This is a genomic window from Alteromonas sp. C1M14, from assembly GCF_018860965.1.
GTDB lineage: Bacteria > Pseudomonadota > Gammaproteobacteria > Enterobacterales > Alteromonadaceae > Alteromonas.
Genome location: NZ_JAHKQF010000011.1, coordinates 115,343 through 173,013 on the forward strand (window position 1 = coordinate 115,343; position 57,671 = coordinate 173,013).

Consider the following 57,671-nt stretch of genomic DNA (forward strand, 5'->3'; position numbering starts at 1 on the left):
AAGTAAAGTGTAACTCACTATTGGAGTGACAAAGTCAATTTGGCCGCCTAACAAGAAATGCTAGATGTTTTGCATAGCAATGTCTTTGCCCTTACGACAAAGCAAACAAATAGGTTGGTTTAATCCAAATAATGCAGAGAACCTTTCTCTGCATTATGTGCGCTTAACCTACTGCCACATGGCTTTCTCACGTAAACGCTCAGATCCAAAATTCAATGGCGGCTGATCCCATACATGTTTACCGTCGTGTTCGGGGGTCGAGTAAGTGGCAAAATGGGTTTCTAAGGCCGAAATCAGCAACGTTTGTACAGCTTCTCGGGGTGGTGTTGAGATATAACGCTCACCCATGGGGTGGCTTAAGTCGTACCAGTTATCAATGGGGGTTTGATCTTTTTTGTAGTAACGCACCAATTTCCAGTGGCCATTAGTTACCATACGCCCGTTGCCCCGTTCTGAAAATTGTAAGTTGCGCCAGTTTACTTCCCGTTTACCCAATAATAAGGGACGAAGGGTTGCGCCAGGGCCGCCGGTTTCCTGCGGCGTTTCGTCCTTTTTAGCCGCAAAATCTAAAATGGTTTTATTTAAGTCCAGCAAGTCTACAAACTCGCCCCGTACCTGCCGGGGTTGAACAAGGTCCGCAGGCCCTTTCACAATAAAGGGCACACGTATGGTTTCTTCGTAAAAATTATACGGGAAGGTGGCATTAACCTTTCCGTACACGCCATATTGCCCCATTAAAAGCCCATGGTCAGACAAAAAGATGAGCACCGTGTTGTCGGCAAGGCCTCGGCTATCGATGGCATCCAACAGGCGGCCTATATTGTCATCAATTAACGATACGCCCGCTAAATACTGGGCTAACCGTTCTTCATGATCTTCTGGCACCAAGTTGTAATCGGTATTTTTTAGTAAATCTGAACTGCCGCCTTTGGCTATCATTTTTTGTGCAATGGGGCGGTATCGGTCAACCAAGCGTTCGGGAAAGTCGTCAAAAGGAAAATGGGGTTCGGTATAGTTTAAATTAATGAAAAAGGGCTGGTCGCCACTGCTATCCATAAATTTAACTGCTTCTTCCGTTAGGTAACGGGACTGGGTACCAGGTAAAACCACTTTTTCGCCATCAATATTCCAGTGTACCTCGCCCATGTGAATGTAAGAGTTAACCCAAGATTGTTCGGTGTAAGAGTTATGGGAAAACCAGCGGTCATAACCTCTTACCGGCGGATTTTCAAATTCTTCTGTGGCATGCCATTTCCCTAACATGGCGGTTTTATAGCCTTCCTGTTGTAAACGTTGCCCAAGGGTGGTTTCACCTTTTAACCATTCAGGATTATCTTGGCCAGAGCTAAGAAAGTCATACACACCGTGCTGAGAGGGCGTTTTACCGGTTTGAAAGCTGGCTCGAGCGGCAGAGCACACCGGTGCTGGGGTCATGGCATTTTCAAACATTACGCCGGTTTTGGCCATGTAATCTAAATTAGGCGTTTGCACTGCCTCATTACCGTATGCGCCTACCGTCCACTGACCTTGATCGTCGGTCATAACAACGATGATATTTGGTTGCACTTGGGATGCCATATTTTGTTCGATTTTCGCGGTATCCGACCCATCCATTTTCGCCGGGTCAATCGCCCCGTAACTGTTTGCAGACAGCGTTAATCCCAATGCGCTAGACAATACTGCATAGCCTATTTTTACCCGTGTTAGTGTATTCATAATCACCGTGTTGTTTTTATTTTAGATACAATCTGAGCCACTAAATAAGGGCGTCAAAAAAGTGCGGAAGGGTAGAACTGTTTTAGGCAAGTTACCGATAAACGAGGCTTTTTAAGCTCTTTTTTCTTTCTTGTAACAGATTCGGCGGCCAACTTATACAGAAATTTTACCCCCGTGGGTTTAATCGCAGGTTTTTCGCTAGCACTGGCAACCTAAGCTTCAGTCATTATCAAGCACCTATAAGGTTAATGTAGGTGGGCTTGTTCATTGTTTTCATTCTGAGGGCGTTGGCATTATCCATGGTAACAAACGCAATATACCACTGCCGCCTGATAATCCTCATTCAAAAAGCTTAAGCTAAAAACAGGCGTGTTTGTGTATACAGGCGCGTCAATTTGTCGCATTGAACCGCCGCGACATTTTCTAAATACTACCCCCCCTTTTTTGTCTGACCCCACTTTATTAATGAAAAAATTTAACGTTGCTGCATCATGGATGGCTTTGTTGCCGTTTAGTTTTCAGGTATTTGCTTCTACAGATGAAATGCCCGCCGACGATGACATAGAAAATGTTGTTATTTGGAGTTCCGGAAGTCTTTCCCAAGAGCAAGGTGTTTCCCCTAGTTCTCATCTTACCCCTTCTGATTTAGAAGCCGCGAATCTGGTAACCACCGAAGATCTCGTGAAATATCAGCCAAGCCTTACTATTCGTCGCCGGTATATTGGTGACGCTAACGGTACCTTAGGTATTCGTAGTGCTAACATGTTTCAAACCAGTCGTTCCATGGTGTTTGCCGATGGGGTGCCCTTACACTATCTTTTGCAGTCTCGTTGGAGCGGTGCGCCGCGCTGGACAATGGTGTCAGCCAGCGAAATTGCCGATGTAGAAGTGATTTATGGGCCTTTTGATGCCCAATATAGTGGTAATGCCATGGGTGGTGTGGTGCGCATAGAAACGGCTATTCCCCAAGAAGCAGAATTGCATGTGGATGCCACGGTATTTCAGCAACAGTTTGATGCGTATGGTTACGACGATTCGCTAACAGGTAACAAAAGCTTTATTTCCGCCGGCAATAAATACGGTAACACCAGCGTTTATGTGTCTTATAACCACCTAAATAACGTTTCTCAGCCACAAAGTTATTACTATGGTGCCGTATCCGAGGTGACTGCCGACAGCCAAGAGGTAAGCGGTGCGTTAGAGGGGGATAACCAGTATGGCGAATCCCAATTATTCTTTGGTGATACCGGCCCGGTAGAAGAAACCACCGATAACGTTAAGTTGAAGTTAGGTCACGAATGGAACCAATGGTTTGCGTTATTAAATGTGGCTTATGAAGACCGTAATAGTGACAAAAAAAGCCCCAATAGTTATGTCAAAAATGCCGATGGCCAGTTGGTATACAGTGGCGATGTGGTGCAAGATGGTACCGCTTTTACCATTGCCGGTTCGCGATTTTCTGTCAGCGAGTTAGAGCGTAAAAGCTTGTCTGTGGGGTTGCGTGTGCGAGGTGACATTAATGACAGAACCGCGCTAGAAGCCAATGTAAATCACTTTGCTATTCTCAAAGATCAGCAAGGGACTTCACAATATAATCCCAATTCCTCCTTGTACGATGGTTCAGGTCAAATTGCCGATTATGATGATTCAGGCTGGTTTACTGGCGGAATAAAGTTAACCATGATGCCAGATGTTGGCGCCGATATTAGCGTAATTTCAGGGGTGGATTTTGCATCCTACGAGTTAAATTATAATTTGTACGACAGCGATCATTACGCTTATAAAGATAACGCAGAACTAACCAGTACCAGTGGGGGAAAAACCGAAACCAAAGCCTTGTACAGTCAGCTAGATTGGTATGCCACCCCTCAGTGGACGGTGAATGCCGGTCTTCGTTATGAGATGTTCGACAGCTTTGGCGGTTATTACTCCACTATTGAAAGTGGCGTAGTGGAAGAAACGGATGTGCCCACCACCACTCAGCGCAAGTTTTCGCCTAAACTTAGCGTCAGTTATTTACCCGACGAAAATTGGCAAATACGCTACTCGTGGGCCAAGGCCTATCGCTTTCCCATTGTGGAAGAGCTATTTAGCCAATACAAAGCTTACAACAGTGTGAGTGTGTCTAATGCATCACTCCTTCCTGAAGATGGCTTACATCATAATTTAATGGTGCAGCGAAACCTCTCCGATGGCTTACTACGGGTTAATTTATTTGTAGATAACATCCGTAATGTTATTGAATCTCAGTCTACGACATTAGCTGGTGGTCAAAGCTTATCCACATTCATTCCCATCGATAAAGTGTTAACCAAAGGGGCGGAGTTTATTGCCAATCAGGACAATTGGTTGCTAGACGGCATGAATGTGAAGCTTAACGTTACCTACACCCACTCAGAAATAGAAGAAAATGCAGCCAATGAGTTACTCGTGGGCAATGACTACCCGCGTATTCCCCATTGGCGAGGTAATTTGTTACTCGATTACAACGCTACTGAAAACCTCACCCTAGGGGTAAGTGTACAGTATGCCAGTAACAGTTATGGCACCTTAACCAACACCGATCACGCCAGTAACGTGTATGGCGCAATTGATAGTTATACCTGGCTTGGGGTTAGCTCTCGCTATAAGTGGAATGAACATCTACAGTTTCGCTTTGGCATTGACAACCTAGCTAACGACATTGCTTACGTGGCCCACCCGTATCCCGGTAGAACCGCGTACCTTTCCTTCGAGTACGACATGTAATTATGACTACAAGCAGGCATTTTCATCAGGCGGTATGGCGCTGGCACTTTTACGCGGGGATATTTTGTATTCCCTTTATTCTAGTGCTGGCGGTATCTGGCGCGGTGTACCTATTTAAACCGCAACTGGATAATTGGCAAGAACGGCACTATATCGTAGAGCCACAGGGGCAACCCCGGGCCGATGCGTCGCAACAACTACAGGCGGCGCTAACGGCGTTACCCGGTAGTCGTTTTGTGACCTATCGCCTGCCTCAGTCTCCTCGTGAAGCGGTTCAGATTGCCGTGCAGTATCAAGGGGCCAAATGGCTGGTCTATGTGGATCCTTACTCGCTACATGTATTGGATACCCGTTCAGATAACTCGTTTATTAGTCAGTGGTTTAAAACCTTACATGGCGAGCTGCTGGTGGGAGACAACGGCGCGATATTAGTCGAATTAGCAGGTAACTGGGCCATTGTACTTGTGCTTACCGGCTTATTACTTTGGTGGCCAAAGAAGTGGCGTAAAGGCGTGGGCGCCCTGCGCTTTAAAATGGCGTCCACAGGACGCCGATTTTGGCTGGATTTCCATAAAGTGGTGGGGGCTTGGCTGCTTGTTTTTATCCTGTTTTTTCTTATATCTGGGTTGCCGTGGACAACGGTATGGGGCAGTGCATTTAAACAGGTAAGAACCTGGTATGCCCAGCAACAGGTAGAACAAGACTGGACTACCGGGCCGGCCAGTAAACGGAAGGTGTGGGGAGCCATGATTAGTGATACCCAGACCCTGCCAGCCCATGTGCTGAATAACGCCACCGCACTTCAATTGCCATACCCCACTTATTTATCGGTTGCTGATCACAGCAAACAAGAATGGAAAGTGGATTCTATGGTACAAAATCGACCTAAACGGGAAACCGTTTGGTTAGATAACGAGGGAAGGGTACTTGAACGGCGCACCTTTGAAGACAAAGCCCGTTTAGATCGTATTATTGGCTATGCCATTGCCGCTCACGAAGGCCATTTGTTTGGTTGGTTTAACCAATTGTTAGGAGTAACAACGGCATTAGGGCTTATTGTACTTAGTATCAGTGGGCTATATATGTGGTTAGTGCGCCGTCCTGAAGGTCAACTTGGCGCGCCGCCGCGCACGCAAGTCCATGGCGGGGTGATCACCGGGCTAATTATTCTAGCTATGCTGCTGCCGTTATTTGCCTTGTCGTTAATTGCAATTTGGTTTTTGGAACGGTGGGTATTTAAAGCTAAGGCGAGTGCTTAAGTATTTAGGGAAATAAGGTAAACCCTATGGGTAGGTCAACGAACCGCTGATTTTAACTTTCTGCCTGATCTTTTGGTCTTGTGGTGGAGTCATGGTGTAAAAAGGGTTTTATATTTTATTTAAAATACTTTTTGGGAGATTCCATGAAACGTATTATGTGTTTTCTTAGCGTGTTTTTAATGCAGTGCATTGGCGTTGCCCACGCCGCTGAGGTGCCCGCTTATGATAAACGTCTGACGTCCTTGTCTTACCCTTTTGAGGTCAACACCTTTCGTCTGTCCTCACAAGGGGAGGATTTATCTATGGCCTATATGTATTTAAAACCCGACGAAGGTAAGCCCGTAGTAACGCTGTTACATGGCAAAAATTTCAATGGCGCATATTGGCAACAAACCGCTGAATTACTTCATAGCCAGGGATACGGTGTACTTATCCCCGATCAAATCGGTTTTGGTAAATCCTCTAAACCCACCCACTATCAATACAGTTTTGCCGTGTTAGCGAACAACACTCGCCAATTAATGGCATCTTTGAACATTCAGCACAGTATTATTGTTGGGCATTCGATGGGCGGTATGGTCGCCACCCGTTTTACGTTGTTGTTTCCCCAAATAAGTGAAAAACTGGTCCTTGTTAACCCCATTGGATTAGAAAACTACCTGCTTTATGAAACCTACACCGATATCGAAACTGTGTATCAAAGCGAGTTGAAAAAACAACCTGAGATGATTGTGAATTATCAGAAAAAGAACTATTACGATGGCAAGTGGAATGACGACTTTGCTCGCCATGCGGCGTTTTTGCAAGGTTGGATTAAAGGGCCTGATTGGCAGCAACTTGCCCGGGTTAATGCGTTGACTTACGACATGATTTTCACCCAACCGGTGATCGAAGAATTTGGCAATATCCAGGTGCCTACCACGTTGATTTTAGGTACCCGAGATCGTACGGCGCCAGGGCGGGCAAACAAACGGGCCGATGTTCAGCGTGAACTTGGTCGCTATGACAAGCTAGGCGATGAAGTGAAGCAAAGAAATAGCCGTATTTCGGTCGTAGAGTTGAGTGGGTTAGGGCATCTTCCTCAAATCGAAGATTTCAACCGGTTTAAAGGGCCTTTTTTAGACGCTATCCAGTAAACCGGTTGAGTGTAAGGGGCCGTTTAGGCCTCTTGGATCACGGTGCTGCCTATTCCCCTTAGCATGGCTTTTAAGGCTGCCGTCATAATGTTGCTGTCTTTAGCCACGCCAAAGCGGGTACCTTGCGAGGCGGTTTTCATTTCTAAATAACAGACCGCCGATACCCCAGAGCCTTCCCCCAAGCTATGTTCGTGATAGTCAATGACCTCTACGGTTTCACCAACAAGTTTACTTATGGCATTGGCCGCGGCGTCAATAGGGCCGTTGCCAGTACCTTTTAGCGCAATTGGCTCATCATCAACCACAACGTCAATAGTAATGTGTTGTTGATTGTCTTGTGTAGTGCGTAGTTCACTCACTCGGTATTCTATACCTTGGGGCGCGGTAAGGTAGGTTTGTTCAAACAACGCGACAATATCAGACGCATTCATTTCTTTGCCTGTGGTGTCGTTGCGCTGTTGCACAACACGGCTAAATTCAATTTGTAATTTGCGGGGTAATTGCAAGCCAGTTTCGCGGTTTAACAAGAAGCTAACGCCGCCTTTCCCCGATTGACTGTTTACCCGTACTACCGCATCGTAGTTGCGCCCAACATCGGCAGGATCCACCGGTAAATAGGGCACTTGCCAAATCCCATCAGGTTGCTGCACCGCCAGCCCTTTTTTAATAGCATCTTGGTGCGAGCCAGAAAAGGCGGTATAAACCAGCTCGCCAGCATAAGGATGACGGGGATGAACAGGCAACTGATTGCACTCTTCTACTAACTTTCTTACCTGATCGATTTGCGAAAAATCCAGATTCGGCTGTACCCCTTGGGTATACAGGTTCATGGCCAAGGTAACAAGATCCACATTACCGGTGCGTTCACCATTGCCAAATAAGCAGCCTTCTACCCGATCCGCGCCCGCCATAACGGCAAGCTCTGCTGCGGCCACGGCGGTGCCTCTGTCATTGTGGGGGTGAACACTTAGCACGATATGTTCCCGCTGGGCTAAATGTCGATGCATCCATTCAATTTGGTCGGCATAGGTATTGGGAGTATTCATTTCTACCGTCGCCGGTAAATTGATGATGATTTTGTTTTCGACGGTAGGTTGCCAAACCGCGACTACGGCATCACACACTTCCTTGGCAAACTCGATTTCGGTGCTGGAAAACACTTCCGGCGAATACTGATAGGTCCAATTTACCTCTGGTGCTTGCGCTGTCAGTGTTTTCACCCAGGTTGTGCCCTGAGTGGCGATTTCCTTCACACCGGCCTTGTCCTTCTTATACACAATTTCCCGGAAAGCCGGGGCAATGGGATTATACATATGCAAGATGGCTTGCTTGGCACCCCGTAAACTTTCCACCGTGCGTTCAATTAAGTCATAGCGGGCCTGGACTAATACTTCTATGGTCACATCATCAGGGATGTGGTTTTCTTCAATCAGTAAGCGCACAAAGGAAAAATCGATATCCGAAGCAGACGGAAACCCCACTTCAATTTGCTTAAAGCCTATTTCAACGAGCTTTTTAAAAAAGCGCAATTTGGTTTCAATGGACATGGGATCGATCAGCGCTTGATTGCCGTCTCGTAGATCCGTACTCATCCAAATGGGTGCGCAGTCAATGTGCTTATTCGGCCACTGTCTGTCTGGTAATTTTACGCCTTCAAAGCGCTGATATTTGGTATGAGGTTGAGCAATCATGTTAGGTTCCGCTGCTGTATTAACGATATGTACAAAGCATACCCTGTTTGTATGCATAGATGATTGCGAAGGTATGATAATTTTCTTGGTGCTTAAGCATATTATTGCGCTATAGTTTGTTTTGTTGAAATATACTATTTGTGCAAGGGTGTTTTATGGATTTGGATGGTTACGATAAGAAAATTCTTGAAATAATTCAAAAGCAGGGGCGGATCTCTAACCAAGAGTTAGCCGATGCCATTAATTTGTCTCCTTCACCCTGTTTACGGCGGGTGCGTCAATTAGAAGAAAGCGGTTTGATTGACGGATACGTGGGGATGGTGAATGCTCGAAAACTGGGCCTAACCCTGCTGTCTATTATTCAGATAGTGATGGATAAACATACCCCCGAGCGTTTCGCCACATTTGAAAAAAGCATTGCCCAATGCAAAGAAGTGCTTGAGTGTCATCTTATTACCGGTCAAAGCGCCGATTACGTGCTTAAAGTGATTGTGAAAGATATGGACGACTTCCAGCAGTTTTTATTGCATAAACTCACCCGAATTGATGGGGTAAGCGGAGTGCATTCTTCATTTGTACTGAAATCTCCCGTTAATACCACGGCCTTACCATTGTAAAATCACGCTCCTTTTCAAACGCTTCGGTTTGTTCAAGTTATCTAAGTTGACCTTGTAAGCCACATCAAACGTACAGGTAAGTAAGCAAAGTAAAGTATGTGTCATGCCAATTGCGGGTGACACTTGTGCGTAAATTCGACACTGACTAAGGGGCTAAATATGAAGCAAAATAGTGGCAGCATCGAAAACTACATGGGTTTGAAAACGGCCATCGTCAACGGCGAAACCCAAACAGTGAAAGAAATGTTAGCAGACCAAAGCATGACAGAGATGGAAAAAGGCTATCTTATCGACCTGGCTAAGCTTAGTAATAACCAGGAAATTATTGCCATTCTCAAAGACATCCCACAAACATCAAACTAGCCTAATTCGGCGGCTGGCTAAAATTGGTGAGTAACCTTGGTCTACCGATTTTAGCCATTTTCCGAAAATTATTGTTACCTGCGTCTTGTTAAACTTACTCTGTTTGGTCATAATCGCGATTGTTAATTTAGCGTGATTTGTCTGTTAATTTATTTTTATTGGTCATATCAATTTTTCTATTTCACGCTAAATTTTTGTGCGTTTTTTCCAAATAACCATGAATTTAATGAGGCGGGAAATGGACAGATTATCGCGACAAACGCTAGTAGCCTTGCCTTCCGAAGTAGAAACGCCTAACTACGGGAAAGCCGATATTTCTGCAGGCATTGTGCATTTCGGCGTGGGCAATTTTCACCGTGCTCATCAAGCGGCTTACTTCGATACGCTGCTTAACGCAGGGGAAAAAACCTGGGGAATTGTGGGCGTTTCTATGCGTTCAGCTAGGATGCGTGACAACCTTGCCCCACAAGATTACCTCTATACCCTGGCCGAAGTTGGCGAACAAACCCAACTGCGAGTAGTGGGAGCAATTCAAACAATATTGGTGGCCCCACAAACACCACAAGACGTAATAAATGCTGTCGCCCAAGCGACCACTGAATTGGTTACCACCACCATCACAGAAAAAGGTTATTGTCTTGGCAATGGCAAAGTAGATGACTCCCATCCGGATATTTCTCACGATCTCACCTCTTTAGAGGCACCAAAAACCACTTACGGATTTTTGGCCGCAGCGCTGATAAAACGCCATCAAAGTTCTGGTCAACCTCTGACGATCTTGTGTTGCGATAACCTCAACAGTGGGGGAGAACGGTTACGAGAAGGGGTGGCATTAATGTTAGCAAAGCATGGCCCCGACACCCAACGCTGGGTAAATGAACAAGTCGCTTTTGCCTCCTCAATGGTCGATCGGGTTACCCCCGCCACCGATGACGCTTTAGTTAATCAGTTATCTCCCATGCTGACCGTACACGATGCCGCGCCTGTGTCTGCCGAGCCCTTCACCCAATGGATTATTGAAGATAACTTTGCGGGCAAAAAGCCCCCACTGGAACAAGCTGGCGCGTTGTTTGTTTCCGATATCAGTGCGTTTGAAAAGGTGAAATTGCGCTTTTTAAACGCCAGTCATTCCATGTTAGCCATGATGGGATACCTCATGGGTGATGATTATATTCATGAAGCCGTTGCCCGTCCTTTGTTGGCGCGTTTTGCCGATGAAGCCTTGCGTTTGAATGTATTGCCAGTCACCCATGTCCCGTCAAGTATCAGTGGTGATGCCTATATTGAAGATGTATTTACCCGTTTTCGTAATCACCATTTGCCCTATCGGGTATTGCAAGTAGGCAGTGACAGTTCTCAGAAAATTCAGCAGCGATGGTTCCCCGCTATTGACGATGGGCTTAATCAGCAAGCCGATGTGTCTTACCTTGCCTTTGCGCTAGCAGCATGGGCGTGTTTTGTTGATAAAGCGGTGAAAAATAATGTGCTCAATGATCCGCAAAAAGAGCCCTTAAGCGCCTGGGTTCAACAAGAGTCTGGCGACATAGCCAACCTACTAACCATTGCTGAAGCTAACAAGTTTGGCTTTTATGAACACAAAGGGTTTATGGAGCAAGCCCGAGAATATCAACGCAGCATTGCTGCCTCGGGCATAGAAGCTGCGTTGAAAACCTTTTTTAACTCTTTGAAATAGCGAGTGTATTATGCGTGAGTCATGGAGATGGTTTGGGCCAAACGACCCTGTCACCATTGATGAAATAAGACAAACCGGTGCCACCGACATTGTGAGTGCTTTGCACCATGTGCCGGCGGGAGAGGTATGGACAAAAGAAGAGATTCAGTCTTATAAAAAGGTTATCGAAGCCTGTGAACCCGGCATGGCCCCACTACGCTGGACAGTGGTTGAAAGTATTCCTGTACATGAAGACATTAAATTGGCTCGTCCAGGTCACGAAAAATATGTAGAAAACTGGATCACCAGTATGGAGAACCTAGCAGCTTGTGGGGTGAAAACCATCTGCTATAACTTCATGCCCGTTATCGACTGGACCCGAACCGACTTACAGTATCGATTGCCGAACGGGGCCTATGCCTTGCGCTTCGACCAGCCCAAGTTTGCTGCCTTCGATTTGTTCATTTTACAGCGTGAAAATGCTGAGTGTGAATATAGCGAAGATGAAATCGCACAAGCTAAAAGCGTGTTCGAGAACATGGATGAGGCTCAGCGAGAGCAACTCACCAACAATATTATTGCTGGGCTGCCAGGGCGCATGACCGACAGCTACGGTATCGCAGATTTTCGCGCCATGTTGGCCAACTATAAAGATGTGAGTGCCCAAACCTTAAGAAGTAACCTGTTTTCGTTTTTGGCCAAAGTTCTGCCTCGGGCAGAAGCACTTGGGGTGAAGCTTGCCATACACCCAGATGATCCACCCAGAGACATGCTTGGGTTACCACGAATAGTGTGTACTGCTGCAGATTTAAAGATTCTATTTGAAACCTTACCAAGCCCATCTAACGGTATGACCCTATGTGTTGGTACCTATAGTAGTCGCCCAGACAACGACTTGCCGGCCATGGCGGCTCAGTTTGGTCCTCAGATCCATTTCTCTCATTTACGGGGCGTGTCTCGTGATCCCGAAGAACAGCGTTCGTTCTATGAAGCCAGCCATTTGGACAGCGACGTCGATATGGTGTCTGTGATTGATGCCTTGCTAGCAGAAGAGCGCAGACGTCAGGACGAGCCTGACAGTGAAGAGATTTTTATTCGTCCTGACCATGGCCATCAAATGATGGATGACATTGGTAAAACCGTTAACCCGGGTTATTCCGGCATCGGACGTTTGAAAGGTTTGGCTGAAATTCGTGGTGTGATAAGAGCACTGTCCAAGCGCCTTTGACGGCGCCGAATAAACTATGCGGTACCTGCTTTATGGATAAAATAAATACGATAATAAAACGTCTATTGCCTGGCATTTTTCTATTTGGTTTTACTGTAGGAACGGGCAGTGTTACCGCAATGGCGAAAGCCGGCGCAGATTATGGCATGTCTTTGCTTTGGACCATTCTAATTTCCTGTGCCATTACTTATTTTCTTATTCAACTGTTTGGTAAGTTTACCCTTGTGACGGGGGTGACAGCCTTACAAGCGTTTAAACAACACATTCATCCATCAGTAAGCCTCTTTTTTATTGTTGCACTCACCACCCAAATTTGTGGCAGCGTGATGGGAGTAATGGGTATTTTGGCCGATGTTTGTTATGAGTGGTCAAAAACCTTTGTTGATGGGGGTATCGCTCCGCTTTATTTTGCCATTTTCTTTATTGTATTTGTGTATGTTATTTTTCTTATCGGAAAAGTCGACGTATTCCAAAAAGTGTTGGCAGTCTTTGTGGCCATTATGGCGGTGTGCTTTTTAATTAACTTTATTATGTTAATGCCGCCAGCGCTCACTATTCTTAAAGGCTTGGTGCCAACAGTGCCAGAAACCGGTCCTGATAAAAATGCATTTTTAGTGATTGCCTCTATGGTAGGGACCACGGTGTTTTCAGGTTTGTTTATCTTACGTTCTATTTTGGTTCAAGAGGCAAATTGGACCATGGCTGATTTGCGCACGCAAAAAACCGATGCATTATTCTCAGCCTTTTTGATGTTTGTGGTGAGTGCCTCCATTATGGCGGCTGGTGCCGGCGCTTTGTATGCTAAGGGCATTCAACTTACCCACGTTACACAGATGATCAACTTGTTGGAGCCGTTAGCTGGAGCTGCCGCAGTAACAATTTTTACCCTTGGGCTGATTGCCGCTGGGGTGTCGTCGCAATTTCCTAATGTGGCACTGTTACCTTGGTTGCTAGACGATTACCATCAACGGAAAACCGATTTAACCCGGCCTATTTACCGTCTTATTGCGTTGGCAATCTCTTTGTTAGGGTTGGTCGTACCTATATTTGATGCCAAACCTATCATGGTCATGGTGGCCTCTCAGGCGTTCGGTGCGTTAGTGCTGCCAGCCACAGTGGCCAGTATTTTATACATTGGCAACAAGCGTAGCTTAATGAAAGAACATGCTTTTTCTGCCACCACGAATGGGCTGCTTGTACTGATATTTGGTTTTGCGCTAATTATGAGTTACATGAGTGTTAACGGTATTTTAGATACCCTTTCGTAAGGTAGAACCCAAGGTATTTTTCAACGCCTGATTGCTCAGGCTGTGCATATTGGCCCCTCCTTTGTATGAGAGGGGCCGTATTTTCAATTCAGGCAATGGAAAAGTTAGCATGAATCAAATTATTAAATTCACCGCAAATCGCGTGTGGCGAACTTACCAAGGCGGAAAACTCCTCGATGCCATTGAAGGCAAGGAGACCCCTCGCGATTCTAGTTTCCCAGAAGACTGGATTGGTTCTACGGTGGAAGCGCGAAATGTGGGTCGAGAACATATAAGCGAAGGACTGGCAATGGTGCCCGACGAGTCTGGCACCAAGATTCCGTTTAAAGAGTTGTTGCAAGCAAAGCAGGCTTACTTCTTAGGTGAAGATGAAAACGGTGATCGTGCGCTAGATGATATTCCTCTTGTTAAATATCTCGATAGTTCTACCCGTTTGCATTTTCAAGCCCACCCTACTCGTGAGTTTTCTCAAACTCGTTTAGGCATGCCCCGAGGGAAAACCGAAGCTTACGTTATTTTGCAAACTCGAGAAGACGTAGAAACACCGTATATCTATGCTGGGTTTCAACGTTCCCCAAGCAGAGAGCAGCTAAAAGAATGGATAGAAACGCAAAACATTGCTGCCATCGAAAGCTGTTTTGACAAAATACCCGTTAAACCCGGTGATGTGTTTCTTATTCCAGGTGGACGTCCTCATGCCTTAGGCGAAGGCATTTTAATGCTGGAAATCATGGAGCCTTCAGATCTGGCTGTCCGTTTTGAATTCGAGCGTTGTGGTTACGAAATTCCAGAACAAGCACGGTTTATGGGGCGGGATATTGAAACCGCCCTCGATGTGTTCAATTTTGACCCAGTGGATAAAGAGGAGGTGGATAGCGAATTCCGTTGTCATCCATCGGTGTTGCACCAAGACAGTAACGGCAATGAACTAGAGCTGTTAATCGGCGCTAAAGATACCCCATGCTTTACCGTTCGCAGAGCCACTGTAAATAGTCAATTTCAACGGCAAGAAGCCGCCTTCTTCTATGGCATTGTAACCCAAGGACACGGTGAAATAAGGGTAGGGGATGAAATAACCCAGTTAAAACAATGGGATCGTTTTTTCTGTCCGGCCGGTATCACTGACTTTGAATATCGCTGTCATTCTGAGCAACCCATGTCTGTTCTTGAGTGTTACCCTGGTAATACCTAAGGGGTTAGCCTTACTCTCTTTTCGCCTCCCGCATCCAGTGGGAGGCAATATCACCGTTTTGTCCTACACTTTACTTGCTAGGCTTTTGACACCGCCGTTTAACAGCAGCAAATGCATATATAGGCCTTGGTTTTTTAACCGCTCTTGATGGGTATTTAACCGGTTAATACCGTATGAATATATATACTAACCATTTCGCCTGTCTGTTTTTAGTGAAAGCGTAAATTTTTATATTGTTGATTTTTAATGATTATTTTGGATCTTGTCGCCATTGTCGTTTCTGCTCTAAAAGCCTTTCTGTATTCAAAAGTATAATTTCGCGAAATGGAATTCTCGTCATACTGTTTAATCATTAACCACATGATTGAAAAGCAAGTGTGTGGCTTAGTCACGAATAAAAATCGGTGACAAACAGGCTATACCGTAAAAGGTCGCGCTTTTTTAAATCGTCGACTAAATAGATCGACCACAAAATAGTATCGAATGATTGGATATCAACAAAAAAGAACGGATTTGTCTCGCTTACGTAGCGGCAAGTCAGTTTCTTGAGCCACTGAACACCCAGCTAAAAGGTTAACGCTGTACTCGCCTGCTAGATGGAAATAAAGGAGACAGACAATGGGTAACGCTGCCGCACAGAATTCGCTGATGGGAGGCCACAACAGGGAGTTTTTAAGCTTCGTGTTAGGTGAGGAAAACTATGCCCTTGATATCACCACGGTAAAAGAGATACGTGGCTATGAGCAGGTAACGAAAATCGCCAACGCCCCAGACTTCATCAAAGGCGTTATGAACCTTCGTGGCGATATCGTACCCGTGGTTGATTTACGAATTAAATTCAACGTCGGTGACGTAACGTACAACGAGTTTACCATTGTGATCATGCTCAATGTCCATGATCGCATCGTCGGTATCGTTGTCGATGGCGTGTCAGACGTGATCCAGTTAACAGATGAAGAAGTCTTGCCGCCCCCAGAGTTTGGTGTGGCCTTCGACAGTCGTTATTTACATGGCCTTGCTGACGTGGATGAAACCATGATCATTCTGGTCAATATTGAAAGTTTAATAACCAGTAATGAGCTCGGTTTAATCGAGAGCAATCCGGTTAGTGCAGGAGAATAGGCATGGGAATGTTTAAGTGGTTGAGTGGAAATGATGACGCCGTGGTGGGTTCGCTGGAAAGTATCCAGGCCCTTGATGCTTCGTCAGCAAATTTATTAATTGTCGATGCCCAATTTAATGTGGTTGTTGCAAACCGGGCTGCCAAGTCACTGTTAGCTGGGCTAGAAAAAGAACTGTCTAGCCTACATGGCGGGTTTTCCGCCCTCAATGTCGTGGGAAGTAACCTGACTGCTTTGGGAATTAACGGTGCGCAACTGCAGCAAGCCGTGCTGCAAAACCCGGTCAATGCAGAATTAGCCATCGCCCTTCCTTGTAAACAAATCAAAGTGGTGGTCAGCCGCCTTAGCAACGTTAAAGGTGAAACCACCGCATACAGTGTTGAGCTTCAAGACAACGATGCGGCCATGATGCAAAGCGCGATTACCGATGCGCTTCATCGAGTGCAAGCAGTTATCGAATTTAAGCCTGACGGAACCATTCTTACCGCTAATGACAATTTTTGTAATGCATTAGGTTACGAGCTTGATGAAATCAAAGGTCAACATCATCGGTTATTTGTTTCAACGGAATTTGCGTCATCGGCGGAATATCGAGATTTCTGGCGGAACCTAGAGCGAGGCCAGGTGTGTTCTGGTGAATACTGCCGAATTCGCAAAGACGGCGGGGAAATTTGGATCCAAGCTTCTTATAACCCTGTTTATGATGAACAAGGCAACGTGGTTAGAGTGGTTAAATTTGCCACCGATATTACCGCCGAGAAAATTAAGAATGCATACTACGGTGGTCAAATCGCAGCACTTAACCGAACTCAAGCGGTTATTGAGTTCGATTTAAACGGAAATATTTTAGATGCCAACGAAAACTTCCTCTCTACCATGGGGTATTCGTTGGACGAGATTAAGGGCAAGCATCACAGCATATTCATCGATTCTGAATACCAAAAAACAGCGGAATATCGTTCGTTCTGGGAACAACTCAGCAAGGGAGTCTATTTTGCCGATGAGTTTAAGCGCATTGGTAAAGCAGGCAATGAAGTGTGGATCCAAGCCTCTTATAATCCCATTTTAGATCAAAACGGCAAGCCATATCGAGTGGTAAAATACGCCACAGATATTACCGCTCGTACCACAGCGGTGAACGATATCAAGCAAACCATGAGTGAATTGGTTAAAGGGAATCTAGACACTCAAGCCCTTAATTTTGAGGGGGATTATGCGGAGCTGGGTGAATCAATCAACCAGTTTGTCAGCGATCTAAAAAGTATCATCGGCATTATTAAAGCGGTTATGACGTCGATGTCCTCCGGTGACTTAACACAGCGCATAGATGAAGAATTCCAAGGGGAGTTTCAGGTGCTCGGGGATGCCATTAATTCCTTTGCCACTGAAATTAGCAGTACCATAGGTAGTATTAATGAAGCCGTCGATACCATTAATACCGCTTCTTCCGAAATCGCCACGGGTAATGCCGATCTTTCTAGTAGAACAGAGCAGCAAGCATCTAGCTTGGAACAAACCGCGTCTTCGATGGAAGAGCTAACCGGTACCGTGCGGCTAAACGCAGAAAATGCCGAGCAGGCCAACATGCTAGCCTCGCAAGCCTCTACCGTGGCTAATGAGGGGGGCGATCTTATTCGCCAGGTGGTCACGACGATGGGGGCGATCAATACCTCGGCGCAGGAAATTTCTGACATTATCGGCGTGATTGACGGTATTGCCTTCCAAACTAACATTCTTGCTTTGAACGCGGCGGTGGAAGCCGCCCGAGCTGGCGAGCAAGGCCGCGGCTTTGCGGTGGTGGCGTCGGAAGTCCGAACCCTAGCCCAGCGCTCTGCTGAAGCGGCTAAAGAAATTAAAGAACTGATTTCTGATTCAGTGTCGAAAATAAACGACGGGAATTCGTTGGTGAATAAATCTGGCGACACCATGTCAGAGGTGGTCACCGCCATCAAACGGGTTAATGACATCATGTCAGAAATCTCTGCAGCTTCCTCAGAGCAGGCAACCAGTATTGAAGAAGTGGGTAAAGCGGTGAATAACATGGATGAAATGACCCAGCAAAATGCCGCTTTAGTTGAAGAAGCCGCCGCTGCCGCAGATAGCTTACAGCAACAAGCGGCAAACTTATCTGAGCGTGTAGCAATGTTTAAGCTAGAGCAGGGGGCTGATCATGTATTGACGCCACCTAGTGCGCCATCTCGGCCAAGAATTAATGGCATGAATGGAATACCCAAACCCGCCATGCGCGTAAAAGCCGTTAATGCGCCAGGCTCGCTCAAACCAAGTGTGCCTGTAGAAAGTGAGTGGGAGTCTTTCTAACATGACGGTGGCATCCGCTGAAAAAGTCGATAGAGAATATACCTATAGTCAGGACGACTTTGAACGGGTGCGAGCCACGGTATTTAAGATTGCCGGTATACGCCTACAAGATTCGAAAGTTACCATGGTGTATAGCCGGCTATCAAGACGGCTGCGGGCCCTTGGGTTGAGCTCTTTTCGGGATTACTTGGGCTTGGTCGAACGGGACAAGCCCGAGCAACAAGAATTTGTGAATGCATTAACCACAAACTTAACGTCATTTTTTCGAGAGCCTCATCATTTTGAGGCCTTGGCATCTTATTTACGTTCCCATCCAGATACCAAAGCCATTTGGTGTGCGGCGAGTAGTACAGGCGAAGAGCCTTATTCCATCGCCATGACGGTGGCAGAAATAACAGGCACCTTTTCTTCTGGAATCAAAATTTATGCTTCGGATATCGACAGTAAAGTATTAGCCACTGCCAAAGCCGGTGTGTATAAAGCCGAGCAAATTGCCAAATTACCTAAAGAGCGTCAAAAGCAGTTCTTTTACAAGGGAAAAGGTTCCAAGTTAGGCAAGGTGCGCGTGGTGGACGAATTGCGCAAAATGGTGCAATTTAGACAAATTAATTTAACCGATTCAGACTATGGCTTTAAAAATACAATGGATGTTATTTTTTGCCGTAACGTGATGATCTATTTTGATAAACCAACACAAAATAAAGTGTTAGCGCGGTTAGTCAGCCATTTAAACGATGACGGAATGTATATTGCCGGTCATTCCGAGCATTTTTCTTCTGCGTCGAATATTATCCGTCCAGTGGGGAAAACCATTTATAAGCCAGTTAGGTAAACGAGGCACTCGTGGTCGATCGCGATTTTAATCAACCCGCTTTTTACTACGACAGTCGTTTTGGTCGCGAAGCCACCAAAATTTTGCCGGGGCAGTACTATGTTACCCAAGAAGATAAACTTATCGTTACGGTGTTAGGTTCTTGTGTCGCCGCCTGCATTTTCGATCCCATCACGGAAATTGGAGGCATGAATCATTTCATGTTGCCCAGTAATAAATCGGTTTGTAAAAATGCGTCTCATGCACACCGTTACGGTATTCATGCCATGGAAGTGTTAATTAACGATTGTTTACGCCTTGGCGCAGAAAGAAAGCGATTAGTAGCCAAAGTATTTGGCGGCGCGAAAGTCTTACCCGGCTTTGTACAAAATGACATTGGTGCCACCAACACAACCTTTGTGCTCGACTTCCTAAAAACAGAAAATATTCCTATTCTTAGCAGTGACTTAATGAAAACCTACGCCCGTAAAGTGTATTTCACGCCATCAGATGGCTCGGTGCTGATGAAGCGAATACGCACTGTAAACAACAGCACCATCACCGAGCGTGAAGCCGAGTTGGCAATGCGCATCAATGTTGACGCGCAAGCCTCAGGCAGTATCGATTTGTTTGATGACTAGTTGGCAGAAAATTTTGCCCTACAGGCTTTGTAAAAACTGACCAATACGGGCTATGCCTTCGTCCAATTCATGTTCGGCGGCGGCAAAAGATAAACGCACGTAGTGATCCCCTGTGGCTTCGCCAAAGTCGTTGCCGGGGGTCAACGCCACAAATTGTTGCTGTAATAATTGTTCACAAAAGGCCATTGCTGTTAACCCTGTTTGGGTCACATTAATATAAACATAAAATGCGCCATCTGGTTTTACATCCACACTGAGGCCAATTTTTTCCAAACCCGCCAGTACTCGGTGGCGGCGATGAATGAGTATGTCTCTTCGGCGCTCGCACACTGTGAGGGTTTCAGGTGTAAAACAGGCTAATGCTGCATGCTGGGCAGGCGTAGATGGGCAGATATACAGATTCTGCGCCAAACGCTCCATGATGGGGATCATTTCATCCGGCACAACGCACCAACCTAACCGCCATCCGGTCATACCAAAATATTTTGAAAAGCTGTTAATCACAATGGCGTCTTTGTCATACGCTAGTGCGGTATGCGGTACTTGGCCATGACTCAAGTTTAAGTAGATTTCATCTACAATACGCCAAGCCCCTTTGGTTTTTGCAAAGTTAAGAATGGCGTCCATATCTTGGGGCAGTACTGAGGTGCCGGTAGGATTAGATGGGGACGCAAGCATTACCCCTTTAATGGTGTCATCCCAGTTGGCTTGCACGCTTTGTGCACTTAATTGGAAACGGGTTTTCGCATTGGTCGTTACGCTTGCAAGCTCGCCGCCAAAGCAGCGTATAAACTGACGATTACAGGGGTACGCAGGATCGGCCAGCATTACTTTGTCGCCGTCATTTATTAAGGCTGCGCAAACCAGTAATAGTGCTGCAGACGCACCGGCGGTTACGACTACATTAATGGGGTTAACGGTGACTTGGTGGCGTAACTGATAAAAATTGGCAATAGCCTCTCTTAATGCAGGCAAGCCCAGCGCTGAGGTATAGGGTAAGTCGCCATGCTTAACGATTTCTTGCATGGCCTCGGCTACCGGAGGAGGAGCGCCAAAGTCAGGTTCTCCAATATTAAGCCTGATAACAGGGTGGCCCTGTTTTTCCAATGCGCTCGCTTTTTCGGAAAAAGCCATGGCGTAAAAAGGCGTAATCGCCTGTGCTCTATGGGAAAATGTAATCACTACAACGGTCTCACAATAAATGAGGCGTAATGATACCAGCGTCATCATAGATAATCAGCCACAGACGTGACTTAAACCCCATTAAACCAATAAAGCAGAGGGGAGTTAGGTTAACGAATCAATATGTCTGCTAAATGTTGGATGTCCGTTACCGTAATATCTGCGGGAATGCCTAAGGGATATTCCATTTTTCCTGGCCGGGTAACAAAAGCGCTTTGTAAGCCAGCGGCTTTGGCACCACTGGTATCCCAGCCGTGGGCAGCCACCATCATGGTTTCGTCAGGTTTAGCTTCAGTTTGGTTACAAGCCCAATGATATACCGAAGGGCTAGGTTTGTATTTTCGTATGGATTCAACACTCAGAATGTAATTAAAAAAAGTACTGATTTTGGCGTTATCCAGTTGCTTTGTTAGGCCTGACTTGGAAGAGTTTGATAAGGCAACGAGGGTAAAACCGGCCTCTTTAAGTTGGCTTAAGCCTTTAATTACATCGTCATGGGGAGGGATGCTGGTCATCGCAGGTACAATATGTGAACGTGCGGTATTCAAATCGAGGGCAATCCCCTGGGAATGACCTACCATCACCATGGCCGCGGCCCCGATGTCACTGAAATCATGAAATCGCTCACACGTTGTTTCTACCAACGAATAATGCAGCAAGGTTGAAAACCATAACGGTACCAGCGCATCGCTTCCCAATGCATCGGCAACGGCGGATTTTACCTCGTCCATATCTAACAGAGTTTCATTTATATCGAAAATAAGCGTCTTCGGGGTCATGCCATATACCTACTGAATTATCGCGTTGTTACCTGCTGTTATTACGGCGTGTCATACCCATTAGATCCATCAATATACATCATTTAAATAAATTTGGTCATATCGGGGTGGGCCACTTCTATCCATTGCTTTAACGAGGGCTCATCAATAAAACTAAAATCGGCAAAATCAAAACCCGGCGCCACACTACAGCCAACAAAGCTGTATTCTCCGGTGGACTCAGCGGCCTGAAAATCCCCTGCAGGCACCACGGCGGCAAAATCGTGGGATTCTCCACCGAGCCGTTGTTCACGTAGTTGTTGCTGGTGAATATGGTACAACCTCAACGGCGCTCCGGCGTAATGGCTCCAAACTTCATCGTGCAGAACTCGGTGAAAGCGACTGACTTGGCCGGCCAATAACAAAAAGTATATATGCGTAATTGCTGGACGACTCAAGCTATGAACCGGTGAGTTAACTTCTTGTTCAGAACGATGGATCTGCCGATAGTACCCACCCTCAGGATGAGGTTGCAGTTCCAACTTATCGATAAGGGGGTGAGGGGCTTTGCTCATGGGTGTTTTAACTTTGTGAAACATAGTATACCAGCATAACGGTTACGTTAAAAAAATGCAGCTTTTTTGTTAAGTAAATAGCCAAAATAACCTTACATTATTAAGGTGAACTATTTCACCATGGTCACCCGTATGTATGCGTAATCATTTATTCTTAAACTGACTGGTCAGTCTAGGAACAGGAAGGAAAAGTGTGCATATGAAATACCGTCAACTTACTGAAATAGAAGCTGCTGGCAATGCTTATCAAGCGGTCAGTTTTGACAAAATTGCTGAGCAATTCGACTTAGAACGTTTGCCCTTCTGTATTAAAATTCTCCTTGAAAATCTTATCCGTCATGAGGATAAGGAGTTTGTCACCAGTGAAGATATTGAAGCCGTGGCGAAGTGGGATACCAACGATAAGACTCAACATGAAATTGCCTTCGTGCCGGCCCGCGTAATTTTACAAGATTTCACCGGTGTGCCCGCTATAGTAGATCTAGCCGCCATGCGCGATGCCGTGAATCGGTTAGGTGGGAAAGCCGAGGCGATCAACCCGCTAAACCCAGTGGAGTTGGTTATCGACCACTCGGTAATGGTCGATTATTTTGCCTCCGACGAAGCCTTTAAGAAAAACACAGACATCGAGATAGAACGAAACCAAGAACGTTACCAGTTTCTTAAGTGGGGCCAGTCTTCTTTTGATAACTTCAAAGTGGTTCCCCCAGGTCGAGGAATTGTCCATCAGGTTAACTTAGAATACTTGGCCCGCTGTGCATTTACCCTTGAAAAAGACGGTGAAAAATGGGTTTACCCCGATACCCTAGTTGGCACCGATTCCCATACCACCATGATTAATGGGCTTGGCGTACTAGGCTGGGGTGTGGGTGGTATCGAGGCGGAAGCGGCCATGCTAGGACAGCCGGTTACCATGGTGCGCCCCTCGGTAGTAGGGTTCAAACTAGACGGTAAATTGGCAGCCGGCGTGACCGCCACCGATATGGTGTTAACCATAACCGAGCAGCTTCGCGCTCATGGTGTTGTCGGTAAATTTGTCGAGTTTTACGGGCCGGGAATTAAGCACCTTACTACCGCCGATAGAGCCACTATTGCCAATATGGCTCCGGAATACGGTGCTACTTGCGGTATTTTCCCCGTGGACGATGTGGCTTTAGATTATCTGCGCCTCACAGGTCGAGATGAATCCCATATCGCTTTAGTTGAAACGTACGCTAAAGCAGCAGGGTTATGGCACGACGATCACTCAAAAGACGCGGTATATCATGAAACCCTAGAGCTGGATTTAGGCAATGTAGTACCATCATTGGCCGGCCCTAAACGTCCGCAAGATCGCATTGCTTTAGATGAAGCCGCACAGGCTTTTACCTCATGGTATCAATCGCAAATTGATGTGAAAGTGGTGGAAGAGGAAGCCAAATTCGTCGCTGAAGGCGGCGACATGGCCGAGGTAGATGAAGAACAGGATTCATACGTTGAGTTTAATGGCGACAAATTTAATTTAGATGACGGCGCTATTGTTATTGCCGCTATTACCAGTTGTACCAATACGTCTAATCCGTCAGTACTGATGAGTGCAGGGTTAGTGGCTAAAAAAGCGGTAGAGCTTGGTTTAACGAGAAAACCCTGGGTTAAAACCTCACTAGCACCTGGTTCACAGGTGGTTACCCAATATTTAGAAAATGCAGGGCTAATGGCGCCGTTGGAAAAGCTGGGCTTTAACCTAGTAGGCTATGGCTGTACCACCTGTATTGGTAATTCAGGCCCTTTACCCGAAGCAATTAGCCAAGCGGTGCGAAAAGCCAAGCTTACCGTGACCTCTGTGTTATCGGGGAACCGTAATTTTGAAGGGCGTATTCACCCAGATGTAGCGGCCAACTATTTAGCCTCGCCTCCGCTGGTGGTCGCCTATGCCCTCGCGGGGAATATGCGCACCGACATTACCCGTGAGCCCATTGGCAAAAGTAAAGACGGTAAGCCCGTTTATTTAAAAGATATCTGGCCTACCGAAGAGGAAATCCAAGCGCTGATTAACAGCCATGTGTCGGCTGATTTGTTTAAGAAAAAATACGCTGATGTATTTAAAGGGAATGACATTTGGAACAACTTAAATATGTCGAAATCGTCGGTCTATGACTGGCCCGATTCTACATACATTAAGCATCCCCCGTTTTTTGCCAGCATGGAAGATAAGCCCGCGGCGCTGACCAGTATAGAAGGCGCCCGTTGTTTGGTGAAGGTGGGAGACTCTATTACCACCGACCATATTTCGCCGGCAGGCTCTATTGCCGCGGACAGCCCCGCTGGAGAGTATCTGCAAGCGCAGGGAGTGACACCTAAAGACTTTAATTCTTATGGTTCTCGTCGAGGCAATCATGAAGTAATGATGCGGGGTACCTTTGCTAATGTGAGGTTGAAAAATCAATTAGCGCCTGGCACCACAGGCAGCGCGACCACCCATTTTCCTAGTGGCGAGGAAATGTCGATTTTCCACGCAGCCATGCGCTACAAAGATGATGCGGTGCCGGCCATTGTGATTGGTGGTAAAGAATACGGAACAGGTTCAAGTAGAGACTGGGCGGCGAAAGGGCCATCACTGTTGGGGGTAAAAGCCGTACTTGCTGAAAGTTACGAGCGTATTCACCGTTCTAACCTTATTGGTATGGGTATTTTGCCTTTACAGTTTAAACCTGACGAGAGCGCCGACTCTCTTGGGTTACGGGGTGATGAAAGCTTTGCCATCGAAGGGGTAACAAAAGGTCAAAAAGAGGTGAACGTGACGGTGACTTCTGATAGCGGCGAAAGCCAGACGTTCGCCATGGATGTGCGCATCGATACGGCCAATGAATTTACCTATTTCGAGCATGGCGGTATTTTACATTACGTCATTCGAGACTACCTTAAAAAGTCTGCGTAAACGCAACCATAACACTAACCAAAACGCCCGTTTTTAACGGGCGTTTTTTATTGCTTATTTAAGCAGTGCTGATACCGCTTTAAAGCCTTGTTGCAGGGTTTGGATGGCGTCATCCGTTGTATCCCTTTCTACAAAATAGTGCTCAGCCCCCGCGAGTTTGGCATTTTTGAAAATAGAGGCGAAGTTGATGGTGCCAGTGCCGACATCGGCAAATTGTCCATCCACGTCCATGTCTTTTACGTGCCAAAGCTTAAAACGATAGGGGTATTTTTTAAAATAACTGATGGGGTCTTTTTGGGCTTTTATCATCCAATAAAGATCTATCTCCATGGTCATGTTTTGTTCTTGTACTTCGTTAAGCAAAATATCGTATGGCTCTACGCCATCCACTTTTTGAAATTCAAAATAGTGGTTATGATATGCCAGCGTCAGCCCTTCACTGTTGCATATCTCTCCCCATTGATTACATTCCTCAGCCAGCTGTTTGTAGACATCTATGGACGAGCCTCGCTGGGCTTCAGTTAAGTACGGGATCACCAAGTATTTGTGGCCCACTTCCTGTGCGGTGTCGATAAGCCTGTGAATACCGCCGCGTCGTAAGGCATCTAAAGAAATATGGCTTGATGGCGCAGAAAGGCCCTCACCATCGATAATCTTACGCAGTTCGCGGGGAGAATGGCCATAATACCCCGCAAACTCCAGCTCTTTATACCCTTGTGCGGCCACTAATTTAAGCACCGCAGGCACATTCTCGGCCATCATATCGCGAAGGGTATAAAGCTGTATGCCCACCCGTATTTCTCGCTTGGCCTGTGCTAGGCCAACACTGGGAAAAGCCGCAAGAGCAAGCCCAGCCGCACCCAACTTCATAAATTGGCGGCGCTTGGCAATGGGATGACGCTGCGTCGCCGAAAGCGAATTAAGCCGAATACTTTTATTTCCCATTCGTCTCTCCTAATTGATGTGCCTAGCCGGTCAGTGAGCTTCCCGGGAGTAAACCTAGTGTAGTTAATTCGGTGCGTTAGAGTTTTTTTCTTTCTACGCGAGGCATTGGGCAAAGCACTGTGTGATGGCATTATCTTACCACTGAATACGCCCATAAGCAGGTGTGGTGTTTGTAACGTATGGGTAAATAACAGAACGTAACGAGAATATCTAAAGGCTTAGCATAGAATACGTGCTACCGGCCCTCGCTTTCTGGTAGCATTCCGGTTTTCCAAATTAACATCAAGACAATTATGATCGGCGAACTAGCTGCTCTTTCTACTGCGCTGTGTTGGGCCATTGCGGCGCGCTTATTCCGTCAGGCCGGTGGCGGTTTCTCTGCCCTTTGTATGAACTTGTGGAAAGGGGTCGTCACACTTATTCTACTTGGCCTCATATGTGTGTTTTTTGTGCCTACATCATCATTGCCCGTGAGTGCCTATGGTTGGTTATTGTTAAGTGGCGTGATTGGTATTGGCGTGGGTGATACCTGTTTCTTTTTAGCCTTAAAGCGTATTGGCGACAGCCAGTCGGTGTTGGTCACAGAAACACTGGCTCCCATTTTTGCTGCCTTGTTAGCCATGGCGTGGATTGCCGAATGGTTAAATGCATGGCAATGGGTAGGGGTGGCGGTGGTTATTTTGTCCGTTGATATGGTGATCAAATCTACCCGCAAGACATCACCTCATATTGTACCTTCTACCGGTTATTTGTTCGCATCTGGGGCCGCAGTGTGTCAGGCGGTAGGAGCGGTTATTAGTCGCGATATTCTTACCCGCTATGAGATGGCTGCTACCGAGGCGGCGTGTTGGCGACTCGCCGGCGGCATTGTTATCGTCGTTTTGTTGATGGGTTTACGACGTGAATCTTGGTTGCCTAAGCACAACCCGGGAAAAAAGGTCTGGTGCATGCTTGGCGTTGCCACCTTGCTGGGTACCGTATTTGCCATGTATCTGCAGATGCTGGGCTTTGCCAATGCCAAAGCGGGCATAGTGCAAACCCTGATTGCCACTAGTGCCATATTTTCCCTTGGAGTGGCTGCACTAATGGGCGATAAAATTCACCGTAGCACGGTCGTGTGGTCTCTGGTTGCGTTAGCGGGCGTGACGATTTTAGTGGTGAGCTAGTCAGCCCGTTATCGGCTTTTCTGTTACGGTAAAAATACTGGCTGTAATTGCTTGTGTAGTGAACAATTGATCTATATAATGCGCGCCCTTACAGCTATCTCACTTAAGTTCCTTGTCTCCATACAGTCTGGCTGTACTGTCGAGGCTACAACCGTAAGGAGCGTGTAATGCGTCATTACGAAATCGTATTTATGGTTCACCCTGATCAGAGTGAACAAGTACCTGGTATGATCGAACGTTATACCACTATTTTGAAGCAAGACGGTGGTGAAATTCATCGTTTAGAAGACTGGGGTCGTCGTCAATTGGCATACCCAATCGAGAAGCTTCATAAAGCACACTATGTTCTGATTAACGCTGAAGCCACTGCTGAAGCCGTTGACGAACTGGAAAATGCTTTCCGTTTCAACGATGTGATCCTACGTAATCTGGTTATGCGCACTAAAAACGCTGTGACTGAACCTTCTCCTATGATGAAGGAAGAACGTCGTGAGCGTCGTGACGATTCTGCACCTCGCACTGAGCGCGCAGAAAAGAAACCTGAAACCACTGAAGATAACGCGTAAGGAGATCAATCATGGCTCGCTTTTTCAGACGTCGTAAGTTCTGCCGTTTCTCTGCAGAAGGTGTTGAGCAAATCGATTATAAAGATATTGCTACACTGAAAAACTATATCACTGAGAGCGGTAAAATCGTTCCTAGCCGTATTACTGGTACAAGCGCTAAATATCAGCGTCAGCTGTCTACAGCTATTAAGCGTGCGCGCTTCCTTGCGCTGCTGCCGTACACAGATTCTCACAACAAGTAATTGGCGAAAGAGGAAATTTAGATGGATATCATCTTACTAGACAAAATCGCCAACCTTGGCGGTCTGGGTGACCAGGTAAACGTTAAAGCTGGTTATGCACGTAACTTCTTATTCCCTCAAGGAAAAGCAGTTCCTGCAACCAAATCAAACATCGAAAAGTTTGAAGCTCGTCGTGCAGATCTGGAAGCGAAAATCGCTGAAGAGTTAAATGCTGCACAAGCGCGTGCTGATAAAGTTGCTGAGCTTGGCGAAGTAACCATTGCAGCACCTGCTGGCGATGAAGGCAAATTGTTCGGTTCTGTTGGTACTCGTGACATCGCAGATGCAGTAACTGCTGCCGGTGTAGAAGTAACTAAAGCTGAAGTTAAATTGCCTACTGGTACTTTACGTGAAACAGGTGAATACGATATTGACCTGCAATTACACTCTGATGTAATGACTTCCGTAAAACTGGTAATCGTTGCAGAAGCGTAAGCACTCAACGTATTAAAAAAAACCGCTACACTGTAGCGGTTTTTTTATGCCTGTTTTTTGCCTCGGGAATCATCTACTTCGACATGGGATTATTGTTTGTAGCTTGATGTTCCCCTAAAAACGCCTCAAACGCGTTTTTGCCAAGGGGTTTGGCAAATAGATAGCCTTGGCCATAGTGGCATCCCATACTGGTAAGAATTGCCAGTTGCTCTTTGGTTTCGATACCTTCGGCTACCACTTCGATACCCAGTTTTTTCGCCATTAAAATAATGGCTTCGCAGAGCACTTTATCGTTACTCACTTCTGTCATCGAATGAACGAAACTTCTGTCAATTTTTATGTAATCGGTAGGGTATTTCTTCAAATAAGAAATCGATGAATAGCCAGTACCAAAATCGTCTAGGGCAATACTCACGCCAGCTTGACGAAAATGAAATAGCTTTTGCGAGACTTTGTCATCTGCATCCATAAGCAGGCTTTCAGTAATTTCTAACGTAATGGCATCAGATGGCGTACCCGAGGCTAATAAAGTATTAAGCCAGTCCATAATATTTGGCTCTTCACTAAAGTAATGGCTCGGCGAGGTATTAATACTGAGCTGTAAATCATGGCAGTAACGCTCACGCCATGCTTTTACATCATCACAGACTTGTTGAAACACCCAATTGCTGATTTCTATAATTAAGCCCGACTCTTCTGCAATAGGAATAAATTCATCGGGTCGGATTAAGCCATTAGTGGGGTGCTGCCAACGAATGAGGGCTTCTGCTTTGGTTACCCTTTTATTTTGCAAATTGATAATAGGTTGATATTCGATATACAGCTGTTCATTTTCGATGGCATAGCGTAAATCGTTCAGCAAGGTAAGTCGCTTTAACGCTTCATCGTGAAGACTTTTGGTATAGAAGTAATAGCTATTCTTACCCAAAGCTTTAGCGCCATACATCGCTTGATCCGCATTTTTAAGAATACTGGTGACATCGTTGGCGTCATCAGGGTAAATGGTTACTCCAATACTGACACTGGTATGAATACGCTCTTGGTCGATGATCTGAGGGCTAGAAATGCTAGTTAGTAAACACTGTATAATGCGGTCTAAATCGGTGTCGGCCAGAACATCACTAAAAATAAGAACAAATTCGTCTCCACCTAACCGAGCTACGGTGTCGTTTTGACGAATACAACTTTGTATTTTGCGTCCACATTCAATTAGAAGCTTGTCACCAAAGTCGTGTCCAAGGGTATCGTTGATGTCTTTGAAGTTATCTAAATCAAGCAGCATCACTGCCACTTTAGTTTGTGAGCGGTTGGCATTTTTTATTGCATGCTTGAGGTGCTCTTCCATTAAATTGCGATTAGGTAGCCCAGTCAATACATCGTAATTCGCTTGTCGCCAAATGACTTCGTTGGCCTGTTCTCGTTCAATAGCAATACTGGCGATATGGGCAAACTGTTGTATACGAATTAATTCATCTTCAGACGGGGCTGCCGGCGAGTCATGATAAACCGCGAAAGTGCCAAATACTTCGCCATTTACACCGCAGATGGGTTGTGACCAACATGATCCTAAATGGGCTTGTTTTGCTACATCACGCCAGGCTTCCCAATAGGGATGCTGGCTGATATCTGCTGCGATCGTCAGTTTATTGGTAAATGCAGCGGTGCCACAAGAACCTTGACCTATACCAATTTCAATACCGTCCACGAGTTTATTGTAAAAGTCGGGAAGTGAAGGTGCGGCCCCCATTCTTAATTTATTCCCTTTTAAAAGCAGGATGCTGCAGCGCTGATTGATATATTCGCTTTCAATGGCTTCTACTATGTAATGTAAGGCCAAAGACAGGGTTTCGGCGTTCACGACTTGTTCTAAAATAACACTGCGAACACGGGTTAATTTTTGCTTTTCTTCTAACTGTAATTGTTGCTCGGCAAGCTTGTTAGAGAGTATGGACAGCGACTCTCGCTCAAATTCTGCTTCTACAAGTTTGCCAAGATCTCTTAGTACCGACTCATGGTGTGCACTAAATTGTCGAGGTGAGTCATCAAACACACATAATGCGCCCATGGGGTAGCCATCAAACTCTACTTTAACGCCGGCATAAAAACGCACGTGTGGCGGGCCGGTAACAAGGGGGTTTTTGGCAAAGTCAGGGGCTAAAAGTGTATCGGGAACCACTAACATTTCGCAGGTGGTAATCGTATGCGCGCAAAAGGCGATATCTCTGTGAGTTTCGCTGATGCCTAAATTGACGCCAGATTTAAACCACTGTCGATGCGCATCAATAAGAGAAATAGATGAATAAGTGCACCCAAATATTTGCGTGGCAATTCGGGTAATGCGGTCATACCTTTCTTCTGGTTGTGAATCCAGAATTTCTAAGCGTTGTAACGCTTTAAGCCTGTCCAATTCATTTTCTGGCTTTGCTGCTTTGGTCAATAGAACTTCCTTACACGTACAAGTCAAAGACAGTTAAAAACCGCCTCGCCCCCTTATTTTAGCAGCATAAATTCAGTCCGCTAAAAAACGCCGCATTTAATATAAGAAGGGGTACGATTATAACGTTGATGTCTAGCTTAACGATCAACGTTATTGAGTGTGAATGTAAGGCTTTTAGGTTAGATAAGTCGTAAGCTTCCTTTAAGCATGCTCATATGCCCAGGAAAGGAACAAAAATATAAGTAGCTTTCCTCTTTGGTTAATTTACTGACATCAAACGTCACCGATGCGCTTTCTTTGCCACCGGTTATCCGCGTATTGGCGATAACCCGAGGATCATTGGGTGACAAATAATTATTTGCTAGCCCCTGTGACGCCCCATCTTTGACGACGCTTTTTGCATCAGAGGCTTTGGTTAATACCCAGTTGTGGCCCATAATGTTTTTGGCCAAGGTGCCGGTATTATTCAGGGTAAGGGTGAAGCTAGTGCAATGGGCCGGTACGTCGATAGAGGCTTTATTGAATCGCATGGTGTCGGCGCTTTCTATGGTTGTGGCGCAGTCATCTGCAAATACGACGCTACAGAAAAAAGTGGTAATAAGGGCAAGAACAGTTTTCATCGTTAAGAAGCTCTTAATTTCTAGGTTAACTTAGTGATGCCAACACAGTACTACAGTGGTTACTGAATTTTTAATAATGAAATTTCATCTTTGTAATAGTTAAATACGATTGGTTTTAGCGCCCCTAGAATTGGTGCCAAGGTAACTTACTTGTAAGTCTTAAAAATACTCGTCGCTGTTGGCTTTTACGGCATATATAGCGGTTTTGCCTTGGACGGTTATCCATAGGTCATTACAATAGGAGCGATATGGTAATGAGATACTCCCCATTTTTATTATAGGACGTAGTCAACGATGACAAAACAGCAGGCCGCCGCGCGGTTGACGTTCAGGCAAGAGGCCGTACGCTATCTGTATTCTTTACTGCTACTGGTATTAATTCCCTTTGCACTTCTTAATTTTCTGTTTCGTAAGCAAAAGAAAGAACATACTGGCGAGCACGGTCGCTTCGAACGTTTCGGTATTGTTAGTAGGCCTCAAAATAAGGGGGGATACTTGTTTCATTGTGTGTCCGTAGGAGAAGTTGTTGCGGCCTCGGTATTGATCAAACGCATAATGGCAGACGAACCGAACACCTCAGTCACCATCACCACAACAACGGCCACTGGCTCTGCAAGGGTAAGAGCTATTTTTGGTGATGGAGTAAACCACTTTTATTTGCCCTACGATGTGTCCATCGCCATGAATAGCATGTTAAAGCGGGTTGCCCCTAAAATGGTGCTTATTACTGAGGTTGAATTGTGGCCAAACCTTATTCATTGCTGTTGGCGACAAAGCATTCCTGTGGTTGTTATTAATGGGCGCATGACCACACGTTCAGCTCGTCGCTATAAAAAGATCGGGTTACTTTTTACACCTATGTTGGATAAAGTCGGTCATGTGTGTGCTCAAGGTCAGCGCGATTATGATAATTACCTTTTTTTAGGAATAGCGCCGAGTAAGTTAACCTTAACCAACAACATAAAGTTCGATCAAAAAGCGCCAGATACCATCCATAAGTCGTCGTTTCATGGGATACACAAAGATCATCGTCCAATTATTATTGGTGGGAGTACCCATGAAGGTGAAGAACAGGCACTGCTCGATACGGTCATCAGTCTTAAACCCGACTTTCCCACCCTACTGTTGATCCTAGTGCCTCGTCACCCCGAGCGCTTTAGCAGTGTTAAAAAGCTTATTGAAAATCAATCGCTACAGCTTGTGTGCACTTCCCATGCGCCCACTATCACATCGGAGGCTGACGTGGTACTGGTTGATGAAATGGGGCAATTAAATAAAGCCTATGAGATTGCCAACATGGCGTTTGTTGGCGGCAGTTTAGCCGACAAAGGAGGGCACAACGCTTTAGAGCCGGCCGCCCATAAATTGCCTATTATCATGGGGCCTTACACATACAATAACCCAGTAATTTGCGACAGCCTTAAGCAAAGTGGTGCGTTGATCATTGTTAATGATCAAGCTGGATTAACATCTCAGTGCAGAACGTATTTGCAACGCCCCGAGGAAGCCATTAAAGCGGGGGAAGCAGGTTATGAAGTGTTAATTGCCAATAAAGGTGCGGTGGAAGCGACAATATCAGTGATGAAATCCTTTTGACCGAAGTTGGTGCCATTGAACAAACTACTGCACGGTAGTGGTGCGCTCCATAATGTGTGAGACCATCTATTGGGTATCAATTGTTACTCAACTAATTGATATTAATGATTATTTAAATTATGGTCTTGTTATTGCTTTATATACGCCGACGTTGTGCTTCAAGAATAAAAAAAACAAAATCGCATCCAATAATAATAATAGAGGGGAGCGCTTGATTACACGTTAATTCCAGGGAACGGCACTCTGCCCGTGGGCAGGGTGCCAGTTTTATCTTCACACAGGTTCGCTGGTAGGGATCACCAAACTAATCACTTTCCATCCTGCTTCAGGTACAAGAGACTGACCATCTAAAAACGCATGAGTGCGATTGTTTTGATCTAACGCGATCAAGGGTATTGCCCGGTCTTTATACGTTTTCTCATAATCTTCAAACGTAAATTCATCACTTAACCCCGTTGTTTTAACCGCAGCACCTTTGGCGATGGCCGAGGCGAGGTATCCGTAGGTTACGCCCTCATCAAAAAGTGTGAGCTTTTGCGCGTACTGGGTACTCACCTGGTGACTAGGCCGAGTGGTTTGCTCGTTGCTTGATAGGCCCCATACACGGTCTTTGCCCATGGTGTATTCGAAGTGATACGCGATCATCGGATTAAGTTGCTTATAGGGCGACATGATCAGTACGGTGCCAAACGTATCCATTGCTAGCTTGCGTGAAGCATGATCCGACATGGGATTACCAAAGTAAGCGGGAATTTCCATCATACGTGTGGCTTTAATGGCGTCCCAATTGGTATCGGCTATACATACAGGTAGATCATGTTTGATAAGCTCTTTTGCCAGTAATCGGCTAAATTTACTTCCCCCAAAAATCAGAAAGCCAATGGGAGCGGGTGCGCGCATTTTAAGTAGTTGGGCAACATGTTTTGCCGACAAACTTTGAACGACTACGGTGGTGATAATCACAATGAACACAATGGGCACAATAACACTTGCACCCTCGTAGCCAATCTCTTCTAATTTTAGGGAAAACAGAGCAGAAACTGCGGCCGCTACTATTCCCCGAGGGGCTATCCAACTTAACAGGGCCATTTCTCGCCAATTGAGCCCCGTTCCCATGGATGAGGCCAGCACAGACAGGGGTCGTGCAACAAACAAGATAGCTGCAAGCACAATGAGTACGCCTGAGCCCACATCAAATACCGCATCTAAATTAAGTCTCGATGCCAGAATGATGAATAATCCAGAAATCAGCAGCACACTTAGGGTTTCTTTAAATTCGAGAATATCTTCGACATCTACTCCTTTCATGTTCGCTAGCACCATACCCGCAATGGTTACCGCTAATAAACCGGATTCATGAGCTACATAATTGGAGGCAGCAAACACTGCCAGAATAACGGTGAGTACCGCTGTGTTTTGCAAGTAATGGGGGATAACGTTTTTACGTAAAGCGACACCCATAAGGTAGCCAACGGCTAAGCCAAGTAAGGAGCCCATTCCTACGGTTTTACCAAAGGCGATGAAGGTGTGCAGTAGCGCGGTTTCTTGAGAGGCCACAATATACTCGTATACCAAAACTGCTAATAAGGCACCGATAGGATCGATGATGATCCCCTCCCACCTAAGTATGTTAGCAAGGTTGGTTTTAGGGCGCACGGTACGTACCATGGGGACGATAACGGTTGGCCCGGTTACGGTTACGAGGGCGCCGAATAAGGCCGATAACTGCCATGATAAATCCAGACAATAATGAGCCGCGACGGCGGCCACTAACCAAGTAACAAGCACTCCGATACTGCATAAATTGCGTACCATGTTGCCATGACCGGCAATATCACTAAACTTAAGCGTAAGCGACCCTTCAAACAAAATAATGGCCACCGACAAAGAAACCACAGGAAACAATAAGTCACCGAAAAGGGCATCAGGATCAAGTACATTGAACACCGGCCCCACAATAATGCCTGTTATCAGTAACGGTAAAATAGCGGGGAGTCGTATTTTATAGGCTAAAAATTGACAAAAAATCGATAAGACACCGACACTGACTAAACTAAGTAAGGGATCTGACACGGTGAGTTCCTTCTGGTTGCCGTGGCTGGCACAATTGTTTTGACCAATGGCATTTTATTGTAATGGTACTGGTATATACTAAGTCCTGTTACAAGCGGATTATTTATGATGGATCAATTCTGCAACGCGATTGCTACGCATGAGCAGTTTACGCTGACTTTATATACAAATTCTGCTTTTTCGTATTATCAATAAGTTGGTTTTCACCTTGTAGAACTTCAGTGAAAGCTGTGTACTCGTTTATTTAAATGGAAAATGTAACCGGTGAGTCGTTATTTTTTAAGTATTATTCCTTTTTTCTTTGTTGCAAGTTGCAGCGTATCTTCGGTACCAAGCCCCCAGGTAACCGTTACTCAAGTTCATACCTTAAACCCTGATTTAGGTGAAACCTCAGGCCTTTTTTGTCGTGACGGTAGCGCGTTTAGTATTAACGACTCTGGTAATGCCCCTGAATTGTTCGTTATTGATAAGCAAGGTGAGATCACCGGTAGAGTAACGTTAGATGCCAAAAATAAAGACTGGGAAACCATAACCGGTGACGACGAGTTTTTATATATCGGCGATATCGGCAATAACGCCGGCAAGCGAAAAGATCTCAAAATATATCAGGTTTCGGCATCCACAGGTGATGTCTCTTCCACTATTCGGGTTGCCTATGAAGGCAATAAAACCGACGAGAACATTCCTTATAGCCATGATTACGATGGTGAAGCCATGACCATGCGCGATGGAAAAATACTTATATTCTCAAAAAGTTGGGGTACAGAAACCTCTCATATCTACCAAGTGGATGTAGACAAAAGTGAGCAGTTACTTACCCCTATCGCCAATGTAGAAGGGCTGCCAGGTGTGGTAACAGGCGTCGATTGGAGTGACAAACTACAACAGTTCGTGCTAGTGGGCTACCGTAGTAATGCACTGGGTATGTTTAAGCCTTTTGTGGCCGTAGTATCAGCAAATTACGACGTTGAGTCGGTGTTCCCATTGGCTGAATTTACTCAGGTTGAAGGAGTATGTCACGGACCGGATAACGAGGTGTGGATCAGTCAAGAAAGTACGCCTTATAGTTCTGCAAAACTGGCAGTACTGAGTTTGTAATGGTTGTCGGTTAGGTTCGTCATTGCGAACCTAACCTTTTATTTTTTCAGCGCAAAGTCCCAACCTTTGTTTAAGCAAACACCACCGTTTTGTTGCGGTGAATAATCACTCTGTCTTCTAAATGATATCGTACACCATTGGCGAGTGCGGTAACTTCACAGTCTTTTCCTTTTCTTACCATATCGGCAGCGGAATCACTGTGGCTGATACGTTTGACGCTTTGCTCAATAATCGGCCCTTCATCGAGATCTTTGGTGACATAATGGCAGGTGGCTCCGATTAGTTTCACACCGCGATCGTAGGCTTGTTGATAAGGGCGAGCTCCAGCAAAGGAAGGTAGGAAGCTATGATGGATATTAATCGCCTTACCTTGCAGCTTCTGACACACATGGTCGGGTAGGATCTGCATAAAGCGGGCAAGTACGGTCAAATCTATTTTATATTCATCTAACAGGGTTTCGATTTGTGAGAAGGCTTGTTCTTTACCTAGTGCTTTAAAGTCTACCCAATGGAAAGGTACCTTGTACCAATCGGCAAATTGCTTCATCTGCGGATGATTACCAATGATCACCGGAATATCGCAAGCTAACTCTCCGGTGTGCCAGCGGTGCAGCAGATTGACCAAACAGTGCGATTCGAGGCTAGCAAGCAGTGCGACCCTTTGCTTAACTTGAGAGTCAGTTAAGCGCCAATTCATTTGAAATTCGTTCGCCACAGGAGTAAATGCCTGTATGAATTCGTCGTAACCTAATTGCAAAGTATCTGCACCAATTTCATGACGCATGAAAAAACGGCCGGTTTGTAAATCGGTGTGGTGATTAGCTTCGACAATGGTTGCACCGTGCTCAGCTAAAAATTGTGAAACCCGGGCCACAAGACCAATTTGATCTGGGCAATCAATGACTAGGCGATAAGTTTGTTTCATTAGTTTCGTTGACGTAATTTTTGATGCCTTTGTTTTACCCATGCAAAGGCGCGCTGTAAAGCCCCAATGTTAAGAAATTAATAGATGCCTTGCCGTAAACGCTCTCGAATGGATAAATCAGGCTGTAGTTCCCAAGATTGCCGTATGGGATAACACACCCCCGAGGAAGTGGAAACCGATTCAAATAGGTGAAAGGCATCAAATGGCACGGTAATTTCTGGCAAGGTTAATGGCGGTAAAAGCTCGCTGGTGGCTTTTCTAGCCACAGTCACGTGGGGTTTGAATTCTTGCTTTTCCATGGCGATGCCAGCGCCTCTAGCGGCCTTTCGGATTTTCTTCGCTAGCTCGGGCAACAAGGAGGGGGTCTCTGTGGGGGCGGCAAACAATATTTTTGGCCGTTGCCAAAATCCCGCGTGGTTAAGGGTGACGGAAAAGGGCGGGTGAGAAATGGCATCCAAGTTGGCTATCAGGCTTTCGTGCTGCCGAGGGGAAAGCTGGCCTAAGAAGCACAGTGTCAGATGATAATTGGCCGCAGGGATCGCGTAAGGAAAGGATGATCCTAACGAGTCGTTGCTGACTTTTCGGTTTTTTACTTGCGGAAAGGCCCGTTGTTGCCATTCACAAAGCGCCAGTTTAGTGGAGGGCCCTAAGTCTAGGCCAATAAAACAACGCATAGGTGTCTCCTTAATTATCAACGTCGGGTTATCTGCGTTTGTGCAATGGGTCTACAGGCAGGTAAAATAAGCAGATTAACACTTCCCTATTAGGTCGATACGACGTTTATGTCAGTTAGGAACAGCCATTTACCTGCAAGTACGCTAATTCCAGCATTAGTAAAGGCCCTTGGAGGGCAAAACGTGATTGTGGGCGCCCCTCCTGGAGCGGGTAAATCTACCGTTCTGCCCCTTGCGCTGCTAGAACATACCTCAGATAAAATTATCTTACTGCAACCCCGTCGGGTAGTGGTACGAAATCTTGCTACTTATTTGGCCGCCCAATTAGGTGAAAGTGTGGGTGAAACCGTAGGCTATCGTATTCGTGGTGAAAGTAAAGTAAGTGCTCACACTCGATTAGAGATAGTTACTGAAGGGGTGTTGTCTCGGCGAATCACCCAAGATCCTGAGCTAAGTGGTGTTGCTGCCATTGTTTTCGATGAGTTTCATGAGCGAAGCATCCACAGTGATTTTGGACTGGCTTTGGCTTTAGAGGTCCAAGAGGGGCTTCGAGAGGATTTATCTTTGGTGGTGATGTCGGCTACCTTGGATGTGGAAGAAATAACAGCGCTGATACCCCAAGCGCGATTACTTACCACAGAAGGGCGGCAGTTTCCGGTCACCGAGGTATATATCGGCAATACAGAAGCCCGAGAAACGGTAAGCAAAGTGGTATCGGTGGTGGCCAATAGTCTGGCCACTGACGAAGGCGATATTCTGGTTTTTTTGCCCGGTGCTGCCATGATTCGAAAGGTGGCGCAGCACCTGGCCGCTAATCGCGCCTCATTAGATGTGATGATCCATACCTTGTACGGGCGGATGACTAAAAGCGAACAGGATGCGGCGATCAAGCCTGATCCCCGGGGGCGGCGAAAAGTGATCCTAGCCACGAATATCGCTGAAACCAGTTTAACCATAGAGGGAGTGACGGTGGTGGTGGACTCGGGTTTAGAAAACGCTGCAAAATATCATCCCGCTACCGGTCTGGTTCAGCTTACTACGCAAATGATATCTCAAGCTTCCGCCACTCAACGAAAAGGCAGGGCGGGGCGTTTGCAAGCGGGAAAAGTGTACCGTTTATGGAGCGAAGAGCAGCAATCACGTCTTGCTAGACAGCCCGTTCCGCAAATTCAGCGGGAAGATATTTCTACGTTATTGCTAGACGCTCTGGGATGGGGCACTTCCTTGCCGGAAATGGCGCTAATGACCCAACCCTCACAAACACAAATTGAATTGGGTTTGGCATCGCTAAAAGCCATGAATGCAGTAAATGCGCACCATCAAATTACCCCTTACGGCAAAAAATTACTGGCTTTTCCAACCTCGCCTGCACTGGCGCATATGTTGTATCAATCCCAAGTGTTGGCAGCTTCTCCAGATTTAGAAAACCTGCCTCAGGTTGCCTGTTTTTGCGCGGCCTTGGCAGAAGAAAGCTTGGCCTTAATGAGCTCCAAGTGTTTGTCTGAAGGGATCAAAACCCTGGATGGAGGGAGCCAAAGTCGTGTACTTCGTCAGGCCAAGCGTTATAGCGCGAAGCTGTCCATAACCCTCTCCATGTCATTAACGGCGTTACCCTCGCGTTTGCTTGCTCTGTGTTTGGCACTGGCGTTTCCCCAGCGAGTGGCATTTAAACGGCAGCAGCAGGAATACAAATTGGCCTGTGGTCGAGGGGCTGTGATGCCCCAGGGTGAGAGATTCAATGACGATTGGTTGGTGGTATTGTCTGGGCAGTTAACGGGCAGTGATGTCAAAATTGACGTGGCAGAGCCTATAACCGAAACCGATCTGAGATTACTCTACCCAGATGCCTTTTTAAGTCGTACCCAGGTTACATTTAATGCTGCAAAAAAACAGATGGAAGCGCGTAAGGTGGTGTGTTTCAGCGCCATTGTGCTATCTAGCGAGCCTGTAGGAAAGGTGTCGTCGAAGGTATGGGGGGAAGCTTGGTACCAACAGATCCGCTCATTGCAAATGAACGACTTACCATTGTCGTCCAGTGATTTGCAATGGTGGTATCGCTACAAACTGGCCTGTGATCTTAATCTTCCGCAATCACAGGCCTATGATGAAGCACCGCCATGGCGACAAGCGGACACCATGGTTAGGTTAATAGACGCAGAAGTCTTAACTCCCCGTCTTACCCATTGCAAACAGTATGATGATTTAGCCAAGCTGCCGTGGTCGGCACTATGTCATGAGTCACTGCCGTGGAGTCAACAATATGCCTTAGATAGCTTACTGCCACCTAAGTTAACGGTGCCCGGAGGCGAAAAGCGAAAACTAACCTATCGTGCCGATGGCGAAGTTTTGTTATCGGTACGGTTACAAGAAATGTTTGGTTGTAACGCCCCCATTACTCTGGCAAATGGACAAAAAACGGTGACAGTGGAACTGCTGTCTCCGGCAGGAAGGCCTATTCAGAAAACCGCGGATCTTGGATCTTTTTGGCAGGGAAGTTATTTCGCCGTACAAAAAGAAATGAAAGGCCGTTATCCCAAACACCGCTGGCCCGATCGTCCCATGGAGGCCACCCCAGGTAAATCGATAAAACCAAAAAACTAAGGGCCTGACACAAAAACTTAATGCTCTGACCAGTTCCGTAGGTAGTAGGGTCGAATCTTCCTTAACACCATGTTAATTATGTACTTTTAAAAGACTATTTGTTCTTGATAATTTGCCATCGTAAAGACTATTGATCTAGATCCGGTTAAAAATTGTCAAAATCTTCATATGCATGCTTATATTAAATTTGTTGTACAAATAAACGTCAACAAAAAAGGAAGATAAAATGAGCAAAGTTGCACTGGTAACAGGTGGCACCAGAGGAATTGGTGAAGCGGTATGTGTCGCTTTAAAAGACGCAGGTTATATAGTCGTAGCGAATTATGGTGGTAACGATGAAGCGGCAAAGGCGTTTACGGAACGAACTGCTATCCCCGCATTTAAATTCGATGTTTCAGATTTCAATAAAACAAAATCAGCAATTGACCAGATAACCGAGGATTTTGGTCCGGTGGAAGTACTGGTTAACAATGCGGGTATCACTCGAGATGGCACCATGCATCGCATGTCCTTTGAGCAATGGGATGCCGTTATTCAAACCAATTTAGCCTCGTGTTTTAACACATGTCGAGCAGTGATTGATACCATGCGTGCCAATCAATTCGGACGTATCGTGAACATAGGCTCTGTAAACGGACAAGCTGGGCAATATGGCCAGGTCAATTACGCCGCGGCGAAATCCGGCATCCATGGCTTCACTAAAGCTTTGGCATTAGAAGGCGCGGGTAAAGGGATCACCGTAAATGCTATTGCGCCTGGGTATGTGGATACCGATATGGTAAGGGCGGTGCCAGAAGAAGTATTGAAAAAAATCATCGCCACCATTCCGGTGGGCCGACTAGGTAAACCGGAAGATATTGCCCGCAGCGTACTCTTTTTAGTGGGAGACGAAGCGGGCTTTATTACGGGCTCTACCTTATCCATAAATGGCGGGCAACATATGTACTAGCCAGCGGGTGGCCGAAGGTCATCCTTGGCTTTCGGTCTCCGGTAATACGCCGATTTTTGTCATGATAGCTAAGCCGGGAAACCCATCCGCTATCATGTTATTGTCGATTTGATATTCGCGTATTCCCGCGCGGGTGGCAGGGCCGATAATACCGTCTGGTTTTCCCACATCATGACCTAAATTATTTAAAGCAGCCTGCAGCGCAATAATATCGCTTCTGTTGTAGGCCGGTAAATCAGGCAGTGGTTTAACAAGGCCCGCTTCGCCAGCAATTTGATCTGCCAGTTTTCCTACCGCAATGGCGTAGAATTCAGAATTATTCCACCGCATAATGGTTCGGAAATTGGGATAGGCAATAAACGCTGGGCCAGTATGACCGGCGGGAACCACGATATAGCCTAGTTCGTCGGTGTTACCTAACGCTGTACCGTCTGCTTTAGTGATACCGAGCTTATTCCATTCCTTCAATGCGCGTTTATTGGCATATCCAGCCTGCCGATAATCGAAGTCCTCAGGCAGATTAACTTCTCGTCCCCACCGATAACCGGGTTGCCAGCCTAATTGTGCTAAAAAGTTTGCGGCAGAGGCCAAAGCATCCTGTTCGCTATCCCATAAGTTGACTTGCCCGTCACCATCGCCGTCAATGGCATAGTGCATATATGCCGATGGCATAAATTGGGTATGTCCCATGGCACCCGCCCATGAACCCACCATTTTATCTTGGGCTAAAGACTCTCTTTGCAGTAACTTTATTGCGGTGATCAGTTCGCCAGTAAAAAAGCGACTGCGTCTTTCATCGCAGGCGAGGGTCGTTAAGGAATCCAGTACGTTCATGGTACCTTTATAGCCACCAAAGTTGGTTTCCAGCCCCCAAAAGGCGACCAGATAATGAGCGGGAACACCGTACTTTGTCGTCAACTGATGCAGGAAATCACGATGCTTATCGTACATCTCCCGGCCTTTGTTAATTCGCCAGGTGGTAACACGCTTGCCGTAGTAACCTGGGAAGGTTTGTACAAATTCAGGCTGGCTGCGATCCAGTTTAATGACTTTGGGTTGGTAGTGAATATCTGCAAATACTTTTTCTGCAACGTCTTGGGCGACACCTTTTTGCACTGCCTTCGCGGCAAGTTGTACCTTACAGGTTTCAAAATCTGCGGCATGGGCCGACCCAAGCAGGGTGAAGAAAGACAGCAACGATAATTTAAATTTACCTGATATCCATTGAGACATAGCGCTTACCTTTAATGATTATGGGGCAATGCTACATCATCAATAGGACTCGGTGCGAATGAAATTGATGATTTGTACAGGGAGCACGATGACTCCCTATGAAAAAGCGGCATTTTATGAGGGTAAAAAAGCGCTGATTTACTCGTATTTATGTATGAAGTGAGTGATGAGAGGGCGGACACTTTGTCTAAACTTTGAGCCGCTAAAAATACCGTAGTGTCCCGCGCCTTGTTGCACATGATGTTTGCGCATAGCGTTGGGTATATTTTTACAGATATCGTGGGCCGCTTGGGTTTGACCAAGGCCGCAAATGTCGTCATCAGCGCCTTCCACTGTAAGTAAAGGGGTATTGTCGATGGCTTCAAAATTGACGGGGTTGCCCTGGTAGGTAATGGCCCCGCGTGGAATTTCATTATTCTTAAATACCCGCTCGATGGTTTCAAGATAAAACTCAGCAGGAATATCAAGCACCGCCATGTATTCGTCATAGAAGGCGCGAAAGCGATCGGCATCTTCTTCTTCGCCAAACACCAAGTTTTGAAAGAAATTCTGATATTTTTTCAGGTGCGATTGTTGGTTCATGCTAATAAAGCCCCCTAGCTGCATAAAGCCAGGATATACATCTCGACCTTCGCCAGGGTAACCATGGGGTACCTTCATGATCGCCACGTTTCTAAACCAACTCATTGGGTGCTTTTGGGAAAACTCATTTACACGGGTGGGGTTTTTAGAACAATCTAAAGGTCCCGCCATAAGTGTGAGGGTTTTCGGTGTTGCTTCGCTTTTGCGTTCGGCCATAATTGCGGTGGCAATAAGGGCTTGTACGGTGGGTTGGCAAATGGCCATAAGGTGAGTATTCGGTCCTAAATGCTCCATAAAGTCGATTAAGTACGAAACATAACAATCGAACGTAAATGGCCCTTCATCTAACGGTACTTCACGGGCGTCAGTCCAGTCCGTCACATAAATTTCATGGTCCGGTAGCAAGGCTTCCACGGTTCCTTTCAGTAAGGTGGCAAAGTGGCCAGAAAGGGGAGCAACCAATAAGACTTTGTGGTCGTCTTTTACGCCTATCCGATTAAAGTGAATAAGCTCACAAAACGGCTTGCTTAGCGCAATATCTTCTTTAACCTTGACTCGTTTATTATCGATTTTAATTTCATCAATATTAAACCCCAGTTTTTCGTAGCGTTGGGTCAGCCGCATGGCAGTTTCCAGCGAAGCGCGGGTAATGCGACCGGGAATGGTATGAGAAAAAAGGTTGGAAGGATGGTTCGTAATATCATTCAACAGACTTAAGCCCTCATGCATGATGTACGCGCCGCGGGTGAAATAATCGTAGGTCTGGTAATTCATTACATTTATCCTCAAAAACTGACTGGGGCTAGGACCTATTGGGGAATAAGAGGTTCATAACAAGAGAGGAATCAAGGCGACAGACGTCGCCTTGTAAAATTATTAAGCTTTTGACGCTTCTTGGAATTTCGCTGTCATGTCGTCGCTTAATCCCTTGAACATTTCGCCGGCTTTTTGCTGCGCCTCAGAAATCACGGTATAAGAGCTTTTTGCCACATCGGCAACGGTTTCTTGCATGGATTCAACGTAAGCTTTATTCGTTTCGGCCAAGCTCATCAAATCTTTCTGTTGAGAGGCTTTTTCGAAATAGGACATGCCTTCAGATAAAAGCGACTTATATAAGCTGTTTTGCTTTTCTGCCAATTCCTGAATCGTGCTCATGTTTAATGCGGCAAGATCAGTAACGGGTTTCATTGCAGTTTGCATTTGCTCATTCATTTGTTCAAACATTGTCTGTCTCCAGGTTCTAAGTAAAGTTAATTAGTTGATTTCGTAGCCGCAGGCTTTTTAGTCGTCGTGCGGCGGGCACGGGTTGTTGGTTTCTTCGCCGAGGCCGTCGGTTTGGCCTTAGCTTCTGCTGCCGGCGTCGACGCTTTTTTTTCAGCTGTCGGCGCGGCTTCTTTGGCGTCAACGGCAGGAGATGGCGCATCCTTTTCAGTCGCTGGCGCAGCCTTGCTTACATCGGGTGTCGACTGGGAGGCGGCCTTTTTGACTGCGGGCGCTTTAGCTTCTGATTGTTTCTTCACCGGTGCTGACTTGGCAACAGGCATTTTTTTGGTTGCGGTGGCTTTTTCTGCAACTGGAGCGCTAGCCTCTACCGGCATGGATAAAGAGGCTTTAACTGCCTCGGTCATCTCTTCGCGCATCGCATTGAGAGTAGAATAGGTGTCTTTAGACGCGCTGGTCATGCGATCTCTTACCGATTCAGCAAGTTCAGCATTGGCACTCAGTACCGCCTTCATTTCAGTTTGTTTAGCAACCGCATTCATATAACGCACGCCGTCACTTAACAGCCCTGCAAAAAGTGTTGTTTGATGCTGAGATAAACTCTCTAGGGTTTTCGTATTCACGGCAAACATAGTGTGTACCGGTTTACTGGTACTTTTTAGCTGCTCTGAAAACTTACCAAACATACTTATCTCCCGACCCATTACGTTTAAATAATTGCTGCACTGCAGCAGGATTGGTTAGATATTAGCCAATGGTGGAGAGAAGATCAACTAGAAATGTTGCGCTGCAGCAAAAAAGCTTAGATTTTAAACTAATAAGCATATTGGTTTTTATGCTGCAGTGCAGAAGATGTTGCTGTGTTGGGGGCTGGCGGCTATTTCTGCGATTTTTTCCAGGTTTCCATATTCTGTTCTACGATCTTGTTGAACAAGCCAAATGGGGTGCTTTCCATCATGTTTTTCATCATGCCTTGTACCTGATCTTGTTGATCAATAAAGGTCACTAAGGATTGCTCAAGATATTGGCGCAAATAAGATTGCATGTCGGTATCGTAGTAACGAATAAGTTGCTTTAACAAGGTGTTGGTCAGCAATGACTGGTTTTCGTTTGCTTCAGATTCACTAATAATTTGTAGCAGCAACGACTTGCTAATGTCATTTTCTGTTTTAGAGTCAATTACTTGGAAGTCTTGGCGTTCATTAATCAGGGTTTTAATGTAATCGAGGTTCACATATTGGCTACGGGAGGTATCGTACAGTCGGCGATTGGGATACTTCTTTATGGTGATCATAATGTTACCTCCTTAGTTGGGGCATTGAGAGTAGCGCACTATCACCTCGTGTGGCAACTAGGGGGGTGTGAAAATTAGCGACACTCTTAAGGTTAAAAAGCGGAGTTCTGCCAAGTGCTTTTTGCTAATCCATTGTATTATATAGAGTTAACATCATTGGCATGGTAATCGCTGTAACCAGTGTGAGCGCCCGATGGGGCTTTTGGGAATTAACTGGAGAATATCGATGTCTACATTTGTTAAATCATTAGTACTGAGTCTTGCTGTGGCTTCTACAATCAGCTTTGGTGCACAGGCAGCTCAGGATACTATGACCATGGAAAAACCCGATGAGTCGATGGTGGAATCAGCTAGCTATGATGATGCCACGTTAGAAAAATTCACTATGGCGATGAGCGCTGTAAGCGATGTCGCAGATAAATATCAGTCTGAACTCAGCGGCGATGTCAGCGCAGAGAAAGTACAGGAAATTCAGCAGGCCGCACAAAGTGAAATGGTCGCTGAAATTGAGAAAACTGGGCTAGAAGTAGATACCTACACCACTATTGCACAGCAGGTGCAAACTGATGAAAGCCTGCGTCAACGTGTCTTGTCTATCGCTAAAGCAAACAACGAAGAGTCGTAATTTTTTGCAGTGATTATTGATACATTAAATGAGTAAACGGGGCGTGATCAATGTGATTACGCCCGGCTTTACCATCTAGCCTAGTTGTTTTTTCACATAGCTGCCCGGCGCAGCCTCAATAGCCGGATACCCCTTATGGCTACCAGGTTGGGGAGCATTCACTTTAGTTTTACGGTGTTTATGTAACCATTGATGCCAGTAAGGCCACCATGAACCTTCATGTTTTGTCGCACCATCAAACCATTCGCTAGGGGAGTCGGGTAGCGACGCATTCGTCCAGTGTGGGTACTTTCCTGTCTCTGGAGGATTAATTACACCGGCTAAATGACCTGAGCCTGCAAGGACAAAGTCCACGTCACCGCTTACCAGTTTGGTTCCTTTGTAGGCACCTTGCCACAACACGATATGGTCGGCTAACGTGGCCAGGAAGAATACTGGAATATCGATGTTGGCAAGATCAATGGGAATGTCGTCGATTTTGATACTGCCAGGTTCTTTAAGCTGGTTTTCCCAGTACATGGTACGTATGTATTGTTTAAAACAAGACGCTGTAATATTCGTCGCATCGCTATTCCAAAATAGAATGTCGAAAGCAGCAGGGTCTTTGCCCTTCAAATAATTATTAATAAAATACGACCAAAATAGATTATTTTCTCTTAACAAACTGAAGCTTAACCCCAGTATACGACCGTCATATACCCCCTTCATGTCGGCATTTTGTTCCATAATGGGCAGGGCGTCTTCGGTTAAGTAATTGCCGATTTCACCGGGTTCACTGAAATCCAAAAGGGTGGTGAGTAACGTCAGCGATTCAATACGGTCATCTTTTTTTGCACGTAAATAAGCACTGGCCATGCTCAATAATGTGCCGCCCACGCAGAAGCCTGCTAGGTGTACTTTGTTTCTACCGGTGATCTCGCACACCACATCTAAAGCTTCAATGGGCCCTTTTTTCATGTAGTCGACAAAATCTTGGTCGGCTAAGTCGGCATCAGGGTTTACCCACGAAATCATAAATACGGAAAAACCAGCATCAAGTAACCCATTGACCACGGACTTTTTCTCTTCTAGATCGAGAATGTAGTATTTATTAATGAAGGGAGGAACAAACAACAAGGGCGTGCCGCAGGTTTTGGCGTGTTTCGGTGTGTAGTGAATCAATTGCATGAGCGCATTTTGATAAACAACCTTGCCGTCAGTGGTTGCCAAATTTTCCCCTAACGTAAAGGCATCCATATCGGTTTGGGTAATTTTAAAGGCTTCAAGGGGGCTTTTTTCTAAATCCCGCATGAAATTTTCAATGCCTTTAACCATGTTTTGTCCCTTGGTCTTGAGGATCTCTTCACAGACTTCAGGGTTAGACAGCAAATAGTTAGTGGGTGATACGGAATTAATATACTGACGGGTGTAAAACTTCACCTGTTCTTCTGATTTGGGATCTTTAAAATGCATCGAAGAAATCATGCTTTGCAACATTTTAGAGTTAATCAGGTAGGCTTGCTTCATATAGCTAAAAACAGGATTGTCCTGCCAGTCTGAGTGAGAAAAGCGCCGGTCGCCTTTTTCTTCTTCCATCACTGGGTGGGATTGCTCACCTAACATGGCCTTTGTGGCTTGTTGCCATAATTGGGTTTGCTGACGCATAAAATCCATTTGCGTTTGAATGAGCTTGGCTGAATCTACCTCTACCGCATCGCCGGAAAGTAGGGCGCTGAGTTTTTCGGGATCAAACATGGCGGCGGTCTCCTCGCTGCTGTGTTTTTTGGTCAGAATGTCATGGACCATCGTGTTAAACTGCTGCGCATACTGGTTAAGCGTGTCCAAAATATCTTCTTTGTCCTGTTCGTGCACAAGACACCTCCATCATTATTTTTTTGTTGCTGAGGCCGCCATTGTTTCGAGCAAGGTTTGGTAGTAGGAAAACGCGTGCTGACTGCCATCAAGGAAGGGTTTTAGCAATGACATCATGGCTTCTTGATCACCACTTTTGATTTGTTCATTAAGTTGTGAGAGGGTTGCTTCGTGAATTTTGCTCATGTCCGGCCAGCCTATAAATTCGCGGGCTTCCTGCGGGGTGAGATCAATATCGAGAGATATTTTCATATAATCTCCTAGTCGGTCAGTATGACCATCTGGATAGATACCTAAAATACATCATTAGGCGATGCGGTTATCAGTACCTCGAGTGTAAACCTTGCTGGAAATTGTGCAAAGAAAACAGCAAAATCGTCTCTGACATTACTTATACTGGCATGATAAGTGGCTAAAAAACAGACAAAAGCAAAGAAATCCAAAAAAATAGGCGCTAAACCAAACCGTCGCTTAAGCGGTTTACTGATTAAACTGTGCTTGGTGGGGCTGGTTGCCCTGGTGGGCTATATGATTTATCTCGATGCGCAAATCAAACATACCTTCACGGGGAATAAGTGGGAGGTGCCTGCGCAAATTTTTGCTCGGCCTTTAGTGCTATCCACCGAATTGGAAATTACCGAAAAAGAAGTTATTGATGAGCTGAAATTGCTTGGTTATCGCCGGGTAAGCCGCCCAGATAGCAGTGGCGAGTACACCGTTTCCGGTGACACTCTGATAGTTCAACGTCGTGCATTTAGTTTTGCTGACGGCGATGAGCCATTACGTAAAATAACCGTTACATGGCGGGGAAGCCGTATTCACAGCATTGTGGATAACAGCGCCAACGAAAGTGTCGCTAAAATTCGCTTAGAGCCTTGGTTAGTTACCCGCATGGTGAGTAGCAGCCGAGAAGACCGCATGCTGGTGAAACTTAGTGAAATCCCTGCGCTGCTACCCAAAGCCCTTATTCTGGTGGAAGATAAAGATTTTTATCAACATCATGGTGTCGCCCCTCTTTCTATTCTTCGCGCTTTGGTGGCGAATATTCGCGCCGGCAGGACAGTTCAGGGCGGCAGTACCCTTACCCAACAGCTAGTTAAAAACTTATACCTCACCCGAGAAAAAGCCATTTCGCGGAAAATCAAAGAAGCCTTAATGGCGTTAATTATCGATGCGCGATATAGCAAAGACGATATCTTGCAGGCTTATTTAAATGAGGTTTTCCTTGGCCAAAATGGGGATATGGCCGTACATGGCTTTGGTTTAGCCAGTTATTTTTATTTTGACCGTCCGGCAAACGAATTAAGTCCGCCAGAAATTGCCACCTTGGTGGCAATGATTAAAGGGCCATCTTATTACAATCCTCGCCGCTATGAAGAGCGGGTATTGGAGCGCAGAAATCTGGTGCTGCGTATTTTATTTGATGCTAATGAAATCAATCGCACACAATACGAGACATACATTAATGCACCGCTAGGTTTGGCATCAGGGGCCAGTTTGGCAAGTGGTAAGCATCCAGCATTTATGGATAAAGTGCGCCGTGAGTTGTCGGTAATTTTAGCCGATCCGGCACTGCGAGATTCAGGGGTGAAAGTGTTCACAACCCTGGACATCTACGCACAGCGCCGGGCTGAACAAGCGGTTAAGCAAACCTTAGATGGCTTACAAAGTGATAGAGAGGCCCATCTACAAGGAGCCATGTTAGTGACCGACATTGCCAGCGGAGAAATTCGTGCCATTGTAGGTGACAGGGACGCCAGTTTTAAAGGTTTTAACCGTGCTTTAGATGCCCGTCGGCAAGTTGGGTCGCTGATAAAACCGGCGGTGTATCTGACGGCCCTTGAAGATCCTGCCTCGTTTAATTTGGCCACGCCATTAGCCGATGAGCCCATCACATTGGAAAATGCCAATGGGCAGTCTTGGTCGCCGTTAAATGCGGATAAAAAATTCCGCGGACAGGTGCCCTTGATTCAGGGGCTGGTTGAATCGCTGAATGTGCCCACAGTCAACTTAGGCATGGGCGTGGGTCTTGAAGCGGTATCTGACACCATTAAACGATTGGGTGTGGAAAGTGACTTTATGCAAGTGCCGTCGATGACCTTAGGGGCGATGACCTTGTCACCCATAGAAACCAATCAGATGTATCAAACCATCTCTAACAACGGGCGTTATATCCCCTTACACACGGTTACGTCAGTGGTATCGGCCAATGATCGCTTGGTGTGGCAGCACGCCGAGTTTTATTCTCAGCGGGTGGATGAAGCGGCGACCTATCTATTAAATTATGCCTTGTACAAGGTGACCACCGAAGGCACCGCTAAGCGAGTAGGACGGGCTTTCCCATCCATTAATATGGCAGGAAAAACCGGCACCACCGACGACTATCGCGACAGTTGGTTTAGTGGTTTTGACCGTAATCATGTGGTTACGGTTTGGGTCGGTAATGATGACAATAAGCCCATTTTACTTACCGGAGCGGGCGGTGCTTTACCGGTGTTTGTAAACTACCAAGGCATGCAGGTGCCCAAGTCGCTCTCCCGGCGTTTTCCAGAAGGACTGGGTATTGCCCATTTCGACAAAAACACTGGCGCGGTTGTTACCGCAGGTTGTCCCGACTCCCTTAGTGTACCGGCCATCCTTGATGTTCTGCCGCCGCCAAGACAAGATTGTTTTGGTCGTCCTATAACACCAGATAGCGAGAAAAAAAGCTGGTGGGAGCGACTGTTTGGCAGTGATTAACCAATAGCTAAACTGACTGAAAACCGGTTGATTTTGTGTTTTGGCAAAAGGATGATACCGGCACATCGATTCAAGTAATGTTAGGCACAGCCGCGTCCGTGGCGATGCCTCATTGTTGGTAAGGTTTGCTGTTAAGTAAACATGTAAATGAGATCCATAAAGGCCAATGAAATGAAAAGGTATTTTCTGCTATTAAGCATGATCATGTTCGCGGGTTGCAGTGCGCAACAACCAGAGCAGGATCAAAATAAGCCCACTGAGCTGACCATTGCGACGTTTAATGTCAGTATGGAAGCGCAAAATTACGCTAGTGAAACCGAAGACGAAAATGCCACTCCTATAGGCCCTCAAGTATTAATGGCGCAACTGGCCAGCGGTGAAAATAGCCAAATACAAAATATCGCCGAAATTATTCAGCGCACTCGCCCGGATATTATTTTACTTAATGAATTTGATTTTATTGATGATCCTAAAGCGGGCGTGGAAGCGTTTATCAATAATTATTTACAGCAACCGCAACAGGGCCGGGATCCCATAGACTATCCCTACTATTTTTATGGGCAGGTGAATACGGGCTTGCCCACCTTATTTGATTTAAACAATGATGGAAAACGCCAAGGGTATGGCGCTGATGCCCAAGGGTTTGGATTATATCCGGGTCATTATGGCATGGTGCTGTTGTCTCGTTATCCGTTAGTGCGTGAGCAAATTCGTACGTTCCAACGATTCTTGTGGGCGGATATGCCTGATGCCATGGCGCCAATAGATCCCGCAACCCAAGCGCCCTTTTTTACCGCCCAAGAATGGCATTCGTTACGTTTATCGTCTAAATCTCATTGGGATGTGCCGGTAGAAGTAAATGGCCAGGTGATACACGTGCTAGCAAGTCATCCTACACCACCGGTATTTGATGGCGACGAAGACCGAAACGGCAGACGCAATCACGATGAAATTCGGTTCTGGCTTGATTATATTTCGCCGGGCAAGGGAGATTATATTTACGATGATAGAGGGATTTATGGTGGTATTGAGGCCAATAGCCCCTTTGTAATTTTAGGTGACCAAAATGCATCACCAGATCGCCCCAACGATACCCCTTCCGCCATTAAACAGCTATTGGCGTCTCCATACGTAAACAGCACTTTTACTCCGACTAGTGCCGGTGGGAAACTCAGTCAACCCGATAACGGCTATGCCCAGTACTATACGGCAAATTGGGGGGCGCGAGCGGATTATGTATTGCCTTCAAGTCAATTTACCATCGAAGAGGGGGCCGTGTTTTGGCCTTCGCAAGCCAGTCCCCTCTATCGGCTGGTAGAAGATCGTTCCCGTTCTTCGGATCACCGTTTGGTGTGGCTAACGATTGCCCTCAACTAGACAGTTTAATGGCGTAAGAACAACCATTAAGCTGTGGCTATTGTAAAAAGCCTGTGGCCCGGTATGCAAAGCCTCAGGAAAAAAGCCCTTCGAGCCGTGTGAAACATATCATCGATATAGATTACCTGTGTTATCAGCACGGCTTGAAAGGAAGGCCCTACGGGAGAACGTTGGGATCAGTGTATGCGGTTTGCAATGAGTCGCAGACCGCTAACGAGTAAGGCGCTGGCTAAGAAAGCACCAACGGGACTTAACGCAATAAAAAGTAAAGAAGTAGCCGGCATCATTTGTACGCTCCTTGTTCTATGGTCGTGCATGGTATGCGCAACCTTGTTCATTCAATAAACCCATAACCTGTTTCATACCAATCGTTGCTAAAGCCCCGGTCTCAGAAATAAACGCGAATACCGTGTTCTAGCACTGATGTTGTGTGGCTGAGCGGTCAATTGAATACATTTTGTTGAGTCGTTTAACCTTTATAACCTTTAGCGATAGTTGTGCCATCTTGTGGAGGTTTTATAAGGCTATGATTTTGTACGGTTTATTTTATTTTATGTGCAATATATAAGTTCAGGAGCAGTAAAAAAAACCAAAGATTGGTGAATTTTTAAATACAAATCGTCAATTAGACCAATTGAGCTGTCGTGCTGCTAAATGAAAAAGATGTGGTGGAAGAAGAATTGAGTCAAAAAGGATTACAAAACCGGGTTATGGCGTAATGCCCCTAAGCCCGGTTTCTTAATACAAGCTAACTGTGGTGTTAAGTCGCTGCAGATTTTTTACTTGGTAACCAAGCGATGACGAAAACAATCAGTGCCCCGGCGACTAAGCCTACAACGCCGTCAATTAAAAGGGGTAATACCCCGTCCACAATGGGGTTGTTTGTAACTAAGCCACTGCTAATATGGTGTAAAAAAGGAATGTTGTGGGTGAGGATCCCACCGCCTACAAGGAACATGGCCACCGTACCAATAAATGCTAACGCTTTCATTAATAAAGGCGCGCTCACCAGCAATGCCCGTCCGGCAACACGCTGAAAAGTGTTAAACGAGCCGGTTAACGATTTCCGTAGCATATATAAGCCTACGTCATCCATTTTTACGATCCCGGCCACAAGCCCGTATACGCCGGCAGTAATTGCCACGCTAAGCGCACAGAGCACGCCAACTTGGGTTGCAAAGCTTGCTTCTTGCACACTGCCCAGGGCAATCACCACAATTTCTGCAGAAAGAATAAAATCGGTTCGAATAGCCCCTTTAATTTTATCTTTTTCTAGGGCAACCAAATCAGTTTGCTGTTGTGATAGTTTTTCCAGTCGTGCGGCTCTTTCTTTTTCGTCAGCATGATGGAAAAGGCGGTGAAATACTTTTTCAGCCCCTTCAAAACACAAAAATAAACCGCCTAAAATGAGTAGTACAGTGATCAGTACCGGCACAAAAGCACTAATAAGCAGGGCTGCTGGTACAATAATAACCTTGTTTAGTAATGAGCCTTTAGCCACCGCCCATACCACAGGTAGTTCCCGTTCGGCTCTCACTCCCTGTACCTGATTGGCATTTAACGCCAAGTCGTCGCCAAGTACTCCTGCGGTTTTTTGCGCTGCCACTTTCGACATCACTGATATGTCATCTAATAGCGTGGCGATATCATCGATAAGGGCTAGTAAGTTTGCTGCAGCCAAAAGAAAATTTCCAAAAAATAAGTAGAGCGATAGATTATCGGGAGTCTGTCGCTGAGGCAACCGTGTTTATGAGGGCGGCTTGCGTACAGAGTCGTCTTTTTTCAATCGCGCATCGATGTATTTTTCGAATTCGGCGCCACGGGTTGAGCATTTCATGTTTCCGCCAGTAAACTGCGACAGGATACTCAATGATTTACTGGCCGTATTACTGCAGTCCACCAATTTAGGTGGTGGGCCGTTGCGATATTCTTCTTCCGTTTTATTTTTACGAGGATCCACAATATGTGGAGATTTATGCTTCTGTCGATACTCCCGTGCGACGTCTTCGGCTTGTTCTTGTAACTTATCTTCTTGTTGGCGACTAAAAAATGCATCTAACGCCTGCCGTGAGGTGAGGGGGTTAGCTGTGCTGGGGCCGGTATTCGTTGTGACCGAAGGAGCCGGTTGCTTTTCCGTTGGTGCCGCCGCTTCTGGAACACTCGGTTCAGGGGCAGTTGAAATATCGGTTGCAGGGGAAGGAGGCGAAGCCGAGCTGGCCTGATTATTGTCAGCGCTTTGCGGGGGCGCGGTGATTTCCTCTGGCGTTTTATCAACTTCAGGTACGGGTAATTCCTCTTCAATACTTGGAACGGTTTTTTCTTCTTCAATCGGTGCTGGGGCTGGCGGCGGCACCGCCGGCTTCGCTGGAGTATACAGCTTGGCTTTGATCGGGGCAGGCAAGGGCTGGTTCGGTAATTCGGTATCTTGGTGCCGGCTGATAACAATAATGATTAACCCCAGATGAAATAAAAGCGAAAAAAACCACACCCTGCGGTTTTTCGATGTTTTAACTACGGCCGGAGGAGAGCGGTGGGGTGAGAAAAAAGTGTCATTATAAATTTCCATACCCTTCAAAGACCGCGCTCTTGGAAAAGAGTTCCATTGAGAAAATTCACGTCAAAATAACATCATGCTTCACTATGGTGCATTTGCAACCAGTTGCCCTGATTTGGTGCGAAAAATTGTTACATTTTATTTTCTTTTAGAAGTAACATCTTGAAAAATCTATTTTTTAATTTGTGGCACAGGACTTGTGTTGTGGTCTTTACCCCGCTACGTGCGAAAACAAAATAATCATTATTTGGGAGCAACACATGAAACTAGTCACAGCTATCATCAAGCCATTTAAGCTCGATGATGTTCGTGAAGCCATTTCAGAGATCGGTATCGACGGCCTTACCGTTACCGAAGTGAAAGGGTTTGGACGACAAAAAGGTCATACCGAATTATACCGTGGAGCTGAGTATCAGGTCGATTTCCTACCAAAGGTAAAGCTTGAGATTGCCGTTCAGGACGATCAAGTTGAACGTTTGGTTGAAGCTATCGTAGGCGCAGCGAAAACAGGCAAAATTGGAGACGGTAAAGTATTTGTTTACAGTCTTGAGCATGCTGTTCGTATACGTACAGGCGAAGCTGACGCAGACGCGCTGTAAAACTACACAAGAAGAATTGCGGAGAAAATAATGGAAATCACATTTGAACTTGGGTATGCATTAGATACCTTTTATTTCCTGATTTGCGGAGCGCTCGTCATGTGGATGGCAGCCGGTTTTGCAATGTTGGAAGCGGGCCTTGTCCGCGCTAAGAACACAACTGAAATATTAACCAAAAACGTAACCCTGTTTGCTATCGCCTGTACCATGTACATGATCTGCGGTTATGACATTATGTACGGCGGCGGTATTTTCCTTGATGGTATCGTTGGTGATGGCGCCACAGGCGTGATTGAAGATGCGGCCACTTACGCGCCTTCAGCCGATTTTTACTTCCAGGTTGTATTTGTTGCCACAGCCATGTCGATTGTATCGGGTGCGGTTGCTGAACGTATGAAGCTGTGGGCATTCCTTGCCTTTGCCGTGGTTATGACGGGCTTTATCTATCCTATGGAAGGGTCATGGACCTGGAACGGCGATGCCGTTTTCGGTATGTATGTACTTGGTGATATGGGCTTCTCTGACTTTGCCGGTTCCGGTATTGTACATATGGCTGGTGCCGCTGCCGCATTGGCGGGCGTACTGGTTCTTGGTCCTCGTAAAGGTAAATACACCGCAGACGGTAAAGTTAATGCTATCCCAGGCGCAAACTTACCACTAGCTACTTTAGGTACATTTATTTTATGGATGGGTTGGTTTGGTTTTAACGGCGGTTCAGTGTTAGCGACTTCTTCGGTAGAAAACGCTAACGCAGTCGCGGTTGTATTTATGAACACCAATGCAGCTGCTGCCGGTGGTGCTATCGCTGCCCTAATTCTAGCGCGCATCATGTTCGGTAAAGCTGACCTAACCATGGTACTTAACGGTGCTCTTGCTGGTCTGGTAGCCATTACGGCTGAACCTTCAACGCCTACACCGCTGTTAGCTACCTTGTTCGGTGCTTTAGGTGGATTGCTGGTGGTACTGTCTATCGTATTCCTTGATAAACTGAAAATTGATGATCCTGTGGGCGCTATCTCTGTTCACGGTGTGGTAGGTTTGTTAGGTCTTATCTTGGTACCTTTTACCAACGAAGGCTCTACCATTACCGGTCAGTTGTTAGGTGCTGCAACTATCTTTATCTGGGTATTCGTTACCAGTCTGATCACTTGGGTTATCATTAAAGCCATCATGGGCGTCCGAGTTTCAGAAGAAGAAGAATTTGAAGGTGTTGACGTTAGCGAGTGTGGTTTGGAAGCATATCCAGATTTCACTTCAGGTCGCTAGTCTTCAAAAACGAAGTTTCGATCGGGCAATCAAAACAATAACAATAATGCCCGACTCACCTCGACTCAAACCCCGCTAATGCGGGGTTTTTTCGTTTATGGTGTTTATTTTCTCACGCAGGTTAGGATTAGGCCGACTGCATTAACCGAGGGGGGGCGGTCACTAAATGATGTTTAAGGTCATCTTCATCCGGAACCGTGTTTACCTTTATCCCTTTTTGGCGGTAATCGGCATTGAGAAAACCTGCGTCTACTAAACCCTGTAATGCATCACAGCGTGGGTATACGCCCCATTTTTGTCGATAGGTTTGGGCATTACTAACAATATCGCAAAGATGATTTACCGGCGGGTAATAATGAGGATGAAATTGGGTAAAAACCGTTCCAGCTATACGCACCAACGCCATACCTTGTTTGCTGCATGTGGTGGCAAAGTCGATATCTCCAATACCATAACCGGTGTAATGTTGGTCGAATCCACCTAGGGCCTGATAGTCATTGCGGGTGATGGCAAAGAATCGGGTATCAAAGTGATCGAAATGTAACGGGCGGCCAGCCAAGCCATGTTGCTGAGACAACTGAGCCAACATTTTCATATTGACGTCATCTAGTACATATTCAAACTCAGTGACGCCGGCGGTAACTATTTTCCCGTCTTTCACGCTATGACAGACTTTGCCTAATAAATCTGGAGGACAAATACAGTCAACATCCATATACAGGGTAATGGGGGTGGTACAGGCTCTAAAGC

At 46.0% G+C, this 57,671-nt stretch carries 48 protein-coding genes (1 of these 48 cut by a window edge); 27 read left to right on the forward strand and 21 right to left on the reverse strand.

Features of this window, described 5'->3' with window-relative positions; all coding sequences use genetic code 11:
- Positions 1 to 168 precede the first annotated feature (168 nt).
- Positions 169 to 1,716, reverse strand: coding sequence for a sulfatase-like hydrolase/transferase (locus tag KO501_RS10050; protein WP_252728320.1), 1,548 nt, complete (start codon positions 1,714 to 1,716; stop codon positions 169 to 171).
- Positions 1,717 to 2,181: 465 nt separating this feature from the next.
- Between KO501_RS10050 and KO501_RS10055 the strand changes: the two genes are divergently transcribed.
- The 3 genes from KO501_RS10055 (at position 2,182) to KO501_RS10065 (ending at position 6,859) form a co-directional block, all read left to right on the forward strand.
- Complete coding sequence (locus tag KO501_RS10055) at positions 2,182 to 4,464, forward strand: TonB-dependent receptor (protein WP_216029540.1); 2,283 nt, start codon at positions 2,182 to 2,184, stop codon at positions 4,462 to 4,464.
- A 2-nt stretch (positions 4,465 to 4,466) separates the two neighbouring features.
- Positions 4,467 to 5,723, forward strand: a complete 1,257-nt coding sequence (locus KO501_RS10060) for a PepSY domain-containing protein (RefSeq protein ID WP_216029541.1) — start codon at positions 4,467 to 4,469, stop codon at positions 5,721 to 5,723.
- Between the two features lie 179 nt (positions 5,724 to 5,902).
- Positions 5,903 to 6,859 (forward strand): alpha/beta hydrolase, encoded by a 957-nt coding sequence (locus KO501_RS10065; RefSeq protein WP_252728349.1) that lies wholly within the window; start codon positions 5,903 to 5,905, stop codon positions 6,857 to 6,859.
- A gap of 23 nt (positions 6,860 to 6,882) precedes the next feature.
- Here the strand turns inward: KO501_RS10065 and leuA are convergent, their stop codons facing one another.
- A complete protein-coding gene (gene leuA / locus KO501_RS10070) occupies positions 6,883 to 8,550 on the reverse strand; it encodes a 2-isopropylmalate synthase (protein ID WP_216029543.1) in 1,668 nt (555 codons plus the stop codon).
- A gap of 155 nt (positions 8,551 to 8,705) precedes the next feature.
- Between leuA and KO501_RS10075 the strand changes: the two genes are divergently transcribed.
- The 10 genes from KO501_RS10075 (at position 8,706) to cheD (ending at position 19,782) form a co-directional block, all read left to right on the forward strand.
- The gene (locus tag KO501_RS10075; protein WP_216029544.1) at positions 8,706 to 9,167 is read left to right on the forward strand and encodes an Lrp/AsnC family transcriptional regulator; all 462 of its coding nucleotides are present in this window, start codon (positions 8,706 to 8,708) and stop codon (positions 9,165 to 9,167) included.
- A gap of 159 nt (positions 9,168 to 9,326) precedes the next feature.
- Positions 9,327 to 9,530: a hypothetical protein gene (locus KO501_RS10080; RefSeq protein WP_216029545.1), complete on the forward strand. Its 204-nt coding sequence runs from the start codon at positions 9,327 to 9,329 to the stop codon at positions 9,528 to 9,530.
- A 238-nt stretch (positions 9,531 to 9,768) separates the two neighbouring features.
- A complete protein-coding gene (locus KO501_RS10085) occupies positions 9,769 to 11,223 on the forward strand; it encodes a mannitol dehydrogenase family protein (protein ID WP_216029546.1) in 1,455 nt (484 codons plus the stop codon).
- 10 nt (positions 11,224 to 11,233) lie between these two features.
- The gene (gene uxuA, locus KO501_RS10090) at positions 11,234 to 12,430 is read left to right on the forward strand and encodes a mannonate dehydratase (protein ID WP_216029547.1); all 1,197 of its coding nucleotides are present in this window, start codon (positions 11,234 to 11,236) and stop codon (positions 12,428 to 12,430) included.
- A gap of 32 nt (positions 12,431 to 12,462) precedes the next feature.
- Positions 12,463 to 13,698: an Nramp family divalent metal transporter gene (locus tag KO501_RS10095; protein ID WP_216029548.1), complete on the forward strand. Its 1,236-nt coding sequence runs from the start codon at positions 12,463 to 12,465 to the stop codon at positions 13,696 to 13,698.
- A 109-nt stretch (positions 13,699 to 13,807) separates the two neighbouring features.
- Positions 13,808 to 14,890, forward strand: coding sequence for a class I mannose-6-phosphate isomerase (locus KO501_RS10100; RefSeq protein ID WP_216029549.1), 1,083 nt, complete (start codon positions 13,808 to 13,810; stop codon positions 14,888 to 14,890).
- Between the two features lie 618 nt (positions 14,891 to 15,508).
- Positions 15,509 to 16,012 carry a chemotaxis protein CheW gene (locus KO501_RS10105; protein WP_216029550.1) on the forward strand — a complete coding sequence of 168 codons (504 nt, stop codon included), beginning with the start codon at positions 15,509 to 15,511 and terminating at the stop codon, positions 16,010 to 16,012.
- 2 nt (positions 16,013 to 16,014) lie between these two features.
- Positions 16,015 to 18,330, forward strand: a complete 2,316-nt coding sequence (locus KO501_RS18485; RefSeq protein ID WP_216029551.1) for a methyl-accepting chemotaxis protein — start codon at positions 16,015 to 16,017, stop codon at positions 18,328 to 18,330.
- Position 18,331: 1 nt separating this feature from the next.
- On the forward strand, positions 18,332 to 19,162 hold the full coding sequence (locus tag KO501_RS10115) for a CheR family methyltransferase (RefSeq protein ID WP_216029552.1): 831 nt from the start codon (positions 18,332 to 18,334) through the stop codon (positions 19,160 to 19,162).
- A gap of 11 nt (positions 19,163 to 19,173) precedes the next feature.
- Entirely contained in the window at positions 19,174 to 19,782 is a 609-nt protein-coding gene (cheD, locus tag KO501_RS10120) for a chemoreceptor glutamine deamidase CheD (RefSeq protein WP_216029553.1), read from the forward strand.
- 18 nt (positions 19,783 to 19,800) lie between these two features.
- Here cheD and KO501_RS10125 read toward each other — a convergent pair whose 3' ends face one another.
- The 3 genes from KO501_RS10125 to KO501_RS10135 form a co-directional block, all read right to left on the reverse strand.
- Positions 19,801 to 20,961, reverse strand: a complete 1,161-nt coding sequence (locus tag KO501_RS10125; RefSeq protein WP_216029763.1) for a pyridoxal phosphate-dependent aminotransferase — start codon at positions 20,959 to 20,961, stop codon at positions 19,801 to 19,803.
- Between the two features lie 113 nt (positions 20,962 to 21,074).
- Positions 21,075 to 21,743: a haloacid dehalogenase type II gene (locus KO501_RS10130; RefSeq protein ID WP_216029554.1), complete on the reverse strand. Its 669-nt coding sequence runs from the start codon at positions 21,741 to 21,743 to the stop codon at positions 21,075 to 21,077.
- 83 nt (positions 21,744 to 21,826) lie between these two features.
- Positions 21,827 to 22,297 carry a cupin domain-containing protein gene (locus KO501_RS10135; protein ID WP_216029555.1) on the reverse strand — a complete coding sequence of 157 codons (471 nt, stop codon included), beginning with the start codon at positions 22,295 to 22,297 and terminating at the stop codon, positions 21,827 to 21,829.
- Between the two features lie 199 nt (positions 22,298 to 22,496).
- Here KO501_RS10135 and acnA point away from each other — a divergent pair, with 199 nt between their 5' ends.
- Positions 22,497 to 25,214: an aconitate hydratase AcnA gene (gene acnA, locus KO501_RS10140; RefSeq protein ID WP_216029556.1), complete on the forward strand. Its 2,718-nt coding sequence runs from the start codon at positions 22,497 to 22,499 to the stop codon at positions 25,212 to 25,214.
- A 54-nt stretch (positions 25,215 to 25,268) separates the two neighbouring features.
- On the opposite strand, the gene KO501_RS10145 is transcribed toward acnA, so the two are convergent.
- Positions 25,269 to 26,159 carry a sugar phosphate isomerase/epimerase gene (locus KO501_RS10145; RefSeq protein WP_216029557.1) on the reverse strand — a complete coding sequence of 297 codons (891 nt, stop codon included), beginning with the start codon at positions 26,157 to 26,159 and terminating at the stop codon, positions 25,269 to 25,271.
- A 293-nt stretch (positions 26,160 to 26,452) separates the two neighbouring features.
- Here KO501_RS10145 and KO501_RS10150 point away from each other — a divergent pair, with 293 nt between their 5' ends.
- The 4 genes from KO501_RS10150 to rplI all read left to right on the forward strand — a co-directional run bounded on the left by KO501_RS10150 (position 26,453) and on the right by rplI (position 28,607).
- Entirely contained in the window at positions 26,453 to 27,325 is an 873-nt protein-coding gene (locus KO501_RS10150; RefSeq protein ID WP_252728324.1) for a DMT family transporter, read from the forward strand.
- A gap of 167 nt (positions 27,326 to 27,492) precedes the next feature.
- Positions 27,493 to 27,891, forward strand: a complete 399-nt coding sequence (gene rpsF / locus KO501_RS10155) for a 30S ribosomal protein S6 (protein WP_216029558.1) — start codon at positions 27,493 to 27,495, stop codon at positions 27,889 to 27,891.
- A gap of 11 nt (positions 27,892 to 27,902) precedes the next feature.
- Positions 27,903 to 28,133 (forward strand): 30S ribosomal protein S18, encoded by a 231-nt coding sequence (gene rpsR, locus KO501_RS10160; RefSeq protein WP_070126454.1) that lies wholly within the window; start codon positions 27,903 to 27,905, stop codon positions 28,131 to 28,133.
- 21 nt (positions 28,134 to 28,154) lie between these two features.
- Positions 28,155 to 28,607, forward strand: coding sequence for a 50S ribosomal protein L9 (rplI, locus tag KO501_RS10165; protein WP_216029559.1), 453 nt, complete (start codon positions 28,155 to 28,157; stop codon positions 28,605 to 28,607).
- Between the two features lie 73 nt (positions 28,608 to 28,680).
- Here the strand turns inward: rplI and KO501_RS10170 are convergent, their stop codons facing one another.
- Entirely contained in the window at positions 28,681 to 31,044 is a 2,364-nt protein-coding gene (locus KO501_RS10170) for an EAL domain-containing protein (RefSeq protein ID WP_216029560.1), read from the reverse strand.
- A gap of 179 nt (positions 31,045 to 31,223) precedes the next feature.
- Positions 31,224 to 31,664, reverse strand: coding sequence for an azurin (azu, locus tag KO501_RS10175; RefSeq protein ID WP_216029561.1), 441 nt, complete (start codon positions 31,662 to 31,664; stop codon positions 31,224 to 31,226).
- A 294-nt stretch (positions 31,665 to 31,958) separates the two neighbouring features.
- Between azu and waaA the strand changes: the two genes are divergently transcribed.
- Positions 31,959 to 33,260 carry a lipid IV(A) 3-deoxy-D-manno-octulosonic acid transferase gene (gene waaA / locus KO501_RS10180; RefSeq protein WP_216029562.1) on the forward strand — a complete coding sequence of 434 codons (1,302 nt, stop codon included), beginning with the start codon at positions 31,959 to 31,961 and terminating at the stop codon, positions 33,258 to 33,260.
- Between the two features lie 273 nt (positions 33,261 to 33,533).
- On the opposite strand, the gene KO501_RS10185 is transcribed toward waaA, so the two are convergent.
- The gene (locus KO501_RS10185) at positions 33,534 to 35,333 is read right to left on the reverse strand and encodes a sodium:proton antiporter (protein ID WP_216029563.1); all 1,800 of its coding nucleotides are present in this window, start codon (positions 35,331 to 35,333) and stop codon (positions 33,534 to 33,536) included.
- A gap of 264 nt (positions 35,334 to 35,597) precedes the next feature.
- Here KO501_RS10185 and KO501_RS10190 point away from each other — a divergent pair, with 264 nt between their 5' ends.
- Entirely contained in the window at positions 35,598 to 36,431 is an 834-nt protein-coding gene (locus tag KO501_RS10190) for a hypothetical protein (RefSeq protein ID WP_216029564.1), read from the forward strand.
- 70 nt (positions 36,432 to 36,501) lie between these two features.
- Here the strand turns inward: KO501_RS10190 and purU are convergent, their stop codons facing one another.
- The gene (gene purU, locus KO501_RS10195) at positions 36,502 to 37,356 is read right to left on the reverse strand and encodes a formyltetrahydrofolate deformylase (protein ID WP_216029565.1); all 855 of its coding nucleotides are present in this window, start codon (positions 37,354 to 37,356) and stop codon (positions 36,502 to 36,504) included.
- Positions 37,357 to 37,433: 77 nt separating this feature from the next.
- Complete coding sequence (gene thpR / locus KO501_RS10200; RefSeq protein WP_216029566.1) at positions 37,434 to 38,030, reverse strand: RNA 2',3'-cyclic phosphodiesterase; 597 nt, start codon at positions 38,028 to 38,030, stop codon at positions 37,434 to 37,436.
- A 108-nt stretch (positions 38,031 to 38,138) separates the two neighbouring features.
- On the opposite strand from thpR, the gene hrpB reads away from it, so the two are divergent.
- Complete coding sequence (gene hrpB, locus KO501_RS10205; protein WP_216029567.1) at positions 38,139 to 40,631, forward strand: ATP-dependent helicase HrpB; 2,493 nt, start codon at positions 38,139 to 38,141, stop codon at positions 40,629 to 40,631.
- Between the two features lie 226 nt (positions 40,632 to 40,857).
- Positions 40,858 to 41,580, forward strand: a complete 723-nt coding sequence (gene phbB, locus KO501_RS10210) for an acetoacetyl-CoA reductase (protein WP_216029568.1) — start codon at positions 40,858 to 40,860, stop codon at positions 41,578 to 41,580.
- Positions 41,581 to 41,598: 18 nt separating this feature from the next.
- Here the strand turns inward: phbB and KO501_RS10215 are convergent, their stop codons facing one another.
- The 5 genes from KO501_RS10215 to phaR form a co-directional block, all read right to left on the reverse strand.
- Positions 41,599 to 42,813 (reverse strand): lytic murein transglycosylase, encoded by a 1,215-nt coding sequence (locus KO501_RS10215; RefSeq protein WP_216029569.1) that lies wholly within the window; start codon positions 42,811 to 42,813, stop codon positions 41,599 to 41,601.
- A gap of 138 nt (positions 42,814 to 42,951) precedes the next feature.
- A complete protein-coding gene (gene phaZ / locus KO501_RS10220; protein WP_216029570.1) occupies positions 42,952 to 44,169 on the reverse strand; it encodes a polyhydroxyalkanoate depolymerase in 1,218 nt (405 codons plus the stop codon).
- A gap of 102 nt (positions 44,170 to 44,271) precedes the next feature.
- Complete coding sequence (locus KO501_RS10225) at positions 44,272 to 44,619, reverse strand: phasin family protein (protein ID WP_216029571.1); 348 nt, start codon at positions 44,617 to 44,619, stop codon at positions 44,272 to 44,274.
- A 26-nt stretch (positions 44,620 to 44,645) separates the two neighbouring features.
- Entirely contained in the window at positions 44,646 to 45,302 is a 657-nt protein-coding gene (locus KO501_RS10230; RefSeq protein ID WP_216029572.1) for a phasin family protein, read from the reverse strand.
- Positions 45,303 to 45,493: 191 nt separating this feature from the next.
- On the reverse strand, positions 45,494 to 45,910 hold the full coding sequence (gene phaR, locus KO501_RS10235) for a polyhydroxyalkanoate synthesis repressor PhaR (RefSeq protein ID WP_216029573.1): 417 nt from the start codon (positions 45,908 to 45,910) through the stop codon (positions 45,494 to 45,496).
- A gap of 226 nt (positions 45,911 to 46,136) precedes the next feature.
- Here phaR and KO501_RS10240 point away from each other — a divergent pair, with 226 nt between their 5' ends.
- Positions 46,137 to 46,535, forward strand: coding sequence for a DUF4168 domain-containing protein (locus tag KO501_RS10240; protein WP_216029574.1), 399 nt, complete (start codon positions 46,137 to 46,139; stop codon positions 46,533 to 46,535).
- A 75-nt stretch (positions 46,536 to 46,610) separates the two neighbouring features.
- On the opposite strand, the gene phaC is transcribed toward KO501_RS10240, so the two are convergent.
- Both phaC and KO501_RS10250 read right to left on the reverse strand, forming a co-directional pair.
- Complete coding sequence (phaC, locus tag KO501_RS10245) at positions 46,611 to 48,386, reverse strand: class I poly(R)-hydroxyalkanoic acid synthase (protein ID WP_216029575.1); 1,776 nt, start codon at positions 48,384 to 48,386, stop codon at positions 46,611 to 46,613.
- 15 nt (positions 48,387 to 48,401) lie between these two features.
- Positions 48,402 to 48,638, reverse strand: a complete 237-nt coding sequence (locus KO501_RS10250) for a DUF6489 family protein (protein ID WP_216029576.1) — start codon at positions 48,636 to 48,638, stop codon at positions 48,402 to 48,404.
- A 231-nt stretch (positions 48,639 to 48,869) separates the two neighbouring features.
- On the opposite strand from KO501_RS10250, the gene mrcB reads away from it, so the two are divergent.
- Together mrcB and KO501_RS10260 are read left to right on the forward strand one after the other, a co-directional pair.
- Positions 48,870 to 51,125, forward strand: a complete 2,256-nt coding sequence (gene mrcB, locus KO501_RS10255; protein WP_252728353.1) for a penicillin-binding protein 1B — start codon at positions 48,870 to 48,872, stop codon at positions 51,123 to 51,125.
- Positions 51,126 to 51,296: 171 nt separating this feature from the next.
- A complete protein-coding gene (locus KO501_RS10260; RefSeq protein WP_216029578.1) occupies positions 51,297 to 52,502 on the forward strand; it encodes an endonuclease/exonuclease/phosphatase family protein in 1,206 nt (401 codons plus the stop codon).
- Between the two features lie 760 nt (positions 52,503 to 53,262).
- Here the strand turns inward: KO501_RS10260 and KO501_RS10265 are convergent.
- Both KO501_RS10265 and KO501_RS10270 read right to left on the reverse strand, forming a co-directional pair.
- Complete coding sequence (locus KO501_RS10265) at positions 53,263 to 54,183, reverse strand: DUF808 domain-containing protein (RefSeq protein WP_216029579.1); 921 nt, start codon at positions 54,181 to 54,183, stop codon at positions 53,263 to 53,265.
- Positions 54,184 to 54,249: 66 nt separating this feature from the next.
- The gene (locus KO501_RS10270; protein ID WP_216029580.1) at positions 54,250 to 55,068 is read right to left on the reverse strand and encodes a hypothetical protein; all 819 of its coding nucleotides are present in this window, start codon (positions 55,066 to 55,068) and stop codon (positions 54,250 to 54,252) included.
- Positions 55,069 to 55,316: 248 nt separating this feature from the next.
- Between KO501_RS10270 and glnK the strand changes: the two genes are divergently transcribed.
- A complete protein-coding gene (gene glnK, locus KO501_RS10275) occupies positions 55,317 to 55,655 on the forward strand; it encodes a P-II family nitrogen regulator (protein WP_216029581.1) in 339 nt (112 codons plus the stop codon).
- A gap of 30 nt (positions 55,656 to 55,685) precedes the next feature.
- Positions 55,686 to 56,921, forward strand: coding sequence for an ammonium transporter (locus KO501_RS10280; RefSeq protein WP_216029582.1), 1,236 nt, complete (start codon positions 55,686 to 55,688; stop codon positions 56,919 to 56,921).
- A gap of 127 nt (positions 56,922 to 57,048) precedes the next feature.
- Here the strand turns inward: KO501_RS10280 and KO501_RS10285 are convergent, their stop codons facing one another.
- A protein-coding gene (locus tag KO501_RS10285; RefSeq protein WP_216029583.1) for a glycosyltransferase crosses the window boundary here: on the reverse strand, positions 57,049 to 57,671 show its 3' portion. It continues 223 nt past the right edge of the window; only the last 623 of its 846 coding nucleotides appear in the window; its start codon lies beyond the right edge, outside the window; its stop codon occupies positions 57,049 to 57,051.

Excerpts from the sequence above, each read along its gene's own strand:
- KO501_RS10280 (WP_216029582.1), top strand. The coding sequence starts at position 55,686 with ATGGAAATCACATTTGAACTTGGGTATGCATTAGATACCTTTTATTTC.
- KO501_RS10080 (WP_216029545.1), top strand. The coding sequence starts at position 9,327 with ATGAAGCAAAATAGTGGCAGCATCGAAAACTACATGGGTTTGAAAACG.
- KO501_RS10055 (WP_216029540.1), top strand. The coding sequence starts at position 2,182 with ATGAAAAAATTTAACGTTGCTGCATCATGGATGGCTTTGTTGCCGTTT.
- hrpB (WP_216029567.1), top strand. The coding sequence starts at position 38,139 with ATGTCAGTTAGGAACAGCCATTTACCTGCAAGTACGCTAATTCCAGCA.
- KO501_RS10075 (WP_216029544.1), top strand. The coding sequence starts at position 8,706 with ATGGATTTGGATGGTTACGATAAGAAAATTCTTGAAATAATTCAAAAG.
- KO501_RS10260 (WP_216029578.1), top strand. The coding sequence starts at position 51,297 with ATGAAAAGGTATTTTCTGCTATTAAGCATGATCATGTTCGCGGGTTGC.
- KO501_RS10145 (WP_216029557.1), bottom strand. The coding sequence starts at position 26,159 with ATGGGAAATAAAAGTATTCGGCTTAATTCGCTTTCGGCGACGCAGCGT.
- azu (WP_216029561.1), bottom strand. The coding sequence starts at position 31,664 with ATGAAAACTGTTCTTGCCCTTATTACCACTTTTTTCTGTAGCGTCGTA.
- phaZ (WP_216029570.1), bottom strand. The coding sequence starts at position 44,169 with ATGAATTACCAGACCTACGATTATTTCACCCGCGGCGCGTACATCATG.
- phbB (WP_216029568.1), top strand. The coding sequence starts at position 40,858 with ATGAGCAAAGTTGCACTGGTAACAGGTGGCACCAGAGGAATTGGTGAA.
- KO501_RS10250 (WP_216029576.1), bottom strand. The coding sequence starts at position 48,638 with ATGAAAATATCTCTCGATATTGATCTCACCCCGCAGGAAGCCCGCGAA.
- KO501_RS10085 (WP_216029546.1), top strand. The coding sequence starts at position 9,769 with ATGGACAGATTATCGCGACAAACGCTAGTAGCCTTGCCTTCCGAAGTA.
- KO501_RS10230 (WP_216029572.1), bottom strand. The coding sequence starts at position 45,302 with ATGTTTGGTAAGTTTTCAGAGCAGCTAAAAAGTACCAGTAAACCGGTA.
- KO501_RS18485 (WP_216029551.1), top strand. The coding sequence starts at position 16,015 with ATGGGAATGTTTAAGTGGTTGAGTGGAAATGATGACGCCGTGGTGGGT.
- leuA (WP_216029543.1), bottom strand. The coding sequence starts at position 8,550 with ATGATTGCTCAACCTCATACCAAATATCAGCGCTTTGAAGGCGTAAAA.
- KO501_RS10240 (WP_216029574.1), top strand. The coding sequence starts at position 46,137 with ATGTCTACATTTGTTAAATCATTAGTACTGAGTCTTGCTGTGGCTTCT.
- KO501_RS10115 (WP_216029552.1), top strand. The coding sequence starts at position 18,332 with ATGACGGTGGCATCCGCTGAAAAAGTCGATAGAGAATATACCTATAGT.
- uxuA (WP_216029547.1), top strand. The coding sequence starts at position 11,234 with ATGCGTGAGTCATGGAGATGGTTTGGGCCAAACGACCCTGTCACCATT.
- KO501_RS10050 (WP_252728320.1), bottom strand. The coding sequence starts at position 1,716 with ATGAATACACTAACACGGGTAAAAATAGGCTATGCAGTATTGTCTAGC.
- rpsF (WP_216029558.1), top strand. The coding sequence starts at position 27,493 with ATGCGTCATTACGAAATCGTATTTATGGTTCACCCTGATCAGAGTGAA.
- KO501_RS10225 (WP_216029571.1), bottom strand. The coding sequence starts at position 44,619 with ATGTTTGAACAAATGAATGAGCAAATGCAAACTGCAATGAAACCCGTT.
- phaR (WP_216029573.1), bottom strand. The coding sequence starts at position 45,910 with ATGATCACCATAAAGAAGTATCCCAATCGCCGACTGTACGATACCTCC.
- KO501_RS10065 (WP_252728349.1), top strand. The coding sequence starts at position 5,903 with ATGCAGTGCATTGGCGTTGCCCACGCCGCTGAGGTGCCCGCTTATGAT.
- waaA (WP_216029562.1), top strand. The coding sequence starts at position 31,959 with ATGACAAAACAGCAGGCCGCCGCGCGGTTGACGTTCAGGCAAGAGGCC.
- KO501_RS10215 (WP_216029569.1), bottom strand. The coding sequence starts at position 42,813 with ATGTCTCAATGGATATCAGGTAAATTTAAATTATCGTTGCTGTCTTTC.
- KO501_RS10095 (WP_216029548.1), top strand. The coding sequence starts at position 12,463 with ATGGATAAAATAAATACGATAATAAAACGTCTATTGCCTGGCATTTTT.
- acnA (WP_216029556.1), top strand. The coding sequence starts at position 22,497 with ATGAAATACCGTCAACTTACTGAAATAGAAGCTGCTGGCAATGCTTAT.
- KO501_RS10130 (WP_216029554.1), bottom strand. The coding sequence starts at position 21,743 with ATGACCCCGAAGACGCTTATTTTCGATATAAATGAAACTCTGTTAGAT.
- KO501_RS10135 (WP_216029555.1), bottom strand. The coding sequence starts at position 22,297 with ATGAGCAAAGCCCCTCACCCCCTTATCGATAAGTTGGAACTGCAACCT.
- KO501_RS10150 (WP_252728324.1), top strand. The coding sequence starts at position 26,453 with ATGATCGGCGAACTAGCTGCTCTTTCTACTGCGCTGTGTTGGGCCATT.
- KO501_RS10100 (WP_216029549.1), top strand. The coding sequence starts at position 13,808 with ATGAATCAAATTATTAAATTCACCGCAAATCGCGTGTGGCGAACTTAC.
- KO501_RS10060 (WP_216029541.1), top strand. The coding sequence starts at position 4,467 with ATGACTACAAGCAGGCATTTTCATCAGGCGGTATGGCGCTGGCACTTT.
- rplI (WP_216029559.1), top strand. The coding sequence starts at position 28,155 with ATGGATATCATCTTACTAGACAAAATCGCCAACCTTGGCGGTCTGGGT.
- thpR (WP_216029566.1), bottom strand. The coding sequence starts at position 38,030 with ATGCGTTGTTTTATTGGCCTAGACTTAGGGCCCTCCACTAAACTGGCG.
- purU (WP_216029565.1), bottom strand. The coding sequence starts at position 37,356 with ATGAAACAAACTTATCGCCTAGTCATTGATTGCCCAGATCAAATTGGT.
- KO501_RS10270 (WP_216029580.1), bottom strand. The coding sequence starts at position 55,068 with ATGGAAATTTATAATGACACTTTTTTCTCACCCCACCGCTCTCCTCCG.
- KO501_RS10105 (WP_216029550.1), top strand. The coding sequence starts at position 15,509 with ATGGGTAACGCTGCCGCACAGAATTCGCTGATGGGAGGCCACAACAGG.
- rpsR (WP_070126454.1), top strand. The coding sequence starts at position 27,903 with ATGGCTCGCTTTTTCAGACGTCGTAAGTTCTGCCGTTTCTCTGCAGAA.
- glnK (WP_216029581.1), top strand. The coding sequence starts at position 55,317 with ATGAAACTAGTCACAGCTATCATCAAGCCATTTAAGCTCGATGATGTT.